Genomic DNA, 57,671 nt, shown 5'->3' with positions numbered 1-57,671 from the left:
GGTACAAGATGGCACCGCGAAATTTTATACCTCTTATACCTATCAAAGACCAAAGCGGTGGGCAGGGGAAGCTTCGGTTAGCCAAATGAAGTTGTCAGAAGTGCAAATACCGAATAGTGTGGTGGCTGATAAGTCTTTTAATAGCAGTGATTATACGGCTGGTGCTTGTGATAAAGGCGTGGGACAGGCACGTGGTCGTTATGGGGTGTCAGGTGTATTGGTGGGTAAATATGTGCCATTTTCTCCAGATATGACTGTGAATGTGTATAAAAATCGTGCTGGTGTCCCTGTGCGTATTACCATGCAGCAATGTGACAATCATTTTGGTGCAAAATTCCCAACCCCTATTAGCAGTATTGCTAGCGTTGTTCCTGTCCCTGCTGCTCAGCTAGCCATACAAGAAGAGGTGATTATAGAGCCAGTTGTGATTAAAGAAACCCGCAGCATACGACCTAGTCAGTCTAATCAATATCAAGTGAAAAAAGTCATCATTGCCCCAGTTGAACAGATTCAGCGAGTTGCTACCAATAACGGCACAGCGGTGGTAATAGACAATGGTACTAATCAAGCGGTGGTTGTGGGTACGGAGGTAAATCCAAAAGTATTAGATAATGCCACGGTTGATGGTGATGTGACTGTCATCGAAGTACCACATAACTAAAATAACTAATTAATAGCTCAAATGACAGCACAAGACCTATTTTAAAATATTGGCGGTATAAAAAAGACACCTTTGTATTCAAAGGTGTCTTTTTTCAGTTTTGGTTGATTGTAAGCTAAATGCGATAGAGGTGAAGCGCCTATAAGTAAATGCAAGCACCTGATATCTATACAACTTCTATTTAAGCCCAGCTTCTTTAAGTAATGCACCTAGTGTACCAATTTTATTGTTGTCAGCTGCTGGGCTTGCTTTGTTCTTGCCACGATTCGTATTGGCATGTTGGCGGCGAGAAGATTTTTGCGTCTCTTGGTCACCTTTAGCTTTACGTGCAGGACGACGAGTAGCGGCTTTGTTGTTAGCTTTGTTATTAACTTGGTTATCAGCTTTGTTATCAAACTTGCTATCACCATGAGTAGCAGGTTTTTTGTTAGCTGCTGCTTGCTCGGATTTCATACTAAAGCCAATCCGTCCACGCTTCTCATCAATAGAGATGACACGTACACTGACAATATCACCAGGTTTGACACGATTCATGGGGTCTTCAACAAAGTCATCTGCCATTTGTGAGATATGTACTAAGCCATCTTGGTGCACACCCACATCAACAAAGCAGCCAAAGGCAGTAACATTAGTGATGACACCTTCAAGTTGCATGCCTTCTTCTAAGTCTTTGATGCTATTGACATCTTCACGGAATTTGGCAGTTTTGAACTCTGGGCGAGGGTCGTGGGCAGGTTTGGCTAGCTCTTGTAGAACTGAGCTGATGCTGATGTTGTCATCATTAGCGGCAGCAAGCGCTTGGGTATCTAATGTTTGTAGTACCTCATTATTACCAATCACGTCATCGAGTGTTTTGCCTGATTTTTCAAGTAGCTGCTGTACCAAATCATAACTTTCTGGGTGTACGCCAGTGGCATCTAGTGGATTTTCACCATTACGAATACGCAAGAAGCCTGCGGCTTGCTCGAAGGTTTTTACCCCAAGACGTGGTACATTTTTAAGCTCTTCACGGCTATTAAATGCACCATGCTCTTTGCGATAGTTAACAATCTGCTGCGCAACATTGCGATTTAGACCAGCGATGTGGGCTAATATAGCTGGGCTGGCGGTATTGACATCAACGCCGACAGCATTCACACAGTCTTGGGTGACTTTATCTAAGCTGTCAGTTAATTGAGCTTGGTTAACATCATGTTGATATTGCCCAACCCCAATGGCTTTGGGCTCTACTTTAACCAACTCTGATAAAGGGTCTTGTAGGCGACGGGCGATAGAAACTGCACCCCGTAATGATACATCAAGCTCGGCAAGCTCATCGCTGGCAAGCTCACTGGCAGAATATACCGATGCCCCAGATTCATTGACCACCACGGCGGTGGCTTGAATATCGTCATCAGCTTCAATAATAGATTTGATTAACGCATCTGTTTCTCGGCTTGCGGTACCATTACCGATGGCAACCAAATTGACCTGATGTTCTTTTAGTAATTGACGAATGGTTTGTTTGGCGTCATCAATTTTGTTATCGGGTGCAAAAGGATACACAGTGGCGGTGGCAGGTGTACCATCTGTATGACTTGCGACATGCCCTTGTGCATCAATGACTGCCATTTTTACCCCATGACGAATACCAGGGTCAACACCGAGTATTACTTGATGTCCTGCGGGGGCTGCCATTAATAGGTGTTGTAGGTTATTAGCAAATACCTGAATGGCATCGGCTTCTGCCGCCAAGCGTTTTTCGGTCAATAAACGATGCTCAATATGCGGACGCCATTTGTCTTGCCATAAACTTTGTGCTGCTGATTGTAAAAATTGCCGACGCTCAGCAGGTTGTTTGGCATCAATTTCAAAGTTATTGATGATTTTTTCAATAAATGGCGCGTCTTCACCATCAACTTTAATTGCTAAGACATTTTCTTGACGACCACGTAGCATGGCAAGTAAACGATGGTTTGGTAGGCGAGCTAAGCTTTCACTATGCTCAAAATAATCAGCAAACTTCTCTCCAACTTCACGTTTATCTTCATTGGCAAGATTGGTATGAATGGTGGCAGTTTTTGCAAAGCCAGTACGTAGGGTGTCTAGTAGCGCTAAAGATTGCGTCCAGCCATCAATAATAATTGCTGTTACGCCAGCGAGTTGCTTATCGATATCAGTAAAGTCGACTTCTATCTCGTTGCCAGTATCATCAACAACTTGCTCAGGCTGCTGATAGTCTGCTAAGGCTTGAGTTGGTGTCACCTCTTCGGTCAGTAGCTTTTGTGCTACTGCTGCGAGTCCTGCTGCACGTGCTTTAGCAGCCAATGAGCGGCGACGTGGGCGATAAGGCAAATAAATGTCTTCAAGCTCAAGCTTGGAGCTGGCATTTTCGATGCGTGTCTTTAGCTCATCTGTTAAGTTGCCTTGGGCTTCTAAAAGTTGCAGAATCTTGAGTCTGCGAGTTGCCATATCACGCTCATAGCTCAAGCCTTTTTCTAAAGCGCGTAGCTGAGCATCGTCTAGTCCTTGGGTTTTCTCTTTGCGATAGCGAGCAATAAAGGGCACAGTTGCGCCTTCATCATATAGCTTCACAAAAGCATTGACTTGGGCAGGTTTGACACCAATATCTTTTGCCAATTTATTATGTATGGCAGTAGTGGTGTTGGCATCAAGGGTATTTGTTTGCGTGTCTTGGGTTACAGCAGTATCAGTCAGGCTCATATCTATAATCAATGATTGGCTTAAGTGTGGTCTGCATTATAGCAAAAGTCACGAAAATAGAAATCCTTTTTAGCTTTATTGAGTTTGATTGCATCAAGTTGTGATAGCGACCTATTTATGTAGAAGATAAAAATATTGGCAAAAATGTGTATAAAGTGGCTATAAGTATAGGCATTAGAGGGTTGAATCATATAAGATAAAGAGTGAGGAGAGTGAGTTTTTTAGTTTCTGTCAATAGAGCTTTAAACCGTTAAACAAATACATACAGCTTTATCGCATTTTTCCCACTTTTCTGAGTACAATAACTATCATACTCATATATTGAATAATAAGAACCTGTATTCACAACCCATAATGGTAGCTTTTTACCTAAAATAGACGTACTACGGCGTTAAATTTTGGGTTAAATAGAGTGACTATTCGCCCCAAAATTTGCCTTGTATTACGTAATTTTAGTTTAAAATTCCCCTGATTTTGGATTATGAATACAGTTTCTAAATTTTCTTGTAGTTGGTTTAATATAAAAAGGACGATAAACATGCCAGATAATACACACGATACGCTAACCCAACGGATATTGGTCGTCGATGATGATGCCAGATTACGCTCTTTATTACAGCGGTTTTTGGAAGATGATGGTTTTGTGGTGCGTACAGCCCATGATGCCAGCCAACTCGATAAACTGATGCAGCGTGAGTTATTTTCGCTCATTGTGCTCGATTTAATGCTACCAGGAGAAGATGGTATTAGTATTTGTAAGCGTTTGCGAGCAGATAATACCGATATTCCGATTATTATGTTAACCGCAAAAGGGGCAGACAGTGACCGCATTGCAGGTCTTGAGGCGGGTGCTGATGATTACTTGCCTAAGCCATTTAACCCTAAAGAATTGCTGGCACGTATCAAAGCTGTATTGCGCCGTCAAAGCCGTGAGTTACCAGGCGCGCCCAGTCAGCAGGTAGAAGTGGTTGAATTTGGCCCTTGGTCATTAGACTTATCAACTCGCACGCTAAAGCGTGATGGCAATGTGGTGACTTTGACCACAGGTGAGTTTTCGGTGCTCAAAGCACTGGTGCAACACCCCCGTGAGCCATTGACCCGTGATAAGCTGATGAATCTTGCTCGTGGGCGAGAATGGGGAGCAATGGAGCGTTCTATTGATGTGCAAGTTTCTCGTCTGCGCCGTTTAATCGAAGACAATCCCTCACAAGCCCGTTATATCCAAACAGTATGGGGAGTGGGTTATGTGTTTGTCCCTGATGAAAGTGAAGGCTAAAGCGAACGTTCAACTAAGCTAAGCAGTTGTGAGTGATTAGTACCTTATTACATACGCCATTCTCAACTTTATTTTCTAAAGTCCTATATGCCCCCTCCCAAACTCTCCTCTTAGATTAAGGGGAGGGCTTAAAATCCAGTTTCTTCTTCTTTTTCAGAAGGGGGCTAGGGGGAGGACTGAGACTATGGTAATTTATTAAAAATAATCACAGCATAATTTTTGAAACACACCCTAAATAAATAATATATAAATAAGCCTTTCAATCTTGAAAGGCTTTGTATTATAAGGCGTGGGTGATGATGGATTGGGGTGTATAGTTCACAAGTGTACTGATTTTTTATATTGAGTCTTATCATCAAAGTAGTGTATTTTAACAAATAAGAAATATATATGATGCCGTACCGTACTTTTTTGGTGGTGGTATTTATGACAATAATGAGCTTAATTGGAGTAGTAAGATTATGGACAATCAACAAGACCTCGTCCGTCGTAATGGTAAAGAGTGGTTAAAAACATATAAAAAGCTGGGCTTAAATTATGACATCACACTGCCTGCTGCTGATACGTCCTTGATTGAGGTATTTGAACAAAGCTTTGCCACTTATAAAGACAAAATTGCATATGTTTGTCTCGGTGCTGAGCTGACTTTTGCTCAACTAGATGATTATAGTCGTCAGATAGCCGCTTACTTACAATCACTTGGGCTAGAAAAAGGTGATAAAGTGGCGGTGATGATGCCTAATATCTTACAGATGCCAGTCACTGTATTGGGGGTGCTGCGGGCAGGCTATGTGTTGGTCAATGTCAATCCTTTATATACCTCAAAGGAGCTGGCACACCAGCTTGATGATTCAGATGCTAAAGTATTGTTTATTATCGAAAACTTTGCCAAAACTTATCAAGACATTGGTAAAAAATTGGTTGATAAAGTTGTCATCGCCTCGATGGGTGATTTAATGGGCACGTTCAAAGGCTTTATGATTAATACAGTGCTGCGTCATATCAAAAAAATGGTACCAGATTATAATATTGCTGGTAGCATTACCTTTAAGCAAGCCCTGAGCATTGGTAAAAAACAGCGTTATCAACGTCCGAGCAATATTGGGCTTGAAGATGTGGCAGTTTTGCAATATACAGGCGGTACGACAGGTGTGGCAAAAGGCGCAATGCTGACACACAAAAATCTCGTGGCAAATCTCATTCAAGCCGATGCCTTTTTGGCAGGTGGTCTGGCAGGGTTTGATGATAGTAACGATCAGCCTGTGATTATGACTGCGCTGCCTTTGTATCATATCTTCTCATTTACCGTATGTGGTATGTTTGGCTTGTACCGTGGTTGTATTGGGCTATTAATACCCAATCCTCGTGATGAGCAAAGTTTAATCAAAGCTTATAAACAGTATCCGCCTGCGTTTTTTCCTGCGGTGAATACTTTGTTTAATAGCTTGGCAAATAGTGAAGAGTTTCAGGCGTTAGACCACAGCAAAATATGTATGTCGATGGGTGGTGGTATGGCAGTACTACGTCCAACTGCTGATTTATGGAAACAGGTGACAGGCAGTGTGATTATTCAAGGCTATGGGTTGTCTGAAACCTCTCCGATTGCGACGGCTAATCCAGTATCATTGACTGAGTTTACAGGGAAGATTGGTATCCCTATGCCACAAACAGATGTGGCTATCTTAGATGATGCAGGTAATGAAGTGGCTTTAGGTGAGCGAGGTGAAATTAGTGTGCGTGGCCCACAGGTAATGAAGGGTTATTGGAATCGAGAAGATGCCACCAATGATGTGATGACGGATGATGGCTTTTTTCGCACAGGTGATATTGGAGTCATGGATGAGGAAGGCTACTTTACCATTGTCGATCGTAAAAAAGACATGATTTTGGTGTCTGGATTTAATGTTTATCCCAATGAGGTTGAGGACGTGATGGCAGGACATCCACAGATTGTTGAATGTGGCGTCATTGGTATAGAAGATGAAAGAAGTGGTGAAGTACCAAAGATTTTTGTGGTACGTAGAGATACCAGTCTGAGTGAAAAAGAAGTATTAGCCTATGCTAAAGAAAACCTCACAGGCTATAAACGTCCGCGTCATGTAGAATTTGTCGATGAGCTGCCCAAAACCAATGTGGGTAAAATCTTGCGTAAAGAGTTGCGTCAGTTAGAGGAGCAAAAGCGTAAGGCATAGTGTTTGCGATATGCTTTTATAGAAGGTTATTTATATAACCTTACTCTTAACTTATTTTACTAATTTGATATATGACCCCTCCCATACCCTCCCCTTGAAGTAAGGGGAGGACTTAAAAACCAGTTTTTCCCTCTTTTTTAAGGGGGAGGCTTGGAGGGGGTAAAGTTGAGTGTGGGGTTTAGATCGCAAAAATCATAACAAGGTTAGTGTTTATGCTGTGCTTTTTACTTAATTGAGTACAGCATTGCAAATCATCAAAACCATTAAAATCACTACAAGTATGATGTTGTGACTTTAAATTCACAAAATACTATCGAGAGAAATGGTTAAATAGGGTAATTTGCTTTTTCTTATAGATAAATTTATTCCCCATGATATATGACATAAAGTTAAGCTTAGGGTAGGATTAATCATAAGCTATGCACTGATGATTAGTGTTTGTTGTATTAAATATATTAACTTTATGCATTTTTCTTGAATTAGTATCATATTTGGTTAACTATATAAAAATAATTAACCGCAAAAATAACGGATATATTACTTTCTTCCATTTATAACTATTTTGATTTTTAGGTAATCTTATGAGTACAAGCACACCAACAACGAATAATACACCCATTCCAGTACCAGACAATAATGAGAGCATGACTGAGGGTGGTTATCCCACCATGCCAGAGATTCCAACTGACCGCCCATGGCTTGATACTTATGAGCGTTATGGTATTCCTGCAATCATAGAAATGCCAGCCAAAGACAGCTCATTGTTAGATATTTTTGAAAAAAACTTCCAGCGTTATGGCAATAAAACTGCCTTTATTTGTATGGATGCAAGCATCAATTATCGTCAGCTAGACTTATATAGCCGACAGATAGCAGCTTATTTACAGTCATTGGGGCTAAAAAAGGGCGATAAAGTTGCTGCGATGATGCCCAATGTATTGCAATATCCTGTGGTGGCATTGGGGGTGATACGAGCGGGTATGACCTTGGTTAATGTCAACCCATTATATACCAGTCGAGAGCTTTCGCATCAGCTTGAAGACAGTGGTGCTAAAGCAATTTTTATCATTGAAAACTTTGCCAGCACCCTTGATAAAGCTGAAAGTAAAGGGGATCTTGAGCATATTGTGGTGTGTAGCATGGGAGATATGCTGGGCTTTGTAAAAGGGCATATCGTCAACTTTGTGGTGCGTCATGTCAAAAAAATGGTACCTAGTTATAATCTGTCTGGTAGCATTGACTTTAAAGAAGCATTAAATGCTGTGTCTGCAAACAACTATCAACGTCCTGATATGGATTTGAGTGATGTGGCATTATTACAGTATACAGGCGGCACAACAGGTGTTGCCAAAGGAGCAATGTTGACTCATGGTAACTTAGTTGCCAACATGCTACAAATCAGTGCATTGATGAACAGTGCCTTTGAAGATGATGTAAATTCTAAAGATATTATTCTAACTGCCCTACCATTGTATCATGTGTTCTCGTTTATGGTCTGTGGCATGTATCCGATGTATCAAGGCTATGCCAGCTTACTCATTCCAAATCCTCGTGATTTAGATGATTTAATCAAGCAAATTGATAAATACAAACCATCATTCCTGCCGTCAGTTAATACTTTGTTTAACGGACTGGTGCATCAAGAGGCATTCAAAAAATTAGATTTTTCTAACCTTAAGGCATCAATTGGTGGGGGTATGTCAGTATTGCCAAGCGTTGCTAAAGAATGGCATGATATTACAGGATTGCCTATTGTTGAAGGGTATGGACTATCTGAAACCTCACCTGTTGTTGCCTTTAATCCAATGACCATCTCTGAGTTTACTGGCAAAATTGGGGTGCCTGCTTCTAGTACCGATGTCATTTTGGTTGACGATGATGACAATGAGATGCCAATTGGTGAGCGTGGTGAGATTTGTGTTAAAGGTCCACAAGTGATGCTCGGTTATCAAAATCGCCCTGAAGAGACTGCTGAGAGCTTTACCAAAAGTGGTTATCTAAAAACAGGTGATGTTGGCATCATGGATGAAAAAGGCTTTATTAAAATTGTTGACCGTAAAAAAGATATGATTTTGGTTTCAGGCTTTAATGTTTATCCAAATGAAATTGAAGAGATGATGACAGAGCACCCCAATGTCTTAGAATGTGGTGCGATTGGTGTCCCTAGTGAAGAGCGTGGTGAAGAGCCAAAAATCTTTGTGGTTAAAAAAGGTGAGGTCAGTGAAAAAGAGCTACTCGACTTTGGTAAAAAGAATCTCACAGGCTATAAGCGTCCACGTCAGATTCAGTTTGTGGACGAGCTGCCAAAATCTAACGTCGGTAAGATATTGCGTAAAGAGTTACGTAAAATGGAAGGTTTGGACTAGTATTGAGCTGCTAAAGGTACAGCAACTGTGCTAGGTTAATCTAACACAGTTGCGATTAGTAAGACATCACGTTAGGATAGGGGCTGTTTATTTGACTTCCTCCCCTCCCTAAAGTAAGGGGATTCCCTCACTCTGCATAGCAACATTACTATTGGGTGGTGATTCCTCCAGCGAGACGGTCAAGCCCGACCGCAAGAATGTTCTTAGCGGCATTAATATCTCTATCATGCCATGTGCCACACTTTGCACAAGTCCATTCTCTTATTCCAAGACCTGCTCTACCTTTCGGACTACTATCGCTTATTTTGTGACAGTGCGAACAGGTCTGGGTGGTGTAACTCTCACCCACAATCTCAAGCTGACAACTTGCATGCTTGCATTTGTATTCCAGTTGTCGTTTGAGTTCAAACCAACCTGCATCGTATGTTGATTTAGCCTGTTTGGTTTTCTTACTTGTGAATGAGCGTGATTTAATATCACCGACCACGATTAGAGCATTGTCTTTGACTAATTGGGTGGTGAATTTGTGAATTAAGTCTTGGCGTGTATTTTTGATTTTGGTGTGTATTGCTTTAACACGCTGTTTGTTTTTGGCTCTTTGAGCAACTGCTAGTTTTTTTGCCCACTTTTGCGTTTGTTTGGTGGTGAGTTTGTCACCGTTTGAGGTGGTGGCAGATTCTTTTAGTCCTAGGTCAATACCAACGCTACCTTTGCCACAGGTTTGTTTTAGATGGTTTTTGACGGTGATACAGGCATACCATCTACCTCTTGCATCTTGTACGACCTCAAGGGTATTTAGGTCATACAATGCTAGATTGTAGCTGTCCCATACTTCGATGATGAGTTTTTTGCCTTTGGCTAGGCTAAGCTGTAGGGTAGACTTGAGTGATTTCTTACCGCTTTGTCTTGTTGCTAGCAGTTTGATGGCTGATTTTTTAAACGGTATCCAGCCTAGGCTTTTACGCTTGGCATCAGGTCGGTTAGTTCGCCAGTTGAGTTTAGCTTTTTTGAATTGCTTGCGGGCTTTAGCGTGGGTCTCGTTGATAGCTTGTAGAGTTTGTGAGTGTAAGCCTAATAGTTCACCACTGCCTTTAGTGTAGGTATTTAGGTCATAGGCTGAAAAGAACTTGCCTGTTCGCCTTAGGTGCTTAAGGCTAAGTTCATTGATGTAATTCCACGCATAGTTGACACTGCCAGCTATTTTGTTTAGCTGGTTTGCGTGTTTATCTTTGATGCGTAGCTTAAGGGTTTTCATTGAATTAGTTTGACAAATCCATTGTTTATTTGCAAGTGGTATGAGATGTTATGCGATACCAAATGCCGCCTTATATCCCTGTCCTAAACGGCAGGGTTTTACGGCGATGGGTAATAAATAGCCCTTTTTTATTTTCTTAGTTTTTCATATTTTATTCTGAGTTATTATTAACAGACAATCATCATATAGGATAGTGTTATATCATGCGTATAGATAATCGCAAGCTAGACCAATTACGTCAAGTGACCTTTGAACGAGGCTACACCAAACATGCTGAAGGTTCAGTCTTAGTCTGTTTTGGAGATACCAAAGTGCTGTGTACTGCCAGTGTGGAGCATGGCGTACCGCGTTGGTTAAAAGGACAAGGTAAAGGTTGGATAACCGCAGAATATGGCATGTTGCCACGTGCGACCAATACCCGCAATCAGCGAGAAGCAGCACGGGGTAAGCAATCAGGGCGTACGCAAGAAATTCAACGCCTGATTGGACGTAGTTTACGGGCAATGGTGGATTTATCCAAGTTGGGTGAGAACACCATTTATGTAGATTGTGATGTGATTCAGGCAGATGGGGGTACTCGTACTGCCAGTATCACAGGTGCAGCGGTGGCAATGATTGATGCGTTAGAAAGCTTACAACAAAAAAAGAAACTAAAATCCGATCCATTAATTGGCTTAGTGGCAGCAGTATCGGTTGGTGTCAAAGATGGCGAAGTTTATCTAGACTTATGCTATGAAGAAGACTCAAGCTGTGATACTGACTTGAATGTGGTGATGACGCAAAAAAATGAGTTTATCGAGATACAGGGTACAGCAGAAGAAAAGCCTTTTACCCGTGCACAAGCGGACAAAATGCTGGCAATGGCAGAAAAAGGCATTGCAGAGTTGATTGTGATGCAGCAAACGGCGTTGGGTTGGTAATGAGCCATGCTAAAACTCACAAATGAGGGTGCAACAATCACTTTAGCCCAGCAATCGAAAGGTGCTACTGATGGCATGTTTTGGTTTGCTTTTGCCCTTTTGATAGGAGCAGTTGCAGTTGCTATGGCAATGAGTGTATTACCTGAACGTTTGGCAATTGCTGCTTTGGGGCTGCTGGTGGTGGGTAGCTTTGTGTTTAACCGTCGTCGAGGACAGCGTAATAAATTAGCTCAGCAGCAAATTAATGCTGGTATATTAGAGGTACATCAAGGTGGGTTTGTGCATCGGCTGGCAGGTAAGGCAAATAATGTACAGCTACAAGCCGATGATGGCATTAATGTGGTACAAAATTCGCTGCAAATAGTAGATAGTGGCGGTGCACAAAAGTATCATATTACGGGTTTTGAATCTGATAAAGAGGCGCAAGTCATGCAAGCGGTATTACAAGGTCAGCAATTTACTAAACGTCATGCCAATATAAAGATGCAAGATAATTAGGCTGTCTACTAGTGATGCAAAAAATAGATTTATTAGGAGCATAAAATGTCATCAAGAATGTTAAGTCGATATGTTTATTTATCAGCTATGAGTATGTTTTGTTTGTTGCTGCTGCCAAGTGTTTCTGCTTCTGCTGCCTATGATGCTACGCAGTCTGCTGGTCAACCTTCTATACTAGCAAAACCCCTACCGTCAGTGTCATATAGCAATGTGGCAGATGAATACTTACCATTGGTGTTGGCAGCTGAAGAGCTGGCATTACCACCAGCACAGCGGGTATTGAAACAAGCACGTTCGATGGCATTAGATCAGCAAGCCATCATTTCAGGTGGTTGCTGGGATTATCTTAATTTAGTGTTTAATAATGCCAATGTTAAACGCGATGTGTTGTTTAAAGGTGATTTTCATCAAGGGCCTTATGCCACAGCCGAGCAGCTAAAGTCAGGGGATTGGATTTATTATATTAATCATGGCTATCATGATATTGAGCATAGTGGTATGTTTATTGGCTGGGTAGATGAGGCAAATCATCAAGCACTGATATTAAGCTATGCAGGAGAAAGCCGTCAAGAGCCTGCCCGTTATAAGGTCTATGATGTGAGTCATGTTTATCAGATCATGCGTCCGATTTAGCTTTTATAGTTAAAGTATTACTAAATAGCGACGGTGTTGATCTCGTTTGCTTTACAGTCTGTACTATTTTGCACAATATATTAGGACTTACGCAAACGTACGATATTTGTCTTAATCAAGCGGCTTGGAATTATTTACGAAGCCTCTGGAACTACGTACAGCCAGCGAGTAAATGATTACCAGACGCTAATAATCTATGAAACTGCGTAAGTCCTATATATAAAAAATACCACTGATGATAGTGGTATTTTTTATGTATTGCTAAAGGCTATTAATTGTTGAATAAAATCAGTGTCTAAAACGGTTTGACCACCACCAAAATAACCACCGCTATCAAGATAAATACAGGTATCTCATTAAACCACCGCCAAAAAACGTGCGATTTATATTGTGGATTAGACATTAGCTGCTGTCGATAGTAACCACAAGCAAAGTGATAGGCAGTGAGTATCACCACTAAAGTAAGCTTGATATGTAGCCACATTTGCGTTTTATAGACTTCCCACCCTAAGATAACCATCCAGAGACCAAATAGCCATGTGGCAATCATGGCAGGGGTCATGATGCCACGATAAAGCTTACGCTCCATGATACTAAAGCGTTGTTGGCTAATGTTATCTTCACTCATGGCATGATAAACAAATAATCGAGGAAGATAAAAAATAGCAGCAAACCAGCAAACCATCGAGATGATGTGCGCTGCTTTAATCCAGTTAAAATATTCTGTCATAAATCAGCTTATACTTAAGGAACAAAGTCAAGAAACAAGGGTAGATATGAATTTAACCGAATTAACCAAAACTATCTTCGACCACTAAAGTCGTGGTGTGTTTGCTCACCGCATCAATAACAGGTACTTGTTTCGGCTGAGCAAATTGTGCGCTTAAGCCTAACATACGCATTAAGCGGTCATCATTAGACTGGCTAGAATTACTGGTCGTTAATAGCTTATCACCATAAAAGAATGAATTTGCTCCTGCCATAAATGCCAAGGCTTGTTCGGCATCGGATAAACTCTCACGTCCAGCAGATAAACGTACATAACTTTTGGGGCAGCAAATGCGTGTGACGGCAATGGTGCGTATCCATTCTAGGACAGGCAGTTGACCTTCATTGATGACTTTATCACCCAGTGGTGTGCCTTTGATGGGTACAAGTAGATTGACGGGAATAGACTCAGGTGGCGTTGGCATTTTGATCAACTCATGAATCCAGTCGATGCGATCTTCACGGCTTTCACCCATACCAACAATACTACCACTACACACATTGATGCCTGCTTGACGCACATGCGCGAGCGTCTCTAGGCGATCATCATAGCTGCGGGTGGTGGTGACTTGCTCATAATATTGTCTTGAGGTATCAAGGTTATGATTATAATAATCAAGCCCTGCCTCAGCAAGCTCTTGTGCCTGCTCAGGTTTGAGCATACCTAAGGTCATACAAGTTTCAAGACCAAGCGCTTTGACCTCTTTGACCAGTTCAGTGACATAGGGCATGTCTTTGGCACTGGGATGTTTCCATGCTGCACCCATACAAAATCGAGATGAGCCAGAGGCTTTAGCACGTTTGGCAGCCGCCAATACCTTGTCTATTTCGATACGTTTTTCTGCTTGTAGCCCTGTCTTTTTACGATGATGTCCTGACTGTGAGCAATAGCCACAGTCTTCAGGACAGTTCCCTGTTTTAATAGACAGTAGGGTGCTAATCTGTACTTCATTGGCAGCAAAATGCTGTCGATGTATGGTTTGTGCTTGCATAAGCAAGTCTAGCAGAGGTAAGTCAAATAATCTGGCAATCTCATCACGCTGGCGTATAGCAACATGATCAGCTTGTTCTGCTGCTGAATTGGATTGTTGTTTATTAATTGCTTCTGCGGTGGGGTTAAATACCGTCTCTGTCCAAACGCTCATGTTTCGCTCATCCTTTAGATATGGCTATGTCATGTACCTACCATAAATCAATAATCAATCAATTTGGTTAATGATTTATGGCTAAGTGAATAGCAGCTAGAGTTTAGAATATTGCGGCTTACTATTTTTAAGTTACCACTGGACGCCTAGCTGATTTTTGCTTGTCATTTATCATTTGATTGGAGTATTTTATTTACCAAGCTTGTGCTTAGCCACACCAATCCAGTGCTGTGCAAACTGCTGAGCTTGATATACATAAGGCTTGGCTTGCTGAATATACGGTTTAAATTCCTCTGGAATTTCGGGTACGATGTGTTTAGCAATTTTGTTAAACCACATCAGTAGGCTATAGTCACCTTCCATGCTCATGTCTTTATCTTGAATGGCTGTCATAAAGGCAGAGAGATCACCACCAGTTAGTAGCTTGACACCTGTCATTGAGTCTTTGAAATCAATGCTGAGATCTGCCTTATCTGCCACACCTGCATGTTGGCTAAATTCGCCATTATTAAAGTGATAGTAGCGAGCTACATCATCAGCTTTACTGCCAAGCTGAATGGTTACATCACGATCTGCCAGTAGTTTGGTAAACTCTTCGTTGTCACTGTCTGCCAACATGGACAAACGATAGCCAACCGCTGCCAGTAAGCCATCTAAGGCATCAACTTTGATATTTAGTACAGGGATAGTAAACATAGGGTTGTCCATTTATGAAAGTAGTATTAAAAAATGATTGATATATGCACGGGTTAAGAATATATATTCAGTTATAAGCTAGGTTAAAAAAGATATTATGCTATCACACCCACTTTTTTACAATGCTAAGCACATGTCTATAATACAAAAAAACAAGCCATGAGACTTGTCTTATTGTGTCTATAATGATGAGATACACCATATTTTACTTATTTGATTGTGACTGTAATAACATCAACATGGGTACTTAATAAGGAATTTTAACAAAATTGAGGATAGGTTGCCTTATGGTTATGTAACGGTTAGTGAAACAGTGTACACTGTTTTTATGTCTTACTTATGGATGTTGGTGTTTTCTTATTTTTAAAGGTTATTTATTCAACATTATTATTTATGCAGTTGCTTTTGATTAAATGAATTGGGGTTTGGAAAACGAGGCTGATAGTTGGTATAAACGGGTGTGTGCTCGATATATGTTTCCCCATATTTATTTTTTATCAGGGTGGACTGAGCGTTACTATTGCTAATATGGCTGCGCTTATGCAGACGATAGATAAACCAGATACCAAGAAATATCCAAGTGATGGCAAGTGAGTAGATATAACTTTGCCAATGATCCACAGCAAATAGATACAACAGCACTGATTGGATCGCATCAATGATGAACCAATAGACCATACCTGCCAGTAAATAAGCAATTAAGTAACGATAAGGTGATAGTAGCATTGCTATTATTCCAATAGTCAATAAGAGATAGCCGAATGATGACCAAGTCATCAGCGGTGAAATCTGAGCCAAACTGGTTGTCATAATCATGATGGTAGTCTCTGTGGTGGCAAGCAGTTTTTTTATATTTGATAATTTTTTAATAATGAAATTAATAAATTAACAAGAAAAACTGCTAACAAACTCAATTAGATTGACCCTCATTATGCGATGCTTTTTTTAAAATAAAAAGGCAGTTGTTATGTTTTTACGACAGTGAATGACGTGTTATTTTAGGGCAAGAAAATTTGTCTCTCGCCCTGCCTTATACTTTCTTATTTACCACGGTATTGGAGGCTACTTAATAAGTTTATGAATATTTTATGACATTATTTTATGCCTCTGTGGTGGCAAAAATAGACTGATCATATCCCAAAATATATAACACACCTTCTAATCCAGTGGCATTGATGGCAGCATCGGCACGTGCCCGCACAATGGGTTTGGCATGGAAGGCAACACCCAAATCAGCGTTTGCCATCATGGGTAAGTCGTTTGCACCATCACCCACACAGATAATTTCTTTGCTATCAATACCATGATGTTTGGCGATTTTTTCGACCAACTGTGCTTTGCGCTCGCCATTAATAATGGGCAAAGAGACACTGCCAGTGACCATACCTTCTGCAATATCTAGATCATTGGCATGGACTTCATCAATGCCTAAAGTTGCAGCGATGTGCTTTGCAAAATAAGTGAAACCACCTGAAAGAAGGACTGTATGATAGCCTAATGCCTTGAGTGTTGTTAATGTAGTTTTTGCGCCTGCTGATGGTGTTAGACTGTCTTGAATCTCAGATAATACAGAGGTAGGCAGACCTTCTAATAACGCCACTCGTTGACTAAATGATTCATCAAAATTAATCTCACCACGCATCGCAGACTCAGTGATTTCATTGACTTGCTCACCAATGCCAGCTTTTTTAGCCAGCTCTACAATCACTTCTTGTTTGATTAAGGTCGAATCCATATCAAAGCATGCTAGGCGGTGTGGGCGTAGCATTTGTGATAATGAGACAATATGGCAATCAATGGCAGCATCTCCTCCCATATCTTCAGTAATGGGTAGGGTGGCGATAAATTGACGTAGATGAGCGGTAAGCTGATCATCTAATATATGTGCAGCGGCATTTTTTTTCTCAGGGGTGATGGCATCGGTGCTATTGGGTAATAACACATAGCGATATATTTGCACATCGGTGATATCATCTGCTAAGCGGCTATCAGGCTTAGTCTTAGCTGCCAATACTTGAATCACTCGCCATGCAGGTTGGCTTTGTGCCCATGTTGCTATGTGTTCATCTAGGCTGACCTTAGTGTCATGAGCTTGTAGAGATTGTGTCTGTGCGACAACAATAAGGGCAAAAATAGGTAGCGGATCAATTTTGGCAATGAGGGTATCATTATTGCCTTCACTGATGTCCTCACTAAGCGTGGGCAGCAAATCTTTTGCCTGTAAAATGGCATTTTGCCAACAGTGTAGATGTGGTAGCTGCTGTGTTGCACCATACGCTTTATGGTTATTTGCTGGTGTAGTTGCGGTGGCATTTTTTATGTTGATAGCATCTGACATAAAGTTATTGTCCTTATTTATTATTTATTAAAGTTGAGCAGGGTTAACTATATGATTAAAGATTGATATGTTACCAGTGAAGTTTTGTGTTCTTAGTCGGTCATAAAATAATAACAATTTTTGTGGCGAATAGATGGCTTTTTCTGCACATTCATGATGTTATATCTAATATAATAACTAACCCGTTTTTATCCACTGACCAAAAGTTTAGCATAACATGACTTATTTAGCGCCACGGCAAGGCTTGTTTGCCATTATTTTACTTATCAGCTTTTGTATTCAGAGCCTACTTTTGATAGTGAGCACTGAGCGGCAGCTAGATGAGGTGCGTGTGCAAACTGGTGAACGCATGATGAGTCAGCTTATTGACGAAGCAAAGCTGCCATTATTAAGCCAAGATCGGGTCAGTTTAAGTGTGATCGCGGCTCGCTATACTGCTGATGATAATGTTGCTAGTTTGACGATCCGCAATCCTGATGATGCCGTATTGGTACAAACGGGTGCTGCCCCTTTGCAAGCAGGTGAACAGATTCGGCAAGAGGCTAGTAATGGTGATAAGGTATTGGGATCCATCACTCTAACCCTAAACAGTAGCAATAAAGGTGAGATTATCGCAACCCAGTGGCCATTTTTGTTGGGCTCTTTTATATTAAACCTACTGGTTTGGTTGCTATATGGTTATGTGGCACGTCCAACCAAAGCACAATTAGCGGCGTTAAGTCGAGACATACAAGCGCATTTTTTGGCTCAGCAGCCACGCAATCAACGTTTGCGTCGTGATGAGTCCTCTAAAGAGGCGCAATTTGACCAAGCCAATGCCGAGCAAAATGCTAACAGTGATAAGGACACCAGTGATCCGGCACTCATGGCTGCGTTATTAGGACATGGCTCATTAGCAACTCAAACAGAAAAAATGCAGGGTACAACGGAATCTGTTGATAGACATCAAGCATTAAATCAATATCTACAGTCTCAGCAAAAAACAGAGCAAAATGTATCACAAGATAAACAAACGTCACAGCCAAAGTCTTCATCACCCGTTTTAGATAATGAGGCTTTTTTAAGTAGCAAGCAAAAAAATGATGGTGAATTGAATAAAGGGATTGAGACTGTTTGTATACACATTCATTATAGTGATCCATACAATTTGATTTCTGTTTTAGCACCAGAAAAAGCTGTCCCTTATTTTACGCTATGCACACAGTTATTACAGCAAGGCATTGATGAACTATTGGCGCAGCCTTTGTTTTATGGCATTAGTTTGGTAAATAAACCTAAATTTGATGCACAAGGGGCAGTGGTAGTACTTAAGGCAAGCAATAGCCATGCAAAAATTGGCTTGGCAGCGGTGGTATTAGGTAAGCTATATGTCATGCTTAATCAAATCATAGTGGCAAAACATCACGAATTAAAACAGTTTGCAGCTGATGTAAAAGTTGGCGTGAGTGATGAGTCTCAAGAAAAGCCAATGCTACAACTAATTGAAAATGTTGGACAAGCAAATGAAGTCATAACATTACTACCAACAGAGGGTATTAAGCAGCTCAGTGGTCATATTCAACTGCGTAATCTGTCCAATCCAATGACAGTATACGAGCGAGAGAGTGCGTTTGTTGAGGGTATCAATGAAGCAATGTTACAGCGGTTGGTTGGTATGCGTGATGCAGTATTGCTATCTAATTAGAGTCTATTTGGTCTTAAACTTTATGAATAAGCGTATGAAGAAGCGTTGTCATTTAGCTCATTAATTTGCATTTTAACAAGACTTAGGTTCTTTATTTTATCAAAACAAGACAGTTAAAATATTGACAAAAACTACTAAAACTTTTATAAGACAATATATATGGCGGTGTGCCATCTTTAGAAATGTTGCTGTCTTAAATGATTGTGAACTAGTTTAGAATATATATGTTAGAAGGAGTACTCTATGAGTGATACAGATCTTGATGATGATTTTGATGATGACTTTGAAGAAGATGAAGTCGTCAAGCTGGTTGATGAAGTTGAATCTACAGGACGCTCACGAATTAGCAGCCTTGAAAAGCGTCGTTTGATTGATAATTTATTAGAAGAAAAACGTCTGGCACGTGAGCTAAAAGATGGTTTTGATGATGACCTTGATGATTTAGATGATGAGGATTTTGACGACGACTTTGATGATGACGAATAATAAATAAGAATTGAGTTCAGTTAATCTGAAAATTAATATCATGGTTATAGGATCATTATGTACACAGAAATCTAGATAGCAACCTAATCAGTATCTGAATTATCTTAATCTATAAAATAATCTGTATTAAATTAAGGTATTTTTACTAATACTTAAATAAGCAACCAACCAACCAAGCTGAGTAAGCTAAATAAGATAGCAGCTTATCTTTTTTTTCTTAAAACAATAAATTAAAAAATCACTTCATTTTTTATGATACCAAAGGATATTTATGACTCACGATGAACTATTACAATATCTTGATTCAGATGCCAATGAGTTTGGTTTAGACAGCACCGCTACTCATGGTTTTTTGTCTGCAACTGTGGTAGGTAAAACACTGCCTAATTGGTTGTCGTTACTTTTTGAAGGACAAGATAGCCATGTTCCTGAAAAAGTAAAAATAGCCATCAATGAGTGGCAACAAAAAATGCTAGCGGATCTTAAAGATGAAACTGGCATAAACTTGCCACTCGATCTTAGTGACAGTGATGAAGTTGACTTTTCATTTGATTCTGATTTGGCAGCATGGTCGGTAGGTTTTGTTGATGCCATGTATGGTGATGAAAGCGTAGACTGGTTTGCTGATGAAGACACCAGTGAAGATGTGGCGATGCTCACCTTGCCAATGATGGTGTTTAGTGGGATTGATACCGTTGATGGTGAAGAAGATGAAGATTTAGCTGAGATTCGAGCCGATGAAGATGCGTTGGCACAGATGGCAAATAGCATTGAAGGTAATTTAACCGAGTTATTTTTATTGTTTAATACTGAGGATTGATACCATTGAGTAATTATCGGTTATTGCAGTAATCATCATTAAATACTCTTAAACACCCTTAAATACGGTCTAAACTTGTCAGTTCGCTGCTATCTGCTTTTGCAAGGATATCACATGCAATTATCAAATCTTGAGCATCTGCCCAATCACACCATTACTGAGCGTTTGGATATTGTTTATGGTAGTACTGTGCGCTCTAAACATGTGGGTAAGGATTTGTTTGCCAGTTTCAAAAATCTTGTGGGTGGTGAGTTAGTTGCTTATACTGAATTGCTCGAAGAGTCTCGTCAAGAGGCAATTGAGCGTATGATTGTCAAAGCTCAAGCATTGGGCGCAGATGCCATTGTTGGGGTGCGTTTTTCGACTTCGAGCATTGCTCAAGGTGCCTCTGAGCTATTTGTTTATGGTACAGCGGTTAAAGCCATTGCTAATACACCTGTTACACAGAATAATAACGACTTTGTTAACAATATTGAGGATATTTAATTAGGACTTACGCAGTTTCATAGATTATTAGCGTCTGGTAATCATTTACTCGCTGGCTGTACGTAGTTCCAGAGGCTTCGTAAATAATTCCCAGCCGCTTGATTAAGACAAATATCGTACGTTTGCGTAAGTCCTATTAATAATATTTTAGGAATTTAATCCCCATCATACAAATAAATAATAATTCAACCATCAGTACCATAAACATCAAATCACGAGCAACTTAGAGGCAAAATAATGAGGCAGTGGTGGGTCGATCTGATTATTAATTATGCCCCTTTTTTAATATTGATTACAGTGGGTTGGTTTTTTGGTCGTCGCCATGAACGCCAACATTGGCAAGAGTTAGAACAATCTGAAAAAACACTCGGTCATATCATCATTTCTAACGAACGCTTTTATAAACCTGAGCTGGCGTATGGCAGTGAAGGAGAGTTAGTTATTGGTAGCGTTGTGATTGCACAGGATTATTTTAAAATGGTGGTTGCTAAGATTTTAAATTTCTTTGGTAAAAACCTCACCACTTATGAAAGCCTGCTGGATAGAGCCAGACGTGAAGCCATTGTACGTATGAAACAACAAGCGCAATATCAAGGCTATAACCAAATTTATGGTGTGCGTTTAGAAGTCACTAATATCAATCAGCTTGGTAGTATGGTTGAAGCCATCGCTTATGGTACAGCCGTTTATACAGTGAATAATCCTAAAGTGCCACCACCTTTACCATAAAATGGTATAAAGCTTATATTCTTCCTATCATCAAACTGTCAAATCCTAAGTTTATCCTAAACTTATAAAAATAAAACGGTTTTAACCGTCCTTTTTTCTATTGTCGCTGATATTGAGAATCTTATGATTATTCTAAAAATCATCGCAGGGTTGATGCTTATTTACTTTGTTGTGAAATTATTTATGTGGCTTAATGAGGGCACAATTGATGTTGACCTTGATAGCGATATTGGTGAGTCAAGTGGTGGATTTTTTGATAGTTTTTTTGGTGGTGATGGAGGTGACGGCGGGGGCGGAGATGGTGGTGGTGGGGATTAAAATCTAATAAAGTCCGTTAATTTACTGTCTAAAATTGACACCGCTAACATAAAATCTTTTATTTAAAAGTAGCCATAATCCAATGTTTAAAATTTTGATAACTTTTTGAGTCTTTATCTAACAAGCCAGATTTAGGCGATAAACAATAGCCAAAATCTTGTCTTGGTTTTGGTTGTATCGCAAGCCATGTATAGACTTTTGCCTTTGATATGACGTTATGCTTAAAATGATTATCATCAAAGCTTGCAATAAAATTTTCTACTTTTTTAAAATGGCTGGCTTGTGTATCTTTTATACAGTGCTCAATCCATGTTTCTAAATAACCCTCATCATCATTATTTGGCATTAACCAAACACCGATGGGATTATCAAAGTCAGGGTTTGCAAAAAATAAACCTTGCTCATCAGTAGTTTGTTGAGAAAATGTAAAGCCATGTTTATTTAACGCTTGTGATAATTGGTCAATATTTTGCTGTTTTTTCGATTGGTTAGAACTGTCCTGATAATCCATATCAATCAAAATACCAATACAATCATAACGTCCATCATTAAGCTGTTTAATGACTGTTGCTAACGAATGCAAAACGGCTTGTTTGGAAGTATGACGAATGTTGCTATCAATCTCTGGCGCAGTGGCTATTTGAATGTCGACGCTAATGTCTAATTTTTCATGATGTAAAAATTCTTGAATAAAATTTTTATCAGACTCGCCTTCGACAATAAGTAGATTATTAGCCATTAGCGAACCTCAATGTTATCTTTAGTGAGGTTGTATAGCTCGTCTTCATTAAATTCTGTAGCGATAATTTTGCCGTTGTCTGATTTGCGTACACTACGCCCCATACGAAATAACACCCCTTCTAGGTCTTCTCTCTCTTTGGCAACTTTAGCAAAGCTTTCAATGCAATCCCAACTATGGGTAGTGGCAAATACTTGAATGTTATAGCGTTTAGCAAGCTCAAAGATTAATCTCCAAACCTCTGGTTGTACGCTGTAATGCAAGCCATTTTCAAACTCATCAATCAGCAAAAACCCATCACGAGCTTTTAATACTTTTAAGATGATTTGTAATAAGCGGAAAATACCATCACCCATGCTATGTAGTGGTGTTCTTTCTTTGACATTTGCTAATCTAACATAGGGGGTTCTTTGTTTGTTTTGAGTTAAAAAGGCTAAATCTAAAATTTTAGGCTCAATAATTCTTAGCATTTGTAACGCTAAGTCTTCTGCCTCAGTGAGGATAATATCTTCCCATTCATTCGCCAGATCTTCAATATTAATAGAATGGGTATCAATATAAGAAAAATTAAAAATATTTTTATAATTTAAAATACTAGTTGAAGTGCCAAGTGAATTTTTTAAATGAGGAATTTGTATACTACTGAAAATCTTATAATCATCAATATAGTAATAATAAACCCCATCAACTTTTTCACCATGTACAAAAAAGCTACCATCATTTTCAAAGCCAATATAATAATTGTTTTGTTTACTACCAATAAGCACCTTGAATTTTGTACTGAAGTTAATGTTTTTATTAACCAAACTGCTTAGTGATAAAGAAAAGTCTTGTAATTTATTTTTTTTAGTAAGAAGTGTATGTCTGCCAATCTCTCTATTATTAGTTAGTCTTTGTAAAGTCTCAGGTTCAAACCCACTCGCTAACAACGCCAATGCCTCAAGTACGGTGCTTTTACCCGAATTATTTTTACCCACGATTAAATTAACGTGTCCTAATTTTTTGACTTCAATGTCTTCAAGGATACGAAAGTTTTGGATTTTTAGCGATTCAAGGTGCATATCACCACCAGTTATAAGCAATTACAAGAATTTAATATAAGAAGCTATAAGCGTGTATTTATATCGTTTTATAGGTTTACATTGATAGAGTAACTCATTGTAAAGACAAACTACTCTACTTTCTAGCGTATCTGCGTTAAAATCGTCTTATCCTTTAATTTTATTAATCCCTTAAAATTTAGCGTCAAAGAAGACTAAAAGGGTTACAAGGCAACCGAGCGAAGGTTTACACATCGTACTGCGAGCGAGGTTAACACCGTAACCATTTAGTAGCTCTTTGATGGCAACCAACGATAAGACACTAATTATGAGTAATCAAGCCCTTACCCAATCTATCCAACAAGCCCTAAGCCAGTTAGAACATGCCTACAACCCCAGCGAAGTTGAAAATGGTATGTATCAAAATTGGGAATCCAACGGCTATTTTCAGCCCAGCTATGATAGCGAGCAATCCTTTTCTATCGCCTTACCACCACCAAACGTCACAGGTAGCTTACACATGGGGCATGGCTTTAACAATGCCATCATGGACGCATTGACCCGCTATCATCGTATGCTTGGTGATAATACCCTTTGGCAACCCGGCACTGACCATGCAGGCATTGCCACGCAAATGGTGGTCGAACGCCGACTTAACGCCGAAGGTATCAAACGCACTGACCTAAGCCGTGATGATTTTATTAACAAAGTTTGGGAATGGAAAGAAGAATCAGGCGGAAACATCACCCGACAAATTCGCCGTTTGGGGTCATCGGTTGATTGGTCACGTGAACGCTTTACCATGGACGAAGGTTTATCCAATGCGGTAAAAGAAGTATTTGTTCGCCTTTATGAAGATGGTTTGATTTATCGTGGTAAACGTTTGGTAAACTGGGATCCAAAATTTCAAACCGCCTTATCTGACCTAGAAGTTGAAAACCACGATGAAAAAGGCTCATTGTGGTATGTGCGTTATTATTTCACCGATAAAGAAGTGACTACTCTAGAGGGTAATAACTACTTGGTAGTTGCTACCACTCGTCCAGAAACCTTGCTTGGTGATACTGCTGTTGCTGTCAATCCTAATGACGAGCGTTACGCTCATTTGGTCGGTAAAACCATCACTTTACCAATTACAGGACGTATTGTACCGATTGTCGCTGATGATTATGTCGAAAGTGACTTTGGAACAGGTTGTGTCAAAATCACCCCTGCCCATGACTTTAACGACTATGAAATGGGCAAACGCCACGAATTGCCACTGATTAATATCCTTGACGCTTATGGCAATATCTTGGCAGAAATGGAAGTATATCCTGACTTACAAACTCGTGAACCTACTTTAGAAGCTACGCCGACCGACCATACAGGCAAACCTTATGCAGGTGTGGAACGCTTTGAGGCACGTAAGCAACTGATTGAGCAAGCCAAAGCCGAAGGTTGGTTAGACAAAATCGAAGATTATGCCCTAAAAGCCCCACGTGGCGACCGCAGTGGCGTGATTGTTGAGCCGTGGCTGACCGACCAGTGGTATGTAGCGGTTGAAGAATTGGCAAAACCTGCCATTGACGCTGTCGAAAATGGTGATATTGAATTTGTACCTGCCCAATATAAAAATATGTATATGTCATGGATGACTGACCTACAAGACTGGTGTATCAGCCGTCAGCTATGGTGGGGACACCGCATTCCTGCATGGTACGATGAGGAAGGCAAGGTGTATGTTGCTCGTGATGAGGCGGAAGTTCGCCAAAAATACCAACTTGCCGATGATATCAGCCTACGCCAAGATGATGACGTGCTGGATACTTGGTTTAGCTCGGGATTATGGACATTTAGTACTCTTGGTTGGGCGGACGAAAATGACGACAAACGGGTATTAGAAACCTTTCACCCAACCAGCGTGTTGGTAACGGGCTTTGATATCATATTTTTCTGGGTTGCCCGTATGATTATGCTGACCATGCACTTTATCAAGGATAAAGACGGCAAACCGCAAGTACCGTTTAAAACCGTTTATGTGCATGGCTTGGTGCGTGATGGTAATGGACAAAAAATGTCTAAATCCAAAGGTAACGTCCTTGACCCCATCGATATCATTGATGGCATTGGCCTTGAGGCGTTGGTCGAAAAACGCACCAGTAACATGATGAACCCCAAAGACGCCGACAAAATCGCCAAACAAACCCGCAAAGAATTCCCCGATGGTATCCCTGCTTATGGTACAGACGCTCTGCGTTTTACTTTCTGCTCGCTTGCCAGTACAGGACGGGACATTAACTTTGACCTGAAACGAGTTGAAGGCTACCGTAATTTCTGTAATAAAATCTGGAATGCCAGCCGTTTTGTATTGATGAATTGCGTCGATAAAGAGGGTAATGCCCAAACCATCGACCAAACCGCCAATGCTGACGTTTGGGAATTGCCTGAAAAATGGATTATCAGCCGTCTAAACTCAACCATTGCCAATATTCACAAACACTTTGCCCAATATCGCCTAGATATGGTCAGCCAAGATATTTATGAATTTATCTGGAATGAATATTGCGACTGGTATGTCGAGCTTGCCAAAGCCAGCCTCAATGATGACTCGGTAAGTGAGGAACGCAAAGCTCAAATCCGTTATGTATTGCTACATGTATTAGAAACGGCATTGCGATTTGCTCACCCAATCATGCCATTTTTGACTGAGCAAATCTGGCAAACCATCGCCCCATTACTGAATGCCAAAACCTGCGAAAGCATTGTGACTGCCCCATTCCCACAAGTTAATGAAGGGCAGATTAGCCCACAAGTTGAAGCGGATATGGCATGGCTACAAGAGCTGATTGCTGGCGTGCGTAACATTCGTGGGGAGATGAAACTGGGTAATGCCATTCGTCTGCCTGTGTTGCTACAAAATATCAGCAGTGAGCAAAGCGAAAGCTTAAACCGTATTGAAAACCAATTTAAAGCCCTAGCAAAAGTGGATAGCTTAACCATTGTTGCTGAAGGGGAGGACGTACCACTTTCATCATCAAGCATGGTTGGGCAGTTGCGGATTTTGGTACCGATGAAAGGCTTAATTGACCCCACTGCTGAACTTGCTCGTTTGGGTAAAGCCCAAGAAAAACTGCAAAAACAAGCCGATGGTATCAGCCGTAAATTGGCAAATGAAAGCTTTACTAGCAAAGCCCCTACTGAGGTAGTCCAAGCCGAGCGTGATAAATTGGCAGAGCTTGAAGGACAGCTTAAAGTAATGAGTGAGCAAATGGAGGAGTTAAGGGGGTTGTAGGCTAGATATTTATTATTGAATCCCTTTATATTATATCTAAGTTTGTAATTATAGGATATATTAACTCTTTATTAAATACATTTATCGTAATAATTTAAGGAATGTTATGAAATTTTCACTTAGAAATATTAGACCTTTAAATAAAGGTGATATAGAACTAAATAAGCTTACCATTCTATGTGGTGAAAATAATACAGGTAAAACTTATATTACTAATACTATTTATTCTTTCTTAGGTACCTGGGAAGAACATATACAATGGAAAATACCTGGGCTGGTAATAGATGACTTACATAAGAATGGTGCTATAAAAGTAGATTTAAATGAATTAATCATTAGTAATATATCAGATATTAGAGAAAGTATATCTAGTGGGTTTGCAGAAAAGTTATCAGAATATTTAGCATGTTCAGATAATATCCTGGAAAATATGAAGTTTGACTTTGATTTTGATATGAGTGAAGAATGGATCAAAAGAGATTTTAAGTCAGGCATAAGAAACTCTATAGATGGTGAGTTTTTAACAGTCAAGAAAGTAAAAAATTCCCATCATGCGGAAATTCTTTTAAAGAAAACCTCTGATAGAAATTTTCCTGAATTTTTATTACAAGATATATTAACAAAGATTTTAGTTCAATGCGTAATTACTGATATACCAAGAACTTTTATTGCAAGTGCCGAAAGAACAGGTGCAGCTATATTTAAGAATGAATTGAACTTCAGAAGAAATCAACTTATAAACTATCTTGGTGAAATGAGTTCAAGTAATTCAACGAGAATAGATCCTTTTGAACTTGTATCTAAGTTTAAAGGGAATTATGCATATAGTGTAGAACGAAATGTTGATTTTATTTCAGATTTAAATGCGATAGAAAGTAAGGGGGAAAGTGAATTTATCAAAGAAAATAATTTCTTAATAAAAGATTTTATAAAAATTTCAGGAGGACAGTATAAGTCCTCTGAAAATGGTGCTATATATTTTTACCCTGAAAATACTGATGAAGGTATTGAGTTAAAAATGGGAGAGTCTTCCAGTACGGTTAGGGCTCTGATGCTAATTTGGTATTGGCTAAATTATATCGCACAAAAGGATTCTCTTTTGATCATAGATGAGCCTGAGTTGAATTTACATCCTGCTAACCAACGTAAATTTGCTAGATTTTTGGTTAATTTAGTTAATTCAGGTGTTAAAGTATTTATAACCACTCATAGTGATTATATTATTCGTGAAATAAATACATTAATCTTAATGAGTAATTTGTCTGATAATACAAAATTAATAAAAGAGAAATATGGTTATAGGAATGATGAGCAACTAAAGATTGATGATGTAAGTATTTATATAGCAGAAAAATCTAAAACAACAGAATATAATAATATTAACTTAGAAAAAATTGATGTAACTATGGATGAGGGGATAGTTATTAGAAGTTTTGATGAGGAAATTAAAAAACTTAATCAGATTCAAGATGGACTAATGTTTGGTTTTGACTAGGAGTTACTATGAAAAACTTAGATAATATAAATTATTTATTAAATATAATCGATGAAAAGTTTCTTTATGAAATAGTTAATAATGATGATATTTCTTTTGTAGAAAGAGCTAAAGATGCAAAGCTTAAAAGAATTAAACTAAGAGGATTTAATAATTGTGTTCCAATAAATCAAGATAAGTTCACTCTTTCTCCTAAGGGAAAACTTTTTAAAATTAATGGTTATAATAAAACATGTGATGGGGTTTTCTTTTCTATTATAGATGATAAACCTATAATATTAGTTTTTGACGTTAAGTCTTCAAGAAATAATGAGAGTGATCATATTTTAAAGATGAAGTCTGGGAATAATTTTGTAAATTATATTAAAAGCACTTTAAATATATTTTGGGGTAAAGATTTTTCCGATTTTAAATGTTATTTCTGTATATTTTATCCAGAAATTAGCCCAAAAAGAGGAACATCACTTGAAGTAGATATTAGTACTGATCCTAATAATCCAAGTTATATTGCTGTAGAAAATGATGCAGTTATTAGTGCTAGAAAGATATTAGGGTTAAGACGTAATTTTTAAAATCAAAATATTTACTAAATAAATTTATTTAAAATAAATAAAATTCATGCTTTTAAACCTTATTTGGTCGTTGATGGTTCGGTATGGATATAATATATTAAATAATTTAATGAGTATTTTTTTAGATTATAGTAAATATTTTGCCTACTGAAAAATGAACTGACCAATAATACAGATATTAGAAAAATCTCATCAAATAACACACGTCAGCTTGGCTTTATGCAAGGTGAAATGAGCATGCCTGATGATATTAATTGGGGTGATGAGCAAGTAAAACAGTTATTCAACTCATAAAATTATAAACAGGGAGATACCATGCCCAAACTCTCCACCTTTGAATCCCACTTTGAACCGCAAATTATCGAGCGGGGCAAACGCTATTTTAAAGACAATCAAGTCAAACGTCTGATTCAACAGTCACAATGCTCACAACAGTCTTCACAACAATCACCCAACAAACAACTTTGGACAGCTACCGTTAAAGGCACCCAAAACTATCGTACTCAAATTACCCTAACCGTATTGGCAAATGGCGATTGTGACATTGAGCGTATGGGTTGCACCTGTCCATATGAATTGAGCTGTAAACATGTGGTTGCCACATTGTTAGCCTTACGTCAATTGCCCGCAAGTACATGGCAAATAGATAAAAAAGCCAGCAATGAAGGCAAAATATTTGATGAAAACCTAACAGAGCAACCACACTCTCTTTATTTAAAAATGCTATCTGCTGAGCAGTTGCAAGCCTTTATTCAGCATTGTTTTGGACGCTATCCTGAATTATCCGATGAGTTGATATTATGGACACATCAACATACTGATATTGATAAGCAACTTCAGGAAGCTATTAATAAAAAGCAAAATAATGACGCAAATAAAACAGGCACAAATAGTAATTTCGACAGCAATGAACAAAATGACATACTCACTAATAGCCAAGTGATGCAAAGTATTCACCGCCGACTTAATAGCTTATTAGATTTTGGCGATTCCGATTATGAATACTGGTATGAGCTTGATATTGATGAGCAAATATTTGAGTTGGAGGAATTATTTAATCAGTTTGCAGGTCAGCCACACTATCAAATTGAGGTGTTAACTTATTGGTTAAATTATTTTATTGATTGCGATGAAGAGTTTCCCGCCAAACAAGACGGTTTAGACATAGGATTTAGCAAATTGGGTGAAGTGTTATTTGCCCAACAGGATTATTTTCCACAATGGGGACTAAAATTTGCTAATTATAGAATACAAATATCGCCTGCATTACTGACAAACTTTCAGAAAGTATTAGATATTTGGTATGGCAGTACCAATGGTAAGCGTTATGATATTGCCAATGAGCCTATCGGACGGCTGTGGTTGGATATAAAGATTGCTCAGCAAGAGTGGGCAGCAGTACAAATTGAATTGGATAAAAAGATTGCACAATTAAAAAAACGCAATGACAGTTATCTTGAATATAAATTAGAGGAATTATTAGCCTTAAAAGTGGCAGTGCTACAACATAGTGGAGAAAAGACACAAGCCAATAGCATTATTGATGAAAATGAGAGTTTGCCGCAGCTACGGCAATTAAAAATTCAGCAAGCCATTGATGATAATAATATTGATAAAGCCATTGAATTATTAAAGCAAGGTATTAAAGAGGCTCAAGATAAAAATGAGCGAGATATATTGGACAAATGGCTGAAGCAATTAATGATGCTTGCATATCAGCATAATCGACCAAAACTTATCCAAGAATATGGCTATCAGTTGATATTTCATAATAACCGTCTGGATATTGATAACTATCAATTTTGGCAAGACAGCTTTTCTGCCAAGGATTGGCAACAAGAAATTGCCATTAAACAAAATTTGCTATTGGCAGAAGTAACCAAGCAAAAAGAAGATATCCATAGTGCCATTGCAAGGGATACGAAAAATTGTATCGGTGCAAATATAGGCGGGGTTAATAGTAACTTAGCCAGATTAGCTGTTTTGTATGACCATGAACAGCAAGACAGCGACTTGTTAAACTTACTCAAAAAATATCCACAACAAAATTTATTAGACCAATACTGTGAAAAACTGGCAAGCCTCGATAGCGACTGGTTGATTAATCATTATCGACAGTATTGGCAACAGCAAGTTGAAAAGGTGGACGGACGTAAAGAATATAATGCCCTTGCCCAGCATATTAGGCAAATCGCTAAACGTGTGCCAAAAGGTAAAGTAAACTGGCAAAAGATGGTGTATGCGTGGCAACAACGATTTAGCCAGCAGCCCAGAAAGCCTGCGTTGTTAGACGAGCTGGGTAAGATTGATTGGTAAGCTTCAAATCATAATATCATTTTGATTAATGACTCTATGAACCTATCAAGACAAATGAGTACTACCAAGTGAAATTATAGTCGGCTCAATACAAAACTGTTACGTCGTCAAACTCGCTCGCAGTACTACTTGCACACCTTTGCTCGTTTTCCTCGTAACAGTATTATCTTGAATTGACTATACTAAAAAAAGTACTATAAATAGTAGGCTCAGCGAGTTTGAAAAAGATAGGTTATTTTAGCAAATTGGTATAAGCTACCAAAGCTGGCTGACCAAGACATTAATCATACCACCACCAATAATCAACCAGCCAAACATAATAGCACCTAATAATAAAGGTCTGATACCAGCGTGTTTAATGGCACTCATATGAGTGGTTAATCCCAGCGCAAACATCGCCATAGTCAGCAATATATTATCTATTGTAATCATAGCAGAGATGAATGATTCAGGAGCAGCAAATAGGGTATGTAATATGACCACAACAATAAAAATAAACGCAAACCAAGGTACTTTGACATGGGTCAAGCGATTTAACAAAGTATGGGTTGATTTTGTTGTGGCTTGATTATCTGCTTTGGGGGTCAATACAAAAGATAGTACCAATAAAAAGGGGGCAAGCATCATCACTCGTATCATTTTGGTGACCACCGCTGTATTGCCCACATCAGTATTAATGGCATTACCTGCGACTACTACTTGCGCCACCTCATGGATACTAGAGCCAGTATAAATACCATATTGCTGAGGATTTAGCCATTGCAGTAGCCAGCCTGTGTGATATAGCACAGGATATAAAATCATCGCTAATGTGCCAAACACCACCACCGTTGCCACTGCAATGGTGACTTTATGCGATTCAGCTTCGATAACAGGCTCAGCAGCTATCACTGCCGCTGCCCCACAAATACTTGCCCCTGAGCCAATAAGCAAGGTGGTTTTACGGTCAACTTTAAGCAAATAAACGCCCAGCCAATAAGTTAACAAAAAGGTCGAAATCAAAACCAGCGCATCACAAATAATGGCAGGCATACCCACACTTGCCACTTGCGTCAGGGTCAACTTAAAACCATAAAAAATAATGGCAAGACGTAATATTTGTCCTTTAGCAAAGCTGACCCCTTCGTGCAAACGAGGCGCAAGCCGAGGGTATAGGCTATTACCCAAAATCATACCGATAACAATGGCAAGTGTTAACGCACTTAGCCCAAGTAAATGCCCATCTGTCCACTCTTGTAGAGCATTATTTAACCACATACTAAACAAACTACCTATCAGCACCACAGTTAGCCCTAAAAGCTGTTGGCGACGGGGTAGATACTCGTCAAGATAATGTAAGATTGAAGATAGCATGGTGGTATATTCCTATAAACTATAACAATGTGCGTATAACGTATAAGTAGTATACAGCGTTAACTTATATTTAAATAACAGATTAATAAGATACAATCTATCGATTTATTTGATAGACTAAGGATAAGAGCCGTTTGGCAGTTTTAGCGTGAACAAAGTAAAGTTAAGTCATTAATTACTTAAGCCATTAAGGACAGATGAGTGACTCTTCCCAAAATTACCCTTAAGCAGATGGCGGTATTTGCCAGTGTCTATGAGACAGGCAGCACCAGTGAAGCCAGCGCAGTGCTGCATTTATCACAATCAGCGGTGAGTAGTGCGTTGGCAGCTTTTGAGAGCAGGCTAGATATGCCGTTATTTGAGCGAGTGGGGCGACGACTAGAGCCACACCCGTATAGCAAGCAGATTTATATTCAGGTGCAAGCGGTATTGCGGCAAGCTTTGAGTATTGAGCATTATCGGCAACATCAGGCAGGGCAGATTCGCATTGGAGCGAGTACCACCATTGGCAACTATGTATTGCCTGATATCATTGCCAATATGTATCAGCAGCTACCTGCTGCTGCTATTGAGCTGCACATTGCCAATACTCGGGAAGTGGTTGCGGAGGCAGAGCAGCTAAGAGTAGATATTGCCTTGGTGGAAGCCACACCGCACCCGAATAATTTTAAAGTGATGCAGCAACAGCGGTGGCGCACGGATACCTTGGTGGTATTTGCCTGCCGCGACAGTCGTTGGTTAGCTAATTTTGCCTTAACTGCGATAAAAGATGATACTGGGCTGGTTAGACAGTGTTATCAGCTCACCACCACTGAGCTTGCTAAATTGCCCCTAATTGTCAGAGAAACAGGCTCGGGTACTCGCCAAAGTATTGATGAGAAGTTATTGCAGTATTTGCCCAATGTGCAGGTAATTATGGAGATTGCCCAGTCTGAAGCGATTAAGCGTATGGTAAGGACAGATATTGGTTTGGGCTGTTTATCACAGCATATCATTGATGAAGAGCTGGCAAATGGTGAGCTGGTTAGGGTAGAAGTAGCAGGGCTAGATTTGTCGCGGCAATGGTGGATGGTATGGCATACAGCCTGTCATCAAAGCGAGCTGTGGCAACAGTTTATGGCACAAATATAAGTGGCTGTTAGTAGATGACTTGTCGCTATTATTGAGTCTAATAAAACACTAAAAAAACTTTTTTTAAAATAAAGCTTGCCAAAGCCGATTAACCTGCTATACTTGGCGCCTGCTTAAGAGAAGTTCTGCACCAAATCATTACCTCGTAGTATTAGTCATAATCCTCCGTTTTAAGATTTACCGTTCAGTTGCTATTCCCAAGCGTTATCGACCAGCATAATGTTATGCGGTCATCATGTTTTAAAATTAGGATTATATTATGTCAAATACAGAAACTCAAAAAGGTACAGTAAAGTGGTTTAACGAAGCAAAAGGCTTTGGTTTTATCGCTCCAGAAAATGGCGCAGACGTATTCGCTCATTATAGCGAAATTGCTAGCTCAGGTTTCAAAACCTTAGCTGAAGGTCAAGAAGTTGAGTTCACTGTAACTCAAGGTCAAAAAGGCCCACAAGCACATAACATTACTGCTCTATAATTAATGCCCTAGCATTTTATAGAAGTTGTTAAAAAACGAGCCAATTGGCTCGTTTTTTTTGGCTTAATTTTTTGTTATTTGTATTAGTTACGCCACTCTCAACTTATAAGACCCCCTCGTAACCTCCCCCTTAAAAAGGGGGAGGAACTGGTTTTTAAGTCCTCCCCTTACTTCAAGGGGAGGGTTTGGGAGGGGTCATATATGATTTTATAAAATAAAGTTGAGAGTGGGGTATTAGTTGCACAGTTTGTTATTGTTTACTATGACATGTATTTTAGACTTATTTTGATGGTTTTGTAGGCGATATGCTATAGTCAGCATAGATAAAATATCTATATGATGATAACCAATAAAATGGCTATGTTGACATCTATTATTATATCAATTTTCACACAAATTGCTCACAACAGTGTCTCAGAATATCAACAAATACTGTTATCATAGAGGGCTAATCAGATTGCTGTTGTATGGTAAATGATGAATATAAGAGCAGAGCAATTGATGTCTATTTTTACGGCTGTGTTAAACCATTAATGACAAAGATGTGAGTATGTCGCAAAAAACTCGTAAGATTCTGTGGCGTGGTACTGTACTTTTACTAACGGTAGTGATATTCGTACTGGCGATAAAAGCATTGTATGGATTGACACAGACCATTAGTATGCAAGAGATATGGAACGCCATTGACCAGATATCTAATATTAATATTGTGATGGCTGTTCTTGTGGTCGCATTTGGCTATTTGATATTAACCCTATATGACACCATCGCCTTAAAACACATGGGCTGTCAGTTGCCATTTCACAAAGTTGCATTGACCTCGTTTACTGCTTACGCCATTGGTCATACGGTTGGGCTTGCTGTATTATCAGCCTCAGGGGTGCGTTATCGTATGTATCGTGCACACGGTATTGAGGCAGAATACATCGCCAATGTGGTGTGGTTGGTATCGATGGCATTTACCTTTGGCATATCTACGCTAGTATCACTATCATTGGCATTCAATCCTGAAGCAACAGTGACTATGATATCTCAGCTTAATGCTCAGCTAACGGATGTCTCCGCTAGCATACCAGATATGATGCTAAATGTCGGGGTGATTCGTGGTGTTGGACTGGCTATGTTGGTGCTTATTATGACCATCATTGCTTGGTCGGGTCGTACTGGGCGGCATGTGAAAATCAAAGGCTGGCGATTTGATTTACCACCTGCAACCATGCTCATTCAGCAAATTATCATCTCTATTATTGATCTTGCTAGTGTGGCTTTTGTTTTATACTTATTACTACCACATGCTGCTGGTATTGATTTTCTAACCGTTTTTTCTGCTTTTATTCAGTCGATGATATTAGCCATATTAAGTCATGTTCCTGGTGGATTGGGGGTATTTGAGGTGACCATGATCGCATCATTACCTCAGGTAGATAAGCCTTATTTATTAGCGGTTTTATTATTATTTCGGATTTTATATTATATTTTGCCATTTTTATTGGCAGTACTATTTTTTATTATGCATGAGATATGGCTACATACAAAAAATAATAAGTCACAAAACAATAATTCATAAGTCATGATTAATAAAGGCATATCAATATCTCACTAATATCCAAGCTTGAGTTAGTGTTGCAATCGGCTGGTGACGTATAGTTATTGGATACTCTCAGTGGCGACAAAGTAAGTATGCGTATGGTTTGCTTCTTGTATTTGTGTCAGTAATTCTTCTAAGCTAGTTTGAGTTCCTTTGCCTTGATGTAGGTCATAAAATAGTTGATAAATGACATGGGTCATGGCAGTCACACTTTGGGTAAGGTAGTCAAGTATGCTGTCATCTAGCTTAATACATTCAGTATCAATGGCATTTTTAAAACGTACCTCTCCATCACGTAAGTCTATCTCAATATTGCCTATCATGAGGTCATAATTGATTTGCGTTGCCAGTGCTACCCCTGCTGAAATTTGTGCTGGTGATAGTGAAAATGGTAAAACACCATAGACAGACAATAGTTTATTGTCTTCATTGATACGAAACAGATAGCCCCATTCCATATCATCGCTTTGCATACCTAGTGATAAATGATGCACAGAACTTTTGCTACTGTTTTTGGGTGGAAAATGAGTAAATTTCCAGTCTTTGGCGGTTAAATATGCGGCAATACGATCAGTAATCGGCTGCGATGACTCTTTAGCGCTATGTTTAGATAGTGTATATTTGCTATCTTTTTTAGCAAAATCATTGTTTATGCTGGTGTGGGTATTATTGATGTCAGATGTTTTTTCATGCTTTTGTTGCATGCTGGTGGGTTCACTATCTTCTGAATGATTTGGTTGAGATTTTAATTTGCCCAGTTTACGTTTTATTTTTTGCCAAATAGTCGTCATAGTTTTCAACTTTTTTTAGTTAGTTCTGTTTAGTTAAGATGGTGTGCGACTTAATGAGTTGCCATTGTTGTTATGGGTGTTAAAATTTTAGGTATGATGTATGTCTGTGGTGCTGATTTAATGAGGTTTACTTTTTTAGTATGTGTAACCTTTTAATATATAGTCACTGCTACTAATTTTAAATGCCTTATGGTAGTTTTTTTGTGGTTTAAGGCAGTATAGATAGTGTAAAACCATATTTATTAATTAAGAATTAAAATATTTTTAATAAATTAAGTTGCAAATAATTTAAATAGCTTTTGTTGTAGTAGTTGCTAGGTTAATCAATCAAAATGGTATCATGATGAGCATAACTGATTTTGGATAGAGTGCAATGAATTCTTCAGTGGTTGGTGTGGCAAGTTTGGAGCAAGATACGGTTAATAGTCACACTGTTAGTACCATGCCTGTGATATTAAGTCTTAGTGATGTCACTGTGCAGCGTGGTGATTTTACTTTGTGTATGGGTGTTGATTTATCGTTGCAAGCAGGACAGATTTGCCATTTAGTTGGAGCAAATGGGGCAGGTAAGACGACACTGTTGATGCAGCTTGCAGGTTTGTTACCAATTTTGCAAGGACAAGTACATTATTTGGGACAAGATAGTTTGCCCATTCAGCCAATCTATGTCACGCATCAGTTGGGTATTCATCCACATTTGAGCGTTGCTCAAAACCTTAATTTTCTGCTTAATCTATATGGTATTAAAGCAACCACCGCACAGTTAGCAGCAGCATTAGAGTGGGTAGGATTGTCAGGCTTTGAGTCAATGAGCAGTGGTCAGCTTTCGGCAGGACAAACCCGCCGTGTGACCTTAGCAAGATTGTATCTGATGCAGGTGCAGCACACGCCACTGTGGCTATTAGATGAGCCATTTACTGCCCTTGATGTGGCAATGGTAGCGCAGCTAGAGCAGCGTTTGCAAGAATTTGTGCAATCAGGTGGAGCGGTATTGATGACCAGCCACCAGCGTGTCAGTATAGCCACCCAATGTCTTGATTTGTCTGATTATCTTTATGATGTAGACTTAGATGATAGCGATATAAATTTATGATTAATGATGCCTCATCTTCTCAATCTTCTACTATTCAACCAATTGAGCAACCCAAAGCTCAAGCCATAGAGGGTATAAATAAGCAAAAATACCAGCCGTCCGAAGCCAGTATTGGTTTTTTGGCATTATGGCGGCGTGAGTGGCAAGTCAAGCAGCAAGGAGCAGTACAGTGGTTATATCCATTGGTATTGTTTTTGATTATTATCACGTTGTTTCCTTTGGCAGTGGGTAGTGAGCCACAGCTATTACAGCGGCTCGGCGTGTCTGCTGTCTGGATTGCCGCGTTATTGTCATTGGTCATGGGTGTGGAAGGTTTGTTTAAACCTGCGTTTGAGAATGGTACGTTGGCACAGCTTATCGTAGCAAAAGCATCACTGCCTACTTGGGTGCTGGTACGGCTGGCAATACATTGGTTATTTAGTAGTGGATTGGTGGCAATATTAAGTTGGTTGGCGATTGGCTTGTTTGGTTTATCTTGGGGAGAGACTGCCATGTTGTCTTTGTCCATTATTGTTGGCAGTCCGATGTTGCTGATGCTTTCTGCCATTGCTAGTAGCTTGACCTTATCGCTAAAAAATGGCGCGGTGTTGGTGCCTTTGATTGCACTGCCGATGCAATTGCCTGTGTTAATTTTTGCGACGGGTGCGGTGGACTTATTTAGTACAGGACTCAATGCACTGCCTATCTTAGCTTTGTTGGCTGCTGGCAGTATTATCGCAGTTATCGTCACCCCATGGGTCATTAGTGTGACTTTAAAGATGGCATGGCTTAATTAAACTGTTTTTTTTGCTATAATATGGCAGCAAAAATCTGTTTTATGGTTTTTAACTCATCTCTGGCTTTTAAGGTTAACCCCCCATGCCGCATGTGCCACACGCCAAAAATACTGAGACACCCATCAAAGAAACCAGTTTTTTACAACGCCTATGGCAAGGTTTTTTGACCACTGTGGGTACTCGTGAGTTTTTCCGGATTTTTTCTCCTTGGGTTAAGTGGCTTGCTGCAATATCAGCCATATTTTTGCTTATCGGCAGTGTTTGGGGATTGGCATTTGCCCCCCCTGACTATTTGCAAGGTAATAGCTACCGTATCATCTTTATCCATGTTCCTACTGCAAGTCTAGCCCTGTCTATTTATATGGCAATGGCTGTGCTTGGGGTTATCTTTTTGGTTTGGCGTATTAAGACTGCCAATCTGGTGGCACAAGCATTAGCACCCATTGGCTTTTTGTTATGCGTATTAAGTTTAATAACCGGCTCTATATGGGCAAAACCCACATGGGGCACGTTTTGGGTATGGGATGCACGTTTGACGTCAATGCTGATTTTGGCATTTTTATATGCTGGTGTGATGGCATTGTTTGTTGCCTTTGACTCTTCTTCTAATAGAGGTAAAGCCGCTGCCATCTTATCTATTGTGGGTGCAGTGAATTTACCGATTATCAAATATTCAGTAAATTGGTGGAATACCTTGCACCAAGGCTCAACATTTACGTTGACTGAAGCACCAAAGATGTCAGCAGATATGTGGATGCCCTTACTAATGATGATGCTTGGTTGCTATTTATTGGTAGCAGCTTTGGCAATTTATCGAACCAATACGTTGATTTTACAGCGTGACCAAAACAAAGCTTGGGTTAAAGAATATTTGCGCAATCATTAGCCATTAACCAGTTGTTAATTAGCCACCATTTTTTACTATGATTCTCTTTAGAGGTGTCATCAATGCAGCCATATTTTTATACCTTGCAAGAGTTTTTGGCAATGGGCAAACATGGTATTTATGTTTGGAGCTGTTGGGGATTAACCGTTGCAGTGATTGTTGCCTTTATTTTGTATAGTCGCCAGCAACGCCAGCGCACGTTAAAGCAGTTGCGTATTCAGCAAGCTCGCAAACAACATACCCGCAATCAAGTGAAGCGTCCAAAGACCTCTGTGTCAAAATAATAAATACTTATGATGATGTCCATCATCATAAGTAAGCTGTCATAAATTCAAGATAAAACAGAGCTTGGGTAAGTTGCTTGAAAGGCATTTATAGCATACCCATATAGTTTTTATGGTTTTATTGCATGCAATCTATACTCATCAAATTTAAGGTCATATCATGAATGCTGTTCGCCGCAAAAAGCTCATTTGGGTGCTTGCCACACTTGCAGGAGCGATAATCGCTGTTATATTAGTTATATACGCCATTGGTCAGCAGACGGACTTTTATTATGATCCAACGGCAATTGCTGCTGGAGAAGCACCACAAGATAAACGTATTCGTGCAGGTGGCATGGTGGTCGAGGGTAGTGTTAAACGTGACCCAAATAATGAGATTAATGTGCAATTTGAAATTACCGATTTTAATGCGACGGTGCCTGTGGTATATCAAGGCATTTTACCAGATCTATTTGCCGAAAACTCAGGGGTGGTTGCTACTGGTAAGATGCAGGGTAATACTTTTATTGCCAGTGAAGTATTGGCAAAACATGATGAAAACTATATGCCCCCTGAAGTCGCCGCTTCACTGAAAAAAGATCATATCGAGCGAGGTGTCTCACCTGATTCAGAACAATTTAGTCCCGCCATTCCTGTGGCTCAAGAAACGCAGCAAGGCAATCGTGTAACCACAACATTAGAGCAATAGTAAGATATGAATTTGAATTGTTAACAGGTATTTTTATAACAATTTTTTGCATAAAGTTTTATTATTGAAAAAGCCAAGCACTGTTATGCTTGGCTTTTTCATTTTTATTGTGCTGTCTCTTAAGATAATGCCATCAATTTTAATCATCCCAATTAGGTGTATAGTCAGGGTGTTTTACCTTACGACCACTAGCTTTGGCAAGGGCATTAATTTGCTCAATATCTTGTTTGTCTAAGGTGATATTAATAGCATCTAAATTGCCTTGTAAATGGTCAGGATTGCTGGTTTTAGGAATGGCTATGCGCTGTTTATCTGATAATATCCATGCCAATGATACTTGTGCAGGGGTGATGTTATGTTTTTCGGCAATTTGCTTGATGGTGGCATTATCAAACACATCACCACGAGCAAGAGGGGAGTATGCCACTAATGGGATATGGTGATTGTTCATAAAGCTTTGTAGTGTGTGCTGCTTAATAAATGGGTGAAACTCAACCTGATTGACAGCAATGGGTACATCTGCATATTTTTGTGCGGCTAATAAATGTTGGATAGTAAAGTTTGATACCCCAATATGGCGAGTCAAGCCTTGTTTTTGTAGCGCGCACAGCGCAGGTATGGTTTCAGATAACGGAACACGGTCATCTGGCCAATGCAGTAGTAGTAAATCCACGTAGTCTGTGTCTAGATTTTCTAGCGAACGCTGGGCAGCTTTTTTAAGTTTTTCTGGTTGAAACTTAAGATCATCAGGAAAGATTTTGGTGGTCAAAAAGAATTTATCTCGGGCGATTCCAGATTGCTTGATACCTTGACCGACTTGGATTTCATTGTCATACGCTTGTGCCGTATCAATGTGCTCATAGCCCATTTGTAGAGCTTGGCTGACCACATCAATACAATCTTGTCCAGTGGATTGCCATGTTCCCAACCCCAAAGCAGGAATATTAGCATCGTCGACTGTGCGGATATGATAGCTTTTATGTAAGTTCATATTTGTCACCTTTTGTTTTTATAAATGAATGTCTATTTATAATACTCATACTATAGGAGTATTATAAAAAATTTAAAAGTAACAATGACATATGCTCACATAGCGTCCACATAATGTAACTTATACTACTTCTAGCACTTCGCAAAAAACCCAGCAACACTTTGTTTATATAAACAAAATATTGCTGGGTTTTGTTGGATTTTAGCAGTTTGACAACTTAGCTGTTTTTATTGAGCCGCATCATTTGGTTGCTCGCCCCAGATTTTAGGATATTTATAGCCTGGGAAAGTTTTGTGTGCATATTGCTTAAATGACTCAGAGTTATAAGCATTGGTCACATCTTGTACCCAAGGCTGATCTTTATCGGCAGTTTTCACCGCAGACCAGTTCACATAAGCAAAGCTGGGTTCTTGGAATAATGCTTCGATTAGCTTAATGCCAGCATCAGTCGCATAGTTCCCATTGATAATAGCAAAGTCCACTTCATCACGAGCACGAGGAAGCTGAGCTGCTTCTAGCTCAACAATATTAATGTCGTATTTGCTGTTGTCAGCGATATCAGACTTAGAGGCTTTTAGTGGATCGATATCATCTTTTAGAGTAATCCAGCCAAGCTCATTCATCATGACTAATGCACGTGCAAAGTTACTTGGGTCATTAGGTGCAGAAACGCTCATACCTTTGTAAGCTTGATCCAAGGCAGTTTTCTTCCCAGAATAGATGCCTAGTGGAGCAGTGGGTACTTGGAAAACTTCAACCAAATCAAGTCCATTTTCTTCTTTAAAAGTATCTAAATAAGGTTTGTGTTGAAAGACATTGATATCCAAATCCCCTTCAGCAAGGGCTTGGTTTGGTCGGACATAGTCAGTAAATGTTACTAACTTCACTTGATAGCCTTGCGCTTCTAGCTCCTGCTGCACTTGGTCACGTACCATGTCAGCAAAATCACCTTCAGTCGTTCCAATAACGATGGTTTCTTTATTAGGATCTGACTTAGTAGTGGCGGTTGCTTGAGTATTATTGTCTTCTGCTTGTGTGGCTGAAGTATTCGTTGTGTCTGTTGACTCTGTAGTCGCTTCAGGTGTGCTTGAGTTATTACAGCCAACCAATAACAGTCCACTAAATCCTGCAAGAGCAAGTGTTGATGCTAATTTTTGACCAATTGTAGTGCTTTTCATAAAGCGAATTTCCTTAATTAACAAATATATAGTAGTTATAGATGACAACTAGGCGGCTTCGACTAGACGATGAGATACAACTAATAACTACAGATTTAGAAAAAATAAAAGCTTGCTACTCTAGCACAGCTATCAAAGCGGTGTTAGTAAATTTATTCTTTGTTACGTTTTTTATCCCTGCTTATTAGATTAAACACTATCTGGAGAATATTCAGACAAAATAAGCAGTTATCGTTTATCTAATTTATTTGCCAATATATTACCAAAGGCTTGGATAGCGATGACCATGATAGACAACATGATCACGATAAAAATCATCACTTCCGTCTGATAACGATAATAGCCATAACGGATAGCCAAATCCCCCAGTCCGCCACCACCAATCATACCTGCTGCTGCTGAATAAGACAGTAAACTGATACATAAGATAGTAACAGACAGTACCAACCCTGAACGTGCTTCATTGAGCAGCACTTTAATAATGGTAAAAGGGGTTGCTCCCATAGATTCCGTTGCCTCAATAATACCCCGTGGTACTTCTCGTAGATTTTGCTCAACCAAGCGAGCAAAATAAAATGAGCCAGCAATGGCAAGTACTAATGAAGCGGCAATAGGACCAATACCTGTACCCACAATCGCCTTAGTCATCGGACTCATTGCAATCATTAAAATCACAAAGGGGAAAGCGCGCATAAAATTGGTAAAACCACCAATAATGGCATAAAGGGGTTTGTTTTGTAGTAATTGCCGATCACTTGATAAAAACAAGAATATACCAAAGACCCCACCGATTAATATGGCGACAGTGGTTGATATGCCGAGCATAATAAAGGTATCAACGGTCGCTTTCCAGATCTCTTTGTGCATACCCCATAAGTTGGTGATAGCAGAGTCTAAGGTTAAAGGAGAGTTTGCCATAATATTTCCTTAGTCTTCGAGTACCAGACCCTGACCAATTGGGGTGGTGGCATGAATGGTATCACTATGAATATCAGCAACTTCGAGCAGTTCACCTTGGTGTAACAATGCCACTCGATGACACAAACGGCGTATGACGCTCATCTCATGAGTGACGATAACGATGGTGACGCCCAATTTTTCATTGATGTCACGTAGGCAGGTTAATAAACTGCGGGTGGTGGCTGGATCTAATGCACTGGTAGGCTCATCAGCAAGCAAAACCTTAGGGTTTGGTGCGATTGCCCGAGCAATACCCACACGCTGCTTTTGTCCCCCTGACAACTGTGCAGGATAGTGTCTGGCACGATCAGCTAAGTCTACAATATCTAAACAGGCTTGTACCCGCTCGTTGATTTGAGAGGCAGGATAGCCCGATACTTTGAGATTAAAAGCGACGTTATCAAAGACGGTACGATTTGCCATCAAATTAAACTGTTGAAAAATCATGCCAATATTATGGCGGGCAACTCGTAACTGACTGGCAGATAAGGCAGTTAAATCTTCACCATCGATAATCACTTGTCCACTATCAGGGCGTTCTAACAGATTGATAAGACGTAGTAGAGTTGATTTTCCTGCACCTGAATAGCCCATTAAACCAAAGATTTCACCTTGACGTATACTCAAGGAAGTTGGCTGTACAGCAGTAAACCAAGTGGCGTTTGTCGCGTCTTTTTTTCTACTGTTCTTTTTAGTGGTGTCACTTTGAAAGCGTTTGGTGACTTCTTTTAATATAATCATATCGCTCATAGTAATACTCATCTAAATGCTGTCACGCAGTAGGAAATAGGGGCAGGTGAAACAAAGCGTCATAATATAGCATAGCTGGAAACTTTTAGATATGTTGAGCTGGCATGATATCATTCCTACAGTGAATAAGTAGGCGTATTTTAACTCCAATTTGGGATATAGTCTGCCTACTATAAATCCACCACGGTGTTAACCTCGCTAGATGGGTGTACTATCTGCACTCGGTTGCCTTGTGGTGAAATTATATTAGATTGACTATAAGTATACGCTACTCTCAACTTATAAGACCCCCTCCTAACCTCCCCCTTACTACGCGAGCATAGCTCTTGTCTTGTACTACAAGCACAGCTTTTCGTCTTGCATCGCTAAAATAGTCCACTGGACTATTTATTAACGCTCTCCAGGGGCGAAACAGTGTTTCGCTATATTCCTCCTCAGGGGGAGGAACTGGTTTTTAAGTCCTCCCCTTACTTCAAGGGGAGGATATGGGAGGGGTCATATATGATTTTATAAAATAAAGTTGAGAGTGGGGTATAAGTATGCTAAAAGATGAGTGTTAAATATAAAATATAATTGTGGTGTTAAATTTATTTACGCGGTTATTTATTATTGGCGTCATGAGAGGTGGTCGTTGGTAAAATGGCTAAAAAACGAGTGTGCCCATCTACTGTATCGGTGAGTATTTTACCTTGATGTGCTTCGATGATTTGTGATACTAAAGATAGTCCTAGTCCCGATCCCTTTTTTTGTTGTTGTAAACGTACAAAAGGGCTAAAGATATCTTGACGTTTGTCCTCAGGAATACCGCTACCTTGATCAATCACTGCTAAAACAGCATAAACAGGCGTTTGCGTCTTACTTTTCTTTGAGCGTTTTGCAAATGGGTTATCAGGTAATAAATTGCCACGATTGGGCTTATCTGTCTTGGTGGATTTATCTTGAGTGGTTGGTTCAGTACTGAAGGTACTTAATGATGTTTGTGATTGCGGTGCTTTCTCTGACTGTTTGGCTTGTTGTGCTACCTCATGCTCAATTTCTTGTAGTGCAAGATCAGCAATCTGATGAATATCAAGTATAACGCCAGCTTGTTCTTTGAATTTTGTTATATCAATAGCAACAAAGCTGAATTGTGACAGATCTAGTGGCAAATTATCATTGGTATTATTTGGCGATAATACAGCTAATTTATTGGGTGTCATGACAGTATCACAATCATTGGTATCGTATTGAGTCACTGTTTCATACTCGGCATTCTTAGCACTATTGACATTATTGGTAACGTGCTCAGCCTCAGTAGCTGCCGTTGGTGTAGTTAGTGGTATTGGTAAAGTAGTTATCTCTGGTTGCTCATCACTGATGGAACGGCTGGTGTGGCTATCTTGTGGTGGTGTTATATCTATGATGGGTTGTTCATAAATATGCTCAGGGGCAGTCAATGCGTCAGATAGTGACATCGCACCATAGACGTGTACTTCAATGGGTGGCGTACCATGAATCATCGCATTATTAAGTAAATTACGAATCAAATGTATGAGCAGCTTAGGTTGTCCAAGCATCACCACATGTTCACCAAACAATGTGGCCTCACTATAATGTTGTGTTTCTTGTTTTACCAGATCAAACAGATCAAGTTTTTCTACTTGTTCTAAAGCATGCCCTGCATCCAAACGACTGACCAATAAAATGCTCTCAACCAGATCATTAAGCCCTGTCAGATCTCGGTTAATGGCTTGTGCTCGTTTATCAAATTTGGTTTTGGTGGTCTCTGGTAGCTGCTGTGCTAGCATATCCATCATTTCGACTTGTAGACGAATACGGGTGATGGGGGTGCGTAGCTCATGTGAAGCGTGTGCCAATAAAAGGTTATTAGCACTGATAAGCTGTTCAATTTTTTGCGCAGCTTGGTTAAACCCTTTTGCCAAGCTGGCTATTTCATCTGTACCTTTGACAGGTACACGCACACTAAAATCACCATCACCCAGTTGATTCATTTGTTGGCTCATTTGGTTAATGCGCCATGTCATCGAACGTGCAATCCACCATAATACCAACGTCATAATAATGAGCAGTAATAAAGTGCCAGTAAATAGATTGAGTACAGCAGCAAATTTGGAGCGTTTTAGAGGATGACGGCTTTCATATAATAAAATATAGCCAGTTTGACTATAGGCTCGTACTTGATTATTAGCGGGTGTATCCGCATCGGTGAGAACTGGTAATATTTGCGCTATCCAAGAAGGCTCTTCTGGTAATTCTTTTGGTAAATCGCTGTTATCAGTTTGTACCAACAAATGCCCTTCAGCATCATACAGACCCATTTTTGCTTGTAGTGATTCATCAAAAATATCAAAGCTTTTTTTTACCACTGCCATCATAAATCGAGCTTTGAGCCGATTTTGTTGGTTTGTGGCAATATTAAGCTCATCTAAAAATGGATCGACTTGGGTCAAAATTTGGTTGGCAAGCACCTGCCAACGAGTGTTGGCAGAGTTATCATGAACCAGTTGCGTTAGCATTACCATGGCGATGGCAAACAAGATTAATGTCAGCATCACACTGGCAAAAAGCTTGCTAAACACAGAGTGTAGACCAAGTCTGTGCATTACATCAGTCTGCTATTAACAATGAAACAGGACATCAAGCTTTATACCTGATCGGTGGCAAATTGATAACCCACACCACGAACAGTAATGATGCGTTTGGGTTGGCGTGGATTGTCTTCAATCAAAGCACGAAGTCTTGAGATATGCACATCAATGGCACGGTCAATATTATCTGAGCTGTCATCATTGGGCATGGCTTGCCATAGTTGCTCACGATTTAGCACTTTACCTGCATGCGTTGCAAAGTAATGTAATAACTGAAATTGGTGAGTGGTTAGGCGTACAGGCTGATCATCAATGGTCACCTCATGGCTATCAGGAAACACGCTGAGTCGTCCAAAAGTTAAACTGTCAGAATGGCTGTCTGCTTGGTTTGGTTGTTCATGGCGGCGCAGTACAGCACGGATACGAGCCAATAACTCGCGTGGCTCAAAAGGCTTGGCAATATAGTCATCTGCCCCCATCTCCAGTCCAAGCACTCGATCGGTGGTATCGCCTTTTGCCGTGAGCATGATAATCGGTACTTTATTGGTTTGGCTATTTTTTTTGCCGCGAACTTGCTGACATACTTGCATGCCGTCCATATCTGGCAGCATCAAATCTAAAATAACCAAATCAATGGCACGTTCTTTGGTATCTAATGTATCAAGCCCTTCTTGTCCTGTTGCTGCATGATGAACTTCATAATAATTCATCGAGAGATAGTCGGCAATCAATTCTGCCAAATCAGGATCATCCTCAATTAATAAGATTTGTTTGCTCATAATTCTCTACTCTTGTTGTTAAGTTAGTTGTTAAGTTATTGGTGTTTATCAGTGCAAGTTAAGATTTACCTATTATCATGCCGAATATCTATGTTGCTAGACAATAAGCAAAATGTTACAGCACCTATTTATTTTTATCTTGCTTATTTTTATCTTAAAATAAACTTACATAAATATGGAGTATGTTTGTTCATAACCATTGACATTATACTATAGTCATTTCCAAATAAATCCATCACATTGTCTTGTGCTACTTACTTGTAATTGATACGCTTTTCACTTGGCTGTTTTAAGGCGATTTTATTGACTGATTTTTATTGCAAAGCTACTTTCTTACCCTGTGAATCAAGAGGAAGCTCTGCTACACAAATCAGACTGTCATTATTAATTCCTGATACTAAATACTGCTGGGTATCTGCAAAATAAGCCACAATTTGTACAGGTTGTAACTCTAAACGCTGATCTTGTTTAATCGCCCATACATGTCCCTCAATAGGCGTGGCAGGGCGTGGATGCTTGGCAGTTAACATGCTTAAATCCACATTGTGAATGGCTGCTGCTGGCAAGCGTACCCCCACTTGCATTTGTCCATATTCGATGGTCATGGTTGCTGACATACCTGATTTCAAATGCGACTGACTGATTCGGTTTGGCATGACTGGTGCATGTACAGTGACTATCTGCTGTTCAAGATTTGGAGTAATTTTACTAATTTGTCCTGTAAAAGTGTCATGAGTACTAGGAATGGTAAAGTTGACATTTTGACCAATAGATAATTGTGATTGAGTACTAATTGGTAGCTCACCAATAAGTTGCAACTGGTGTGTATCCGATATTTTCATTAACACCTGTTGTTTTTCTACTGTATGGCTAGAGATTAGCTCACTTATCTTACCAGCAAATGGAGCTTTTATAACAAACTCATTAGTTTGCTGCTTGGATATGATGTCTTCTGTTTTTGTCTTATTGGTCTGAGTACTGTTATTTTCTAAGGTATCCAAATTTTCTACCAAAGTATCCAAATCTTCTTCTAATGTCTCAGTAGTATCACTGATGTCATCGGTTAGCGTATGATTGCTATTTAATGTTGTTGTATTCGCAATATTGCGTTCTCCAATCGATGTAGGCACACGATCATTATAGCCAGTGATGGTGACTTGTTGGTTATTATTAGCTGTATTAGTTGCAGTTGTATTGGTAGCTGTTTCATTGATGGCATCATTTGGATGTGTAACAGTAGCAGATAAACGTAATAAAATTTGTTGCGGTTTCACCCAGTCTCCATCTTCTACCAAAATAGAGGTAATATTACCTGAATCAGGTGCTAATATGGTTGCCTGTGCAATGGGTACAAGCACCCCATATAAGTTAAAGCTGGGTTGATAACGCTCAGGCTGAGTTGACCAGATAACATCTTTCGATAAGATAATTTCATTATCTTCGATAGACACAGTTTGTTGCTTATCTGTTGGCTTTGATGCGTTGTCACAACCAATCAAACTTAGGGTGCTGGCTAGCAGAATCGCTGTTAGCGTATGATGTCCCCTATAATAAGAAGAAGCAGGATTTTTTCTTATATTTTGGACAATATCACCTAACTGACTGGGTGTTTTAGTCACTTGATAATGGATATAAAGAGAAGATAGCCATGACTGCATAATAATCCTTAATGATATTGAACTGATAATTTAGTATAATTTTCTGTGGTGAGGCTATTTTAATAGAGAATGAAACACATAAACCAATCGAGTAAATATTGGCTATTTAATTATTGTGTCGTTTACATTTATTAAACATTATCTCATGTTATGATGAGTCAGTAAGTTGATTTTTTGGATATGACAAGTTTATAGTCAATTGAAGATCATACAGTTATGAGACAGCCAAGCCATATATTTAGTGCTACACATGAGGGTGATAAAGTAACCGTTTTGTCTTGAGTTGCCACTATCATCAGTATTAAGTAGCTAACAGCTAGTTTTTACAGCGTATATCTTATCTCTTATATAGTAGAGTAGTTTTATATTTAAAACAAAAGCACAGTTGCCATGGCATCATTGAGTTATGCTTATTTCAATAAAAATAATGGCTTAATTTGAGTAGCTGATATATGAAATAAGTGGAAAAAATCATGCGTTTGTGCTAAAAATGGCAATAATACATGAACCATAGTACACACAGGCATTTTGTTTGTGAAAAAGACAGGTGAATACTGAGTATTTGTTGCTTTGGCATGAAAAAGCAAGTATATATTTGCCTAACACATACATAAACTTAAAGTCTTATTAAACGATAACTTATTAAACAACAATATTAGCAATGAATTAGGACAATGATGATGGATACGATTTTTACTGGTTTAAAGGTCATGGTAATTGATGACTCTAAAACAATTCGACGTACTGCCGAAAGCTTGCTACAAAAAGAGGGTTGTGAGGTTGTGACAGCAGTGGATGGGTTTGATGCCTTAGCAAAAATAGCAGACACCAATCCTGCGATTATTTTTGTCGACATCATGATGCCACGTCTAGATGGTTATCAGACTTGTGCACTGATTAAGAATAATCCTGAGTATGCCAATACTCCTGTGATCATGCTATCTTCTAAAGATGGCTTGTTTGACAAAGCACGTGGACGCATTGTTGGAGCAGATGAATATTTGACCAAACCTTTTAGCAAAGATGAATTATTTGAGACAATAAAACACTATAAATAATAAATAAAAATAATTTGATACTATCGCTACTTATATGATGGGTATCATACATTTAAATAACCGATAGACTAATTTTATCTTTAATAATATTAGTTTTTGGTGATTTGAGTTATGATGTATGACTTAGACTAAAGTTATATAAAATGAATAGACCCTCTAGGTTTAATAAGTATTTGCTTGATGAATAAACAGTCTATCCTATATTATTAATAATTAATTCACCTGTAAATAGTAGTGGTCACGACATCCCGTGCTTGTGATTTATGTTAGAATATTTGATTTATTATTTTAACTTTTGTATTAAAAGATATTTGAGCCATGATAGGGGCGCGGCAGCTAATATAGCTAAGCAACCTTATCAGTCAATAAAAAAAGGTCTAAGATTATGGTAAAAGTACTCGTTGTCGATGACTCACCCTCAGAGATGGCCAGATTTCGTGAAATACTGGGCAAAAATGATTTTGAGATCATAGAAGCTTCAAATGGAGAGCAAGGTTGTCAGCTTGCTGAAGAGCATTTGCCAGATGTGGTTTTAATGGATGTGGTCATGCCAGAGATGAATGGATTTCAGGCAACTCGCAAAATTACTCGTGGTAAGCAGACATCACATATCCCTGTGGTTATTATCAGCACCAAAAATCAAGAAACAGATCGAGTGTGGGGAAAACGGCAAGGGGCAAAAGATTATCTCACTAAGCCTGTTGACGAAAAAGAACTCATGCAAGTCATTCAATCCGTCATGACGGCTTAGTTTGGAGTAATATTTTGGCATCACGTGGATTTATTGAATTATTGCGTCTGTCCGACTTGGCACAATCACGCACCAGTGGTCGGCATAAAAATAATCAATCACAGTGGCTTGGTGTGGCTTTTGAGGTAGCAGGTCAACGTATGGTCGCCCCGATGGGAGACATCTCCGAGATATTAGTTTCACCTGATATGACTCCAATACCGCTAACTCAATCTTGGATGTTAGGTATTGCTAATATTCGTGGTCGTTTATTGCCTATTACTGATTTGGCAGCTTTCCTCAATTTACAAACCGATAACCTGACATCTGCAAACCGTAAAATCATGGTGATTGATCAACCTGATATTTATTCAGGGCTGTTGGTAGATAAAGTGTTTGGTATTCAACAGTTTAAATTGTCACAGTATGAGCCAGTTTTTCTTCCTGAAGATTCTGCTTTTTTACCCTACAACCATGGACGTTTTAGTAGGGATGATCAACATTGGTATGTATTTATGCCCAATTTATTGATAAAAGACAGTAGATACTTAGAAGCTGCGCTTTAGTGTTGTGATGATTGGTATTTCTTGTTTATAAGTTATTGATAAATTTTATAAATTTAATTTACAAGATAATGATGATATTCTATAACTTATCAAAACAAAAAATAAAGCAATAACGTGTAGTTACTAATTTAGTTTAGATATAAAAAGGATCACCATCAGTAAATCCAGACTCTATGTTTAGATAAATGATAAATAAAGCCACACCCCTAAAACATAGAATATGTGGAGATAAAAAATATAGATATGGGCTATATCAGACTTTATGAGCCATTATGCTTTAACCTAATATTAGAATGAATTGTTCCAATAATTAAAACTTGTATTAAGACATTTATTCTAAAGGCTAAGAAGAAAGTATGTTATGTATAGCTTTCCTTATTTAATTTAACAATCAATTTAATTTTTTTCACAAATAAATTTAAACATCAATATTTTGATAACCTATTGTGTTTTTGAGGACGGATGTCATGAGCCAAGGTATAGCCATAAAAGATGAAAGCAATCAACCCCTATTAAAATCTAACAACAAAAGAAAACGGTGGATAGGGCTGCTATGGCTTTTTTTAATCGTAAGTATTGTGAGTTTGATACTTTTAGTGGTGTATTTAGATAGGATTAATAATTATATTCATAGTGTCTATGAGTTAGATCATTATTCATCACGAATTATTAATGATATTAATGAAGCTGCCTTCACACAAGATTATGAGATGTCTTCTTTAGGATATGAAAACCTACAAAAAGATATTCAAGGTTATGAGCGTGCGCTTTATGAAATGCAACGCTATACTGACGATCCAACGATTTCTAATGATTTATTAGCTCAATGGCAACAAAAAAAACCTGAAGCAGAGGGTTTTTTGAATAATAGAAATAATACCAATATTGTTCAAGACTCTAAACAGCAGTTTAATGAAGCTGCCAGCACCCTACACTCGATATATGCAAGGGCAATTGAGCAGGCAACCGCAGCCAATGCTACTCCAGAACAGATAGCCAGCTTACAAGAACAAATCAAACGAATTGAGCAATTAGGACGAGATTATCAGCAGTTACTTGACAATCCCGAGCAGTCTCCTAGTGGCTTTAATAACCTACGCCAACGCTTTGCTCAAAATTTAAATCAACAAGTTTCACAGATGGGTGGACAAGTCCCTGCCTTACAAGAGGCGGCACAATTATATAACAAAATCATCGAGCCTGTGACAGAAGATATACCCGATCTGCAATCTCCTTCTGTGCAAAGTACAGAGCAAGCAAGAGAGCTGAGTGAGTTTGCTGATAATACACAAAAAAGACTGGCAAGTATCAACCGTAATTTACTTGAACACCCCTATGTCATGGGCTCTGCTTTGGGACTATTATTTGGTGTATTAGGGGTTTTATATTCTTTATTCCGTCTGTATAGATTGCGTGGCAACAGTGAAAAATTATTTATTGAGACAGAGACGTTAAGACAACGTCAAGACATGCAGGTTGAGTCGGAGCGGGCACAGAAAATCCAAGAGGAGAACGAGCGTAACCAAATGGCGATTTTACGTCTTTTGGATGAGCTTGGTGATCTTGCAGAAGGTGACTTAACCGTGAATGCGACGGTATCTGAAGACTTTACTGGTGCGATTGCTGACTCTGTAAACTTTGCGATTGACCAATTGCGTCAGTTGGTACTGGCAATTAATACAACGGCAGTACGAGTGGCGCAATCCTCAGAAGCAACACAGTTGACAGCGATTGAGTTGGCTGAAGCCTCTGAGCAACAAGCACAAGAGATAGCAGGTGTATCTGCTGCGATTAATGAGATGGCCGTTTCTATTGACCAAGTATCTGCCAACGCAGCACAGTCCACCGCAGTTGCGAAACAATCAGTTGCCATTGCTTATAATGGTGCGGAGGTTGTACAACGCTCTATTGAAGGTATGAATACCATTCGTGAGCAGATCCAAGAAACCTCAAAACGTATTAAGCGTTTGGGTGAGTCTTCACAAGAGATTGGTGATATTGTTGGATTGATTAATGATATTGCTGACCAAACAAACGTATTGGCACTAAATGCTGCTATTCAGGCATCGATGGCAGGGGAAGCGGGACGTGGTTTTGCGGTTGTTGCTGATGAGGTACAACGTCTGGCAGAACGTTCAGCTAATGCAACCAAACAGATTGAAACGTTGGTTAAAACCATTCAGGCAGATACCAATGAGGCAGTTATGTCGATGGAATCTACCACCACAGAGGTGGTACGTGGTGCGCGTTTGGCAAAAGATGCTGGTGAGGCATTAGAAGAGGTACAAACTGTTTCAAATACATTGGCAGATCTGATTCAAAACATCTCTGAGGCAGCTCAACAACAGGCGTCCTCTGCTGGACATATTTCTAAAACCATGGATGTCATTCAAGATATTACCTCACAGACTTCATCAGGGACATTGGCAACCGCTCGCTCAGTTGGACAGCTAAATGAAATGGCGGCGGCATTACAAGAGTCTGTATCAGGATTTAAACTTGATGATAGTGAAGAAGAGCTGGAAGCTTTCTAATTTAGTCTAGATTTTAATGAGATTTTTAATACATAAGCGCAAATGATGCAGTGGCAGTGACTGTCAAAAAATCATTGATATCATTGATATTATCGTATTAGGTTTGAGCTGTTAAAGTAAAGTATCTTTAGGATGTTGCAATAATCACAAGTAGTCAACAACAGTACCCAACATTTTATACAGATCACCAGTGATAATAGAACTTATGTGAATCATAACGAATAATAACTATGAAAGGATGCGCTAAAATTGAGAGCCAACATTGCGAGATAGTGAAAAGATACAACTTGGTTAGTATACACACTGTATTTATTGTTGCATTTTGGCTCTTTTTAAGTCCTCGTTATATTCTAATCTCTCCAAACTCCGCCTTTTAGATGGGTAATTTTTGACAGACTCTATAAGTAAACTGTACTTTAATAAAAATTCATTAGGACTGCTCGATGATACAGTATCCCAATACCTTAATCACTACAGAATGGTTAATGCCAAATCTGCAAGAGAACTTACAGAGTTTGCATCAGCGTTGGCGGCAAGCCGATGAGCAAACAGACTTTAATACATTGGTTGTAGACTATTTGAGCTTATCGAGTACATTACAGGTGGCAAGGCTACCTGTATTTTCGCAATTTAGTTTGTCTATTGCTGCCATTGCTAAAGCTTTAGCAGATGACTTATTAGAACACAGCTATATTTATATGGCATTATCGACCAGTGAGTTATTGCTACACGAATTACAGAATTATGTACAGACAGGGACATATCATTATAATTTATTGCAGCATCATTATGACTATATTATACGTCTGTTAACTGAGCATGGTTTTGAGCATACTCAAGGGCAAGGGCTTAAAATACAATGGCATAATTTGCAGGATGGCAATCAGCAAAATACAGATGAAAGTCAGTCCACATTCCTAGCCACTTCTTTGCAACAAAATGATTCCGATCAACAAATTGGCAGTGTCGATGTATTTCGTGGAATAGCTCATTATATCGTACTACCAAACTTAGATCGCTTAGATAAATTAGAAACTTTAACTACCCAGCAATGGGAAGCTTTATCAATAGCTTGGCGTTTTGCCGTCACAAAGCTCTTATCAGAAAATCAAAATAATACGGATCTGTTGTCACAACTGCAGCAAATAGTACACTATTGTTTACGCAATGCATTTACGACACAAGAGTACCTGACTGCTAAGCTTTGGTATCTTAGTGAGCTATGGTTTACAGAATTACAGACAAACGCGCAGCCTGTTCCCTCAAATTATGCCTATCTATTGGCAAATATTGATATTTTAATTGCTGAAAAAAGTCAAGGTAGTGAGCCTAATGTTTCCGAGTTAAACAGCTTAATACTTGATATTTATATTCATCTAAAAAATCTTGATATCTCTCAACATTCTGTAAAACAAGTACTTAATCAGATCAATTTGGGATTGCGGCAAAATGGTGTGTTCTTTTCTAGACTGTTAAGTAAAATTGAACAGCTAATATATGACTTCGAGCAGACAGAAGAAGTTATTGTCATTTTAAAAGAGTTAGATAGGCAGTTGTTACAACGGGGTTGGACAGCCTTTCATGACCAATTTGTTCAGTTGATTGAAGATGTGTCTTTTTGTCTTAATACTGATGAAGACGTATCACAAATCCAGTGGGAGATCGAAAGTCAATTACAGCAGTTATATACAGATGTACTTAATACTTATCAAGCACTTGGAGAAAAAACTGGATTTTCTTCCTATACTTTGATATCCGGTGGTGACAGCCTAATGGCGGTAGATGATATCAATGATTTAGACGGTACGATTGATATTGATATTCAAAGTCATCATGAAATGCTTGATAAAATACGAGATTTTGTCGATCAAATTAAACATGATTTTAGAGAATATGTGCAGCAACATGAGGTACAGTTGTTACCAGAAGCTTCTCAGTTTGAAGTCATCAGTAATGCTTTTGTAGATATTGGATTGCCCAAAGTGGCTGTGATTCCAAAGCAGTACGAACAATTATTTGTCATATTAAAAGAGCGTGAAATATCGCATATCCCTAAAAATATGACAGATGCCATTATTGAAAGTGTGGCAGCGGTAGAGTTGTTTTTAGACTGTTTAGAGCAACAATTCCAGCATGAAGGTCTACTTAAAGTAATCCAAGATAATATTGCCTTTGCTATTCATTTATTGAATGATGACGCAGAAACAGAAACAGAAACAGAAACAGAAACAGAAACAGAAACAGAAACAGAAACAGAAACAGAAACAGAAACAGAAACAGAAACAGAAACAGAAACAGAAACAGAAACATTGCTGAATGCGCCTCAGCAAATAGCGGTGACACCTGTAGAAATGTCATTGCAAAATGATGAGGTAGGTGGTGATGTATCTGAACAAGCAGACATACAACAAGTTGAAGTCCAAGAGCAAGCAACTATACAAGAGCAATCCTCACAAGAGCAATCCTCACAAGAGCAATCTTCAGCGGTTATTGCGGCGTCTGTAGCAACAGATGATCAGCAAGCATTATCACAGCCAGTAGATAGTGAGGCTTTACAAGAGCTTCGTAGTCAGCTTATTGCCGATTCCTTTGATATGGATGAAGACATTCGTGAAATATTTATCGAAGAAGCCGAAGAAGTGCTTGAACAGTTTGATAAATACTTACCTATTTGGCAAAACGACCAAGAAGACTTAGAGGCTTTGACTGAAATTCGCCGAGGTTTTCATACCCTTAAGGGGTCGGGAAGAATGGTTGGCGCGTACAGTGTTGGTGAGATGGCATGGTCGGTAGAAAATTTACTCAATCAGGTATTGGCTCATACCTTACCTGTTAGTGAGACACTGGTTGAGTTTATCAATCAAACCAGACGTTTAATTCCCACTTTGGTCGCTGATTTTACTTCAGAGCAACCTCCTTCTATAGATCCTGCTGTCACCATGCTGCAAGCTCAAAATTTGCAGTCAGGATTACCTATTGACCATGGATTAGGTATCTCTAGCTCAGATAACACACCAGCTAAAGAGAGCACATCTGAAACTGAGACTGTAGCGGTAGGCAATGATGATGGCAACGTAAAAACGGATACTTACCAAGAGAGTAAAGAGACATCTAGTTCTGAGACAGTAATAGATACTCATATCAGTGAGGAGACTACTTTAGATGAGCAGAGTGATTCAAAGCAAACAACAGATGCAACAGAGCAACTAGAAGAATCAGCATCTAAGGTAGCTCAGCAACAAGATGATGTTAATATTCCGCCACGCCTATTGGCATATCTTGAAACGCTACAGACACCTAAAGATGATGCTGAGATGAATGGAGATATGAAAGAGATCTTCATTGAAGAAGCTGAAGAGGTATTAGAGACAATCAATCCTCTTTATGAGCAGTGGAAAACACAG

At 39.1% G+C, this 57,671-nt stretch carries 48 protein-coding genes (2 of these 48 cut by a window edge); 30 read left to right on the top strand and 18 right to left on the bottom strand.

Going from position 1 to position 57,671, the window contains the following annotated elements:
• Positions 1-661: the 3' portion of a hypothetical protein gene (locus tag FHK89_RS06360; RefSeq protein WP_230658130.1), read on the top strand. Its footprint begins 134 nt before the window's first position; the window shows 661 of its 795 coding nt (coding positions 135-795); the start codon falls outside the window, past its left edge; it ends in the stop codon at positions 659-661.
• A gap of 177 nt (positions 662-838) precedes the next feature.
• Here FHK89_RS06360 and FHK89_RS06355 read toward each other — a convergent pair whose 3' ends face one another.
• Positions 839-3,364, bottom strand: a complete 2,526-nt coding sequence (locus tag FHK89_RS06355; protein ID WP_230658127.1) for a Tex family protein — start codon at positions 3,362-3,364, stop codon at positions 839-841.
• Positions 3,365-3,902: 538 nt separating this feature from the next.
• On the opposite strand from FHK89_RS06355, the gene ompR reads away from it, so the two are divergent.
• From ompR to FHK89_RS06340, 3 genes are all read left to right on the top strand, one after another.
• Positions 3,903-4,640, top strand: coding sequence for an osmolarity response regulator transcription factor OmpR (ompR, locus tag FHK89_RS06350; protein ID WP_230658124.1), 738 nt, complete (start codon positions 3,903-3,905; stop codon positions 4,638-4,640).
• Positions 4,641-5,101: 461 nt separating this feature from the next.
• Positions 5,102-6,832, top strand: coding sequence for an AMP-binding protein (locus FHK89_RS06345; RefSeq protein ID WP_230658121.1), 1,731 nt, complete (start codon positions 5,102-5,104; stop codon positions 6,830-6,832).
• A 644-nt stretch (positions 6,833-7,476) separates the two neighbouring features.
• Positions 7,477-9,198: an AMP-binding protein gene (locus FHK89_RS06340; protein ID WP_442966564.1), complete on the top strand. Its 1,722-nt coding sequence runs from the start codon at positions 7,477-7,479 to the stop codon at positions 9,196-9,198.
• A gap of 148 nt (positions 9,199-9,346) precedes the next feature.
• On the opposite strand, the gene FHK89_RS06335 is transcribed toward FHK89_RS06340, so the two are convergent.
• Positions 9,347-10,453 carry an RNA-guided endonuclease InsQ/TnpB family protein gene (locus FHK89_RS06335; RefSeq protein WP_230658118.1) on the bottom strand — a complete coding sequence of 369 codons (1,107 nt, stop codon included), beginning with the start codon at positions 10,451-10,453 and terminating at the stop codon, positions 9,347-9,349.
• A 203-nt stretch (positions 10,454-10,656) separates the two neighbouring features.
• Here FHK89_RS06335 and rph point away from each other — a divergent pair, with 203 nt between their 5' ends.
• The 3 genes from rph to FHK89_RS06320 are packed head-to-tail and all read left to right on the top strand — an operon-like array spanning position 10,657 to position 12,504.
• Positions 10,657-11,373, top strand: coding sequence for a ribonuclease PH (gene rph, locus FHK89_RS06330; RefSeq protein WP_230658116.1), 717 nt, complete (start codon positions 10,657-10,659; stop codon positions 11,371-11,373).
• 6 nt (positions 11,374-11,379) lie between these two features.
• On the top strand, positions 11,380-11,871 hold the full coding sequence (locus FHK89_RS06325) for a hypothetical protein (RefSeq protein WP_230658113.1): 492 nt from the start codon (positions 11,380-11,382) through the stop codon (positions 11,869-11,871).
• Between the two features lie 45 nt (positions 11,872-11,916).
• A complete protein-coding gene (locus tag FHK89_RS06320) occupies positions 11,917-12,504 on the top strand; it encodes a hypothetical protein (protein WP_230658110.1) in 588 nt (195 codons plus the stop codon).
• A gap of 295 nt (positions 12,505-12,799) precedes the next feature.
• Here the strand turns inward: FHK89_RS06320 and hemJ are convergent, their stop codons facing one another.
• From hemJ to serB, 5 genes are all read right to left on the bottom strand, one after another.
• Positions 12,800-13,234 (bottom strand): protoporphyrinogen oxidase HemJ, encoded by a 435-nt coding sequence (gene hemJ, locus FHK89_RS06315; protein ID WP_230658107.1) that lies wholly within the window; start codon positions 13,232-13,234, stop codon positions 12,800-12,802.
• A 61-nt stretch (positions 13,235-13,295) separates the two neighbouring features.
• Complete coding sequence (gene bioB / locus FHK89_RS06310) at positions 13,296-14,417, bottom strand: biotin synthase BioB (protein ID WP_230658105.1); 1,122 nt, start codon at positions 14,415-14,417, stop codon at positions 13,296-13,298.
• A 189-nt stretch (positions 14,418-14,606) separates the two neighbouring features.
• The gene (locus FHK89_RS06305) at positions 14,607-15,113 is read right to left on the bottom strand and encodes a hypothetical protein (protein ID WP_230658102.1); all 507 of its coding nucleotides are present in this window, start codon (positions 15,111-15,113) and stop codon (positions 14,607-14,609) included.
• A 387-nt stretch (positions 15,114-15,500) separates the two neighbouring features.
• On the bottom strand, positions 15,501-15,929 hold the full coding sequence (locus FHK89_RS06300) for a hypothetical protein (protein ID WP_230658099.1): 429 nt from the start codon (positions 15,927-15,929) through the stop codon (positions 15,501-15,503).
• Positions 15,930-16,212: 283 nt separating this feature from the next.
• On the bottom strand, positions 16,213-17,451 hold the full coding sequence (gene serB / locus FHK89_RS06295) for a phosphoserine phosphatase SerB (protein ID WP_230658096.1): 1,239 nt from the start codon (positions 17,449-17,451) through the stop codon (positions 16,213-16,215).
• Between the two features lie 217 nt (positions 17,452-17,668).
• Between serB and FHK89_RS06290 the strand changes: the two genes are divergently transcribed.
• From FHK89_RS06290 to FHK89_RS06265, 6 genes are all read left to right on the top strand, one after another.
• Positions 17,669-19,135, top strand: a complete 1,467-nt coding sequence (locus tag FHK89_RS06290) for a hypothetical protein (protein WP_230658094.1) — start codon at positions 17,669-17,671, stop codon at positions 19,133-19,135.
• Positions 19,136-19,378: 243 nt separating this feature from the next.
• The gene (locus FHK89_RS06285; RefSeq protein WP_230658091.1) at positions 19,379-19,621 is read left to right on the top strand and encodes a PA3496 family putative envelope integrity protein; all 243 of its coding nucleotides are present in this window, start codon (positions 19,379-19,381) and stop codon (positions 19,619-19,621) included.
• A 271-nt stretch (positions 19,622-19,892) separates the two neighbouring features.
• Complete coding sequence (locus FHK89_RS06280) at positions 19,893-20,441, top strand: UPF0149 family protein (protein ID WP_230658088.1); 549 nt, start codon at positions 19,893-19,895, stop codon at positions 20,439-20,441.
• Between the two features lie 114 nt (positions 20,442-20,555).
• Positions 20,556-20,927 (top strand): YbjQ family protein, encoded by a 372-nt coding sequence (locus FHK89_RS06275; protein WP_230658085.1) that lies wholly within the window; start codon positions 20,556-20,558, stop codon positions 20,925-20,927.
• 237 nt (positions 20,928-21,164) lie between these two features.
• Positions 21,165-21,656, top strand: coding sequence for a YbjQ family protein (locus FHK89_RS06270; protein WP_230658082.1), 492 nt, complete (start codon positions 21,165-21,167; stop codon positions 21,654-21,656).
• Between the two features lie 123 nt (positions 21,657-21,779).
• Positions 21,780-21,974 (top strand): hypothetical protein, encoded by a 195-nt coding sequence (locus FHK89_RS06265; protein ID WP_230658080.1) that lies wholly within the window; start codon positions 21,780-21,782, stop codon positions 21,972-21,974.
• A gap of 58 nt (positions 21,975-22,032) precedes the next feature.
• Here the strand turns inward: FHK89_RS06265 and FHK89_RS06260 are convergent, their stop codons facing one another.
• Both FHK89_RS06260 and FHK89_RS06255 read right to left on the bottom strand, forming a co-directional pair.
• Positions 22,033-22,713 (bottom strand): DUF3226 domain-containing protein, encoded by a 681-nt coding sequence (locus FHK89_RS06260; RefSeq protein ID WP_230658077.1) that lies wholly within the window; start codon positions 22,711-22,713, stop codon positions 22,033-22,035.
• Positions 22,713-23,774, bottom strand: a complete 1,062-nt coding sequence (locus FHK89_RS06255) for an AAA family ATPase (protein ID WP_230658074.1) — start codon at positions 23,772-23,774, stop codon at positions 22,713-22,715. The genes FHK89_RS06260 and FHK89_RS06255 overlap by 1 nt, the downstream gene beginning before the upstream one ends.
• 307 nt (positions 23,775-24,081) lie before the next feature.
• Between FHK89_RS06255 and FHK89_RS06250 the strand changes: the two genes are divergently transcribed.
• The 4 genes from FHK89_RS06250 (at position 24,082) to FHK89_RS06235 (ending at position 31,410) form a co-directional block, all read left to right on the top strand.
• Positions 24,082-27,027, top strand: a complete 2,946-nt coding sequence (locus FHK89_RS06250) for a valine--tRNA ligase (RefSeq protein ID WP_230658070.1) — start codon at positions 24,082-24,084, stop codon at positions 27,025-27,027.
• A gap of 106 nt (positions 27,028-27,133) precedes the next feature.
• Entirely contained in the window at positions 27,134-28,522 is a 1,389-nt protein-coding gene (locus tag FHK89_RS06245; RefSeq protein WP_230658067.1) for an AAA family ATPase, read from the top strand.
• An 8-nt stretch (positions 28,523-28,530) separates the two neighbouring features.
• A complete protein-coding gene (locus FHK89_RS06240; RefSeq protein WP_230658064.1) occupies positions 28,531-29,094 on the top strand; it encodes a hypothetical protein in 564 nt (187 codons plus the stop codon).
• 315 nt (positions 29,095-29,409) lie between these two features.
• Positions 29,410-31,410, top strand: a complete 2,001-nt coding sequence (locus FHK89_RS06235) for an SWIM zinc finger family protein (RefSeq protein ID WP_230658062.1) — start codon at positions 29,410-29,412, stop codon at positions 31,408-31,410.
• Between the two features lie 255 nt (positions 31,411-31,665).
• Here FHK89_RS06235 and FHK89_RS06230 read toward each other — a convergent pair whose 3' ends face one another.
• Positions 31,666-32,763 (bottom strand): YeiH family protein, encoded by a 1,098-nt coding sequence (locus tag FHK89_RS06230; RefSeq protein ID WP_230658061.1) that lies wholly within the window; start codon positions 32,761-32,763, stop codon positions 31,666-31,668.
• A 201-nt stretch (positions 32,764-32,964) separates the two neighbouring features.
• Between FHK89_RS06230 and FHK89_RS06225 the strand changes: the two genes are divergently transcribed.
• The 3 genes from FHK89_RS06225 to FHK89_RS06215 all read left to right on the top strand — a co-directional run bounded on the left by FHK89_RS06225 (position 32,965) and on the right by FHK89_RS06215 (position 35,936).
• Positions 32,965-33,894, top strand: coding sequence for a LysR substrate-binding domain-containing protein (locus FHK89_RS06225; RefSeq protein ID WP_230658058.1), 930 nt, complete (start codon positions 32,965-32,967; stop codon positions 33,892-33,894).
• Between the two features lie 259 nt (positions 33,895-34,153).
• Entirely contained in the window at positions 34,154-34,369 is a 216-nt protein-coding gene (locus FHK89_RS06220; protein WP_230658055.1) for a cold-shock protein, read from the top strand.
• A 550-nt stretch (positions 34,370-34,919) separates the two neighbouring features.
• Positions 34,920-35,936: a lysylphosphatidylglycerol synthase domain-containing protein gene (locus FHK89_RS06215; RefSeq protein ID WP_230658052.1), complete on the top strand. Its 1,017-nt coding sequence runs from the start codon at positions 34,920-34,922 to the stop codon at positions 35,934-35,936.
• A gap of 80 nt (positions 35,937-36,016) precedes the next feature.
• Here FHK89_RS06215 and FHK89_RS06210 read toward each other — a convergent pair whose 3' ends face one another.
• On the bottom strand, positions 36,017-36,748 hold the full coding sequence (locus FHK89_RS06210; protein WP_230658050.1) for a YbjN domain-containing protein: 732 nt from the start codon (positions 36,746-36,748) through the stop codon (positions 36,017-36,019).
• Positions 36,749-37,121: 373 nt separating this feature from the next.
• Here FHK89_RS06210 and ccmA point away from each other — a divergent pair, with 373 nt between their 5' ends.
• From ccmA to ccmE, 5 genes are all read left to right on the top strand, one after another.
• Complete coding sequence (ccmA, locus tag FHK89_RS06205; protein WP_230658048.1) at positions 37,122-37,841, top strand: heme ABC exporter ATP-binding protein CcmA; 720 nt, start codon at positions 37,122-37,124, stop codon at positions 37,839-37,841.
• The gene (locus FHK89_RS06200) at positions 37,838-38,617 is read left to right on the top strand and encodes a heme exporter protein CcmB (protein ID WP_230658046.1); all 780 of its coding nucleotides are present in this window, start codon (positions 37,838-37,840) and stop codon (positions 38,615-38,617) included. The genes ccmA and FHK89_RS06200 overlap by 4 nt, the downstream gene beginning before the upstream one ends.
• Positions 38,618-38,699: 82 nt before the next feature.
• On the top strand, positions 38,700-39,503 hold the full coding sequence (gene ccmC / locus FHK89_RS06195; RefSeq protein ID WP_230658044.1) for a heme ABC transporter permease CcmC: 804 nt from the start codon (positions 38,700-38,702) through the stop codon (positions 39,501-39,503).
• Between the two features lie 62 nt (positions 39,504-39,565).
• Complete coding sequence (gene ccmD, locus FHK89_RS06190) at positions 39,566-39,787, top strand: heme exporter protein CcmD (protein WP_230658041.1); 222 nt, start codon at positions 39,566-39,568, stop codon at positions 39,785-39,787.
• A gap of 160 nt (positions 39,788-39,947) precedes the next feature.
• Positions 39,948-40,475, top strand: a complete 528-nt coding sequence (ccmE, locus tag FHK89_RS06185; RefSeq protein ID WP_230658038.1) for a cytochrome c maturation protein CcmE — start codon at positions 39,948-39,950, stop codon at positions 40,473-40,475.
• Between the two features lie 139 nt (positions 40,476-40,614).
• Here the strand turns inward: ccmE and FHK89_RS06180 are convergent, their stop codons facing one another.
• From FHK89_RS06180 to FHK89_RS06150, 7 genes are all read right to left on the bottom strand, one after another.
• Complete coding sequence (locus FHK89_RS06180; protein WP_230658034.1) at positions 40,615-41,466, bottom strand: aldo/keto reductase; 852 nt, start codon at positions 41,464-41,466, stop codon at positions 40,615-40,617.
• A 227-nt stretch (positions 41,467-41,693) separates the two neighbouring features.
• Positions 41,694-42,644: a MetQ/NlpA family ABC transporter substrate-binding protein gene (locus FHK89_RS06175; RefSeq protein WP_230658031.1), complete on the bottom strand. Its 951-nt coding sequence runs from the start codon at positions 42,642-42,644 to the stop codon at positions 41,694-41,696.
• 228 nt (positions 42,645-42,872) lie between these two features.
• The gene (locus FHK89_RS06170; RefSeq protein ID WP_230658028.1) at positions 42,873-43,562 is read right to left on the bottom strand and encodes a methionine ABC transporter permease; all 690 of its coding nucleotides are present in this window, start codon (positions 43,560-43,562) and stop codon (positions 42,873-42,875) included.
• A 9-nt stretch (positions 43,563-43,571) separates the two neighbouring features.
• Positions 43,572-44,354, bottom strand: a complete 783-nt coding sequence (locus FHK89_RS06165) for a methionine ABC transporter ATP-binding protein (protein WP_230658026.1) — start codon at positions 44,352-44,354, stop codon at positions 43,572-43,574.
• Positions 44,355-44,953: 599 nt separating this feature from the next.
• Entirely contained in the window at positions 44,954-46,957 is a 2,004-nt protein-coding gene (locus FHK89_RS06160; protein WP_230658024.1) for a sensor histidine kinase, read from the bottom strand.
• Between the two features lie 41 nt (positions 46,958-46,998).
• On the bottom strand, positions 46,999-47,721 hold the full coding sequence (locus FHK89_RS06155; RefSeq protein ID WP_230658021.1) for a response regulator transcription factor: 723 nt from the start codon (positions 47,719-47,721) through the stop codon (positions 46,999-47,001).
• A gap of 314 nt (positions 47,722-48,035) precedes the next feature.
• Positions 48,036-49,379: an efflux RND transporter periplasmic adaptor subunit gene (locus FHK89_RS06150; protein WP_230658018.1), complete on the bottom strand. Its 1,344-nt coding sequence runs from the start codon at positions 49,377-49,379 to the stop codon at positions 48,036-48,038.
• 680 nt (positions 49,380-50,059) lie between these two features.
• Between FHK89_RS06150 and pilG the strand changes: the two genes are divergently transcribed.
• From pilG to FHK89_RS06125, 5 genes are all read left to right on the top strand, one after another.
• Positions 50,060-50,437, top strand: a complete 378-nt coding sequence (gene pilG, locus FHK89_RS06145; RefSeq protein WP_329958693.1) for a twitching motility response regulator PilG — start codon at positions 50,060-50,062, stop codon at positions 50,435-50,437.
• A 385-nt stretch (positions 50,438-50,822) separates the two neighbouring features.
• On the top strand, positions 50,823-51,188 hold the full coding sequence (locus tag FHK89_RS06140; protein WP_230658012.1) for a response regulator: 366 nt from the start codon (positions 50,823-50,825) through the stop codon (positions 51,186-51,188).
• Between the two features lie 14 nt (positions 51,189-51,202).
• The gene (locus FHK89_RS06135) at positions 51,203-51,733 is read left to right on the top strand and encodes a chemotaxis protein CheW (RefSeq protein WP_230658010.1); all 531 of its coding nucleotides are present in this window, start codon (positions 51,203-51,205) and stop codon (positions 51,731-51,733) included.
• 467 nt (positions 51,734-52,200) lie between these two features.
• Entirely contained in the window at positions 52,201-54,267 is a 2,067-nt protein-coding gene (locus tag FHK89_RS14945; RefSeq protein WP_329958692.1) for a methyl-accepting chemotaxis protein, read from the top strand.
• Positions 54,268-54,710: 443 nt separating this feature from the next.
• On the top strand, positions 54,711-57,671 hold the 5' portion of the coding sequence (locus tag FHK89_RS06125) for an Hpt domain-containing protein (protein ID WP_230658008.1). The gene runs 4,320 nt beyond the window's last position; only the first 2,961 of its 7,281 coding nucleotides appear in the window; the start codon lies at positions 54,711-54,713; its stop codon lies off the right edge, out of view.

The organism is Psychrobacter sp. I-STPA10, from assembly GCF_021012795.1.
Taxonomy (GTDB): domain Bacteria; phylum Pseudomonadota; class Gammaproteobacteria; order Pseudomonadales; family Moraxellaceae; genus Psychrobacter.
Note: the sequence above shows the minus strand (reverse complement) of the source record. Positions and strands in the feature narration are given on the sequence as shown.

What these genes read in the sequence shown, in the direction of transcription:
- FHK89_RS06335 (WP_230658118.1), bottom strand. Translation starts at nt 10,453, where the DNA reads ATGAAAACCCTTAAGCTACGCATCAAAGATAAACACGCAAACCAGCTA.
- FHK89_RS06235 (WP_230658062.1), top strand. Translation starts at nt 29,410, where the DNA reads ATGCCCAAACTCTCCACCTTTGAATCCCACTTTGAACCGCAAATTATC.
- FHK89_RS06220 (WP_230658055.1), top strand. Translation starts at nt 34,154, where the DNA reads ATGTCAAATACAGAAACTCAAAAAGGTACAGTAAAGTGGTTTAACGAA.
- FHK89_RS06270 (WP_230658082.1), top strand. Translation starts at nt 21,165, where the DNA reads ATGAGGCAGTGGTGGGTCGATCTGATTATTAATTATGCCCCTTTTTTA.
- FHK89_RS06240 (WP_230658064.1), top strand. Translation starts at nt 28,531, where the DNA reads ATGAAAAACTTAGATAATATAAATTATTTATTAAATATAATCGATGAA.
- ccmE (WP_230658038.1), top strand. Translation starts at nt 39,948, where the DNA reads ATGAATGCTGTTCGCCGCAAAAAGCTCATTTGGGTGCTTGCCACACTT.
- hemJ (WP_230658107.1), bottom strand. Translation starts at nt 13,234, where the DNA reads ATGACAGAATATTTTAACTGGATTAAAGCAGCGCACATCATCTCGATG.
- FHK89_RS06160 (WP_230658024.1), bottom strand. Translation starts at nt 46,957, where the DNA reads ATGCACAGACTTGGTCTACACTCTGTGTTTAGCAAGCTTTTTGCCAGT.
- FHK89_RS06285 (WP_230658091.1), top strand. Translation starts at nt 19,379, where the DNA reads ATGAGTGATACAGATCTTGATGATGATTTTGATGATGACTTTGAAGAA.
- FHK89_RS06280 (WP_230658088.1), top strand. Translation starts at nt 19,893, where the DNA reads ATGACTCACGATGAACTATTACAATATCTTGATTCAGATGCCAATGAG.
- FHK89_RS06255 (WP_230658074.1), bottom strand. Translation starts at nt 23,774, where the DNA reads ATGCACCTTGAATCGCTAAAAATCCAAAACTTTCGTATCCTTGAAGAC.
- FHK89_RS06165 (WP_230658026.1), bottom strand. Translation starts at nt 44,354, where the DNA reads ATGAGCGATATGATTATATTAAAAGAAGTCACCAAACGCTTTCAAAGT.
- FHK89_RS06245 (WP_230658067.1), top strand. Translation starts at nt 27,134, where the DNA reads ATGAAATTTTCACTTAGAAATATTAGACCTTTAAATAAAGGTGATATA.
- FHK89_RS06155 (WP_230658021.1), bottom strand. Translation starts at nt 47,721, where the DNA reads ATGAGCAAACAAATCTTATTAATTGAGGATGATCCTGATTTGGCAGAA.
- FHK89_RS06150 (WP_230658018.1), bottom strand. Translation starts at nt 49,379, where the DNA reads ATGCAGTCATGGCTATCTTCTCTTTATATCCATTATCAAGTGACTAAA.
- ccmD (WP_230658041.1), top strand. Translation starts at nt 39,566, where the DNA reads ATGCAGCCATATTTTTATACCTTGCAAGAGTTTTTGGCAATGGGCAAA.
- FHK89_RS06175 (WP_230658031.1), bottom strand. Translation starts at nt 42,644, where the DNA reads ATGAAAAGCACTACAATTGGTCAAAAATTAGCATCAACACTTGCTCTT.
- FHK89_RS06265 (WP_230658080.1), top strand. Translation starts at nt 21,780, where the DNA reads ATGATTATTCTAAAAATCATCGCAGGGTTGATGCTTATTTACTTTGTT.
- ccmC (WP_230658044.1), top strand. Translation starts at nt 38,700, where the DNA reads ATGCCGCATGTGCCACACGCCAAAAATACTGAGACACCCATCAAAGAA.
- FHK89_RS14945 (WP_329958692.1), top strand. Translation starts at nt 52,201, where the DNA reads ATGAGCCAAGGTATAGCCATAAAAGATGAAAGCAATCAACCCCTATTA.
- ompR (WP_230658124.1), top strand. Translation starts at nt 3,903, where the DNA reads ATGCCAGATAATACACACGATACGCTAACCCAACGGATATTGGTCGTC.
- FHK89_RS06230 (WP_230658061.1), bottom strand. Translation starts at nt 32,763, where the DNA reads ATGCTATCTTCAATCTTACATTATCTTGACGAGTATCTACCCCGTCGC.
- FHK89_RS06275 (WP_230658085.1), top strand. Translation starts at nt 20,556, where the DNA reads ATGCAATTATCAAATCTTGAGCATCTGCCCAATCACACCATTACTGAG.
- FHK89_RS06300 (WP_230658099.1), bottom strand. Translation starts at nt 15,929, where the DNA reads ATGATTATGACAACCAGTTTGGCTCAGATTTCACCGCTGATGACTTGG.
- rph (WP_230658116.1), top strand. Translation starts at nt 10,657, where the DNA reads ATGCGTATAGATAATCGCAAGCTAGACCAATTACGTCAAGTGACCTTT.
- FHK89_RS06140 (WP_230658012.1), top strand. Translation starts at nt 50,823, where the DNA reads ATGGTAAAAGTACTCGTTGTCGATGACTCACCCTCAGAGATGGCCAGA.
- FHK89_RS06355 (WP_230658127.1), bottom strand. Translation starts at nt 3,364, where the DNA reads ATGAGCCTGACTGATACTGCTGTAACCCAAGACACGCAAACAAATACC.
- FHK89_RS06305 (WP_230658102.1), bottom strand. Translation starts at nt 15,113, where the DNA reads ATGTTTACTATCCCTGTACTAAATATCAAAGTTGATGCCTTAGATGGC.
- bioB (WP_230658105.1), bottom strand. Translation starts at nt 14,417, where the DNA reads ATGAGCGTTTGGACAGAGACGGTATTTAACCCCACCGCAGAAGCAATT.
- FHK89_RS06250 (WP_230658070.1), top strand. Translation starts at nt 24,082, where the DNA reads ATGAGTAATCAAGCCCTTACCCAATCTATCCAACAAGCCCTAAGCCAG.
- FHK89_RS06345 (WP_230658121.1), top strand. Translation starts at nt 5,102, where the DNA reads ATGGACAATCAACAAGACCTCGTCCGTCGTAATGGTAAAGAGTGGTTA.
- FHK89_RS06170 (WP_230658028.1), bottom strand. Translation starts at nt 43,562, where the DNA reads ATGGCAAACTCTCCTTTAACCTTAGACTCTGCTATCACCAACTTATGG.
- FHK89_RS06290 (WP_230658094.1), top strand. Translation starts at nt 17,669, where the DNA reads ATGACTTATTTAGCGCCACGGCAAGGCTTGTTTGCCATTATTTTACTT.
- FHK89_RS06180 (WP_230658034.1), bottom strand. Translation starts at nt 41,466, where the DNA reads ATGAACTTACATAAAAGCTATCATATCCGCACAGTCGACGATGCTAAT.
- FHK89_RS06260 (WP_230658077.1), bottom strand. Translation starts at nt 22,713, where the DNA reads ATGGCTAATAATCTACTTATTGTCGAAGGCGAGTCTGATAAAAATTTT.
- ccmA (WP_230658048.1), top strand. Translation starts at nt 37,122, where the DNA reads ATGAATTCTTCAGTGGTTGGTGTGGCAAGTTTGGAGCAAGATACGGTT.
- FHK89_RS06340 (WP_442966564.1), top strand. Translation starts at nt 7,477, where the DNA reads ATGACTGAGGGTGGTTATCCCACCATGCCAGAGATTCCAACTGACCGC.
- FHK89_RS06210 (WP_230658050.1), bottom strand. Translation starts at nt 36,748, where the DNA reads ATGACGACTATTTGGCAAAAAATAAAACGTAAACTGGGCAAATTAAAA.
- FHK89_RS06325 (WP_230658113.1), top strand. Translation starts at nt 11,380, where the DNA reads ATGCTAAAACTCACAAATGAGGGTGCAACAATCACTTTAGCCCAGCAA.
- pilG (WP_329958693.1), top strand. Translation starts at nt 50,060, where the DNA reads ATGGATACGATTTTTACTGGTTTAAAGGTCATGGTAATTGATGACTCT.
- FHK89_RS06215 (WP_230658052.1), top strand. Translation starts at nt 34,920, where the DNA reads ATGTCGCAAAAAACTCGTAAGATTCTGTGGCGTGGTACTGTACTTTTA.
- FHK89_RS06200 (WP_230658046.1), top strand. Translation starts at nt 37,838, where the DNA reads ATGATTAATGATGCCTCATCTTCTCAATCTTCTACTATTCAACCAATT.
- FHK89_RS06320 (WP_230658110.1), top strand. Translation starts at nt 11,917, where the DNA reads ATGTCATCAAGAATGTTAAGTCGATATGTTTATTTATCAGCTATGAGT.
- serB (WP_230658096.1), bottom strand. Translation starts at nt 17,451, where the DNA reads ATGTCAGATGCTATCAACATAAAAAATGCCACCGCAACTACACCAGCA.